This is a genomic window from Cellulomonas terrae, assembly GCF_007990265.1.
GTDB lineage: Bacteria > Actinomycetota > Actinomycetes > Actinomycetales > Cellulomonadaceae > Cellulomonas > Cellulomonas terrae.
In genome coordinates this window covers 56,218-113,888 of the sequence record NZ_BJWH01000008.1, presented here as the reverse complement: position 1 = coordinate 113,888, position 57,671 = coordinate 56,218, and the positions used below count along the sequence as shown (strand labels likewise).

Annotated in this window: 53 protein-coding genes and 1 tRNA gene (2 of these 54 only partly in view); 28 read left to right on the top strand and 26 right to left on the bottom strand. The window is 73.0% G+C overall.

The genetic code is table 11. The features are described from left to right. Positions 1-436, top strand: the 3' portion of a protein-coding gene (locus CTE05_RS09700) for an SRPBCC family protein (RefSeq protein ID WP_146845920.1). It extends 71 nt beyond the left edge of the window; only the last 436 of its 507 coding nucleotides appear in the window; its start codon lies beyond the left edge, outside the window; it ends in the stop codon at positions 434-436. Between the two features lie 65 nt (positions 437-501). On the opposite strand, the gene CTE05_RS09695 is transcribed toward CTE05_RS09700, so the two are convergent. The 5 genes from CTE05_RS09695 to galU all read right to left on the bottom strand — a co-directional run bounded on the left by CTE05_RS09695 (position 502) and on the right by galU (position 4,580). Continuing rightward, positions 502-574 (bottom strand) — tRNA-Ala (locus CTE05_RS09695). Between the two features lie 54 nt (positions 575-628). Continuing rightward, positions 629-1,741, bottom strand: a complete 1,113-nt coding sequence (locus CTE05_RS09690) for a SepX/GlpR family protein (RefSeq protein WP_146845919.1) — start codon at positions 1,739-1,741, stop codon at positions 629-631. 63 nt (positions 1,742-1,804) lie between these two features. After that, positions 1,805-2,404: a GNAT family N-acetyltransferase gene (locus CTE05_RS09685; protein WP_146845918.1), complete on the bottom strand. Its 600-nt coding sequence runs from the start codon at positions 2,402-2,404 to the stop codon at positions 1,805-1,807. Then, positions 2,404-3,639: a molybdopterin molybdotransferase MoeA gene (locus CTE05_RS09680; RefSeq protein WP_146845917.1), complete on the bottom strand. Its 1,236-nt coding sequence runs from the start codon at positions 3,637-3,639 to the stop codon at positions 2,404-2,406. The genes CTE05_RS09685 and CTE05_RS09680 overlap by 1 nt, the downstream gene beginning before the upstream one ends. A gap of 26 nt (positions 3,640-3,665) precedes the next feature. Continuing rightward, positions 3,666-4,580 carry a UTP--glucose-1-phosphate uridylyltransferase GalU gene (galU, locus tag CTE05_RS09675; RefSeq protein WP_146845916.1) on the bottom strand — a complete coding sequence of 305 codons (915 nt, stop codon included), beginning with the start codon at positions 4,578-4,580 and terminating at the stop codon, positions 3,666-3,668. A gap of 121 nt (positions 4,581-4,701) precedes the next feature. Between galU and CTE05_RS09670 the strand changes: the two genes are divergently transcribed. Continuing rightward, positions 4,702-5,340: a 5-formyltetrahydrofolate cyclo-ligase gene (locus CTE05_RS09670; RefSeq protein WP_146845915.1), complete on the top strand. Its 639-nt coding sequence runs from the start codon at positions 4,702-4,704 to the stop codon at positions 5,338-5,340. Here the strand turns inward: CTE05_RS09670 and CTE05_RS09665 are convergent. Continuing rightward, on the bottom strand, positions 5,330-7,897 hold the full coding sequence (locus CTE05_RS09665) for a penicillin acylase family protein (RefSeq protein ID WP_371863363.1): 2,568 nt from the start codon (positions 7,895-7,897) through the stop codon (positions 5,330-5,332). The genes CTE05_RS09670 and CTE05_RS09665 overlap by 11 nt on opposite strands. A gap of 143 nt (positions 7,898-8,040) precedes the next feature. Between CTE05_RS09665 and CTE05_RS09660 the strand changes: the two genes are divergently transcribed. From CTE05_RS09660 to mscL, 3 genes are all read left to right on the top strand, one after another. Further along, positions 8,041-8,367, top strand: a complete 327-nt coding sequence (locus CTE05_RS09660) for an FmdB family zinc ribbon protein (RefSeq protein ID WP_146845914.1) — start codon at positions 8,041-8,043, stop codon at positions 8,365-8,367. A gap of 221 nt (positions 8,368-8,588) precedes the next feature. Then, entirely contained in the window at positions 8,589-9,272 is a 684-nt protein-coding gene (locus tag CTE05_RS09655) for an SAF domain-containing protein (protein WP_146845913.1), read from the top strand. Positions 9,273-9,335: 63 nt separating this feature from the next. Beyond that, a complete protein-coding gene (gene mscL, locus CTE05_RS09650; RefSeq protein ID WP_246123468.1) occupies positions 9,336-9,920 on the top strand; it encodes a large conductance mechanosensitive channel protein MscL in 585 nt (194 codons plus the stop codon). Between the two features lie 132 nt (positions 9,921-10,052). Here the strand turns inward: mscL and CTE05_RS09645 are convergent, their stop codons facing one another. From CTE05_RS09645 to CTE05_RS09615, 9 genes are all read right to left on the bottom strand, one after another. Further along, entirely contained in the window at positions 10,053-10,634 is a 582-nt protein-coding gene (locus tag CTE05_RS09645) for a dienelactone hydrolase family protein (RefSeq protein ID WP_146845912.1), read from the bottom strand. A gap of 78 nt (positions 10,635-10,712) precedes the next feature. Continuing rightward, the gene (locus tag CTE05_RS09640) at positions 10,713-11,057 is read right to left on the bottom strand and encodes a hypothetical protein (protein ID WP_146845911.1); all 345 of its coding nucleotides are present in this window, start codon (positions 11,055-11,057) and stop codon (positions 10,713-10,715) included. Positions 11,058-11,118: 61 nt separating this feature from the next. Further along, a complete protein-coding gene (locus CTE05_RS09635; protein WP_307724287.1) occupies positions 11,119-15,702 on the bottom strand; it encodes a PDDEXK-like endonuclease domain-containing protein in 4,584 nt (1,527 codons plus the stop codon). A gap of 448 nt (positions 15,703-16,150) precedes the next feature. Further along, entirely contained in the window at positions 16,151-16,273 is a 123-nt protein-coding gene (locus CTE05_RS20740; protein WP_281286169.1) for a hypothetical protein, read from the bottom strand. Between the two features lie 92 nt (positions 16,274-16,365). Then, complete coding sequence (locus CTE05_RS20735) at positions 16,366-16,488, bottom strand: hypothetical protein (RefSeq protein WP_281286168.1); 123 nt, start codon at positions 16,486-16,488, stop codon at positions 16,366-16,368. Positions 16,489-16,607: 119 nt separating this feature from the next. Further along, positions 16,608-17,918 (bottom strand): helix-turn-helix domain-containing protein, encoded by a 1,311-nt coding sequence (locus CTE05_RS09630; protein ID WP_146845910.1) that lies wholly within the window; start codon positions 17,916-17,918, stop codon positions 16,608-16,610. Between the two features lie 146 nt (positions 17,919-18,064). Further along, on the bottom strand, positions 18,065-19,039 hold the full coding sequence (locus tag CTE05_RS09625; protein ID WP_146845909.1) for an NAD(P)-dependent alcohol dehydrogenase: 975 nt from the start codon (positions 19,037-19,039) through the stop codon (positions 18,065-18,067). 48 nt (positions 19,040-19,087) lie between these two features. Next, the gene (locus CTE05_RS09620; RefSeq protein WP_246123466.1) at positions 19,088-19,753 is read right to left on the bottom strand and encodes a TetR/AcrR family transcriptional regulator; all 666 of its coding nucleotides are present in this window, start codon (positions 19,751-19,753) and stop codon (positions 19,088-19,090) included. A 73-nt stretch (positions 19,754-19,826) separates the two neighbouring features. Next, complete coding sequence (locus CTE05_RS09615) at positions 19,827-21,320, bottom strand: MFS transporter (RefSeq protein ID WP_146845908.1); 1,494 nt, start codon at positions 21,318-21,320, stop codon at positions 19,827-19,829. A 101-nt stretch (positions 21,321-21,421) separates the two neighbouring features. Between CTE05_RS09615 and CTE05_RS09610 the strand changes: the two genes are divergently transcribed. Further along, a complete protein-coding gene (locus CTE05_RS09610) occupies positions 21,422-22,033 on the top strand; it encodes a TetR/AcrR family transcriptional regulator (protein ID WP_146845907.1) in 612 nt (203 codons plus the stop codon). On the opposite strand, the gene CTE05_RS09605 is transcribed toward CTE05_RS09610, so the two are convergent. Next, positions 22,025-23,455: an MATE family efflux transporter gene (locus tag CTE05_RS09605; protein WP_146845906.1), complete on the bottom strand. Its 1,431-nt coding sequence runs from the start codon at positions 23,453-23,455 to the stop codon at positions 22,025-22,027. The two genes, CTE05_RS09610 and CTE05_RS09605, sit on opposite strands and share 9 nt — an antisense overlap. A 247-nt stretch (positions 23,456-23,702) precedes the next feature. Between CTE05_RS09605 and CTE05_RS09600 the strand changes: the two genes are divergently transcribed. Then, complete coding sequence (locus CTE05_RS09600; RefSeq protein WP_146845905.1) at positions 23,703-24,485, top strand: class I SAM-dependent methyltransferase; 783 nt, start codon at positions 23,703-23,705, stop codon at positions 24,483-24,485. Here CTE05_RS09600 and CTE05_RS09595 read toward each other — a convergent pair. Further along, positions 24,470-25,198, bottom strand: a complete 729-nt coding sequence (locus CTE05_RS09595; RefSeq protein WP_146845904.1) for a hypothetical protein — start codon at positions 25,196-25,198, stop codon at positions 24,470-24,472. The genes CTE05_RS09600 and CTE05_RS09595 overlap by 16 nt on opposite strands. Before the next feature lie 63 nt (positions 25,199-25,261). Here CTE05_RS09595 and CTE05_RS09590 point away from each other — a divergent pair, with 63 nt between their 5' ends. Next, positions 25,262-25,651 (top strand): hypothetical protein, encoded by a 390-nt coding sequence (locus tag CTE05_RS09590; protein WP_146845903.1) that lies wholly within the window; start codon positions 25,262-25,264, stop codon positions 25,649-25,651. Here CTE05_RS09590 and CTE05_RS09585 read toward each other — a convergent pair whose 3' ends face one another. After that, positions 25,652-26,338 (bottom strand): hypothetical protein, encoded by a 687-nt coding sequence (locus CTE05_RS09585; protein WP_146845902.1) that lies wholly within the window; start codon positions 26,336-26,338, stop codon positions 25,652-25,654. A 95-nt stretch (positions 26,339-26,433) separates the two neighbouring features. Further along, positions 26,434-27,189: a DinB family protein gene (locus CTE05_RS09580; RefSeq protein WP_146845901.1), complete on the bottom strand. Its 756-nt coding sequence runs from the start codon at positions 27,187-27,189 to the stop codon at positions 26,434-26,436. Positions 27,190-27,279: 90 nt separating this feature from the next. Here CTE05_RS09580 and CTE05_RS09575 point away from each other — a divergent pair, with 90 nt between their 5' ends. The 6 genes from CTE05_RS09575 to CTE05_RS09550 all read left to right on the top strand — a co-directional run bounded on the left by CTE05_RS09575 (position 27,280) and on the right by CTE05_RS09550 (position 31,740). Continuing rightward, positions 27,280-28,395, top strand: coding sequence for an epoxide hydrolase family protein (locus tag CTE05_RS09575; protein WP_146845900.1), 1,116 nt, complete (start codon positions 27,280-27,282; stop codon positions 28,393-28,395). Positions 28,396-28,439: 44 nt separating this feature from the next. Continuing rightward, a complete protein-coding gene (locus CTE05_RS09570) occupies positions 28,440-29,039 on the top strand; it encodes a dihydrofolate reductase family protein (protein ID WP_146845899.1) in 600 nt (199 codons plus the stop codon). 12 nt (positions 29,040-29,051) lie between these two features. Next, positions 29,052-29,378, top strand: coding sequence for a YciI family protein (locus CTE05_RS09565; RefSeq protein ID WP_146845898.1), 327 nt, complete (start codon positions 29,052-29,054; stop codon positions 29,376-29,378). Continuing rightward, on the top strand, positions 29,375-30,598 hold the full coding sequence (locus CTE05_RS09560) for an RNA polymerase sigma factor (RefSeq protein WP_246123465.1): 1,224 nt from the start codon (positions 29,375-29,377) through the stop codon (positions 30,596-30,598). Before CTE05_RS09565 ends, CTE05_RS09560 begins: the two co-directional genes overlap by 4 nt. A gap of 63 nt (positions 30,599-30,661) precedes the next feature. Next, a complete protein-coding gene (locus CTE05_RS09555) occupies positions 30,662-31,093 on the top strand; it encodes a VOC family protein (RefSeq protein ID WP_146845896.1) in 432 nt (143 codons plus the stop codon). 5 nt (positions 31,094-31,098) lie between these two features. Then, on the top strand, positions 31,099-31,740 hold the full coding sequence (locus CTE05_RS09550; protein WP_146845895.1) for a winged helix-turn-helix transcriptional regulator: 642 nt from the start codon (positions 31,099-31,101) through the stop codon (positions 31,738-31,740). A 4-nt stretch (positions 31,741-31,744) separates the two neighbouring features. On the opposite strand, the gene CTE05_RS09545 is transcribed toward CTE05_RS09550, so the two are convergent. The 7 genes from CTE05_RS09545 to CTE05_RS09515 all read right to left on the bottom strand — a co-directional run bounded on the left by CTE05_RS09545 (position 31,745) and on the right by CTE05_RS09515 (position 39,266). Continuing rightward, positions 31,745-32,230, bottom strand: coding sequence for a methyltransferase family protein (locus CTE05_RS09545; RefSeq protein ID WP_146845894.1), 486 nt, complete (start codon positions 32,228-32,230; stop codon positions 31,745-31,747). Positions 32,231-32,304: 74 nt separating this feature from the next. After that, positions 32,305-34,455, bottom strand: a complete 2,151-nt coding sequence (locus CTE05_RS09540) for a DEAD/DEAH box helicase (protein ID WP_146845893.1) — start codon at positions 34,453-34,455, stop codon at positions 32,305-32,307. A gap of 271 nt (positions 34,456-34,726) precedes the next feature. Next, positions 34,727-35,578, bottom strand: coding sequence for a hypothetical protein (locus tag CTE05_RS09535; protein WP_146845892.1), 852 nt, complete (start codon positions 35,576-35,578; stop codon positions 34,727-34,729). 107 nt (positions 35,579-35,685) lie between these two features. Further along, a complete protein-coding gene (locus CTE05_RS09530) occupies positions 35,686-36,756 on the bottom strand; it encodes a nucleotidyltransferase family protein (protein WP_146845891.1) in 1,071 nt (356 codons plus the stop codon). 4 nt (positions 36,757-36,760) lie between these two features. Further along, complete coding sequence (locus CTE05_RS09525; protein ID WP_146845890.1) at positions 36,761-37,564, bottom strand: ABC transporter permease; 804 nt, start codon at positions 37,562-37,564, stop codon at positions 36,761-36,763. Further along, the gene (locus tag CTE05_RS09520; RefSeq protein WP_146845889.1) at positions 37,561-38,337 is read right to left on the bottom strand and encodes an ABC transporter permease; all 777 of its coding nucleotides are present in this window, start codon (positions 38,335-38,337) and stop codon (positions 37,561-37,563) included. Before CTE05_RS09520 ends, CTE05_RS09525 begins: the two co-directional genes overlap by 4 nt. Next, a complete protein-coding gene (locus CTE05_RS09515) occupies positions 38,334-39,266 on the bottom strand; it encodes an ABC transporter ATP-binding protein (RefSeq protein ID WP_186814817.1) in 933 nt (310 codons plus the stop codon). Before CTE05_RS09515 ends, CTE05_RS09520 begins: the two co-directional genes overlap by 4 nt. Before the next feature lie 575 nt (positions 39,267-39,841). On the opposite strand from CTE05_RS09515, the gene CTE05_RS09510 reads away from it, so the two are divergent. From CTE05_RS09510 to CTE05_RS09445, 14 genes are all read left to right on the top strand, one after another. Next, positions 39,842-41,023 carry an aminotransferase class I/II-fold pyridoxal phosphate-dependent enzyme gene (locus CTE05_RS09510; RefSeq protein ID WP_146845887.1) on the top strand — a complete coding sequence of 394 codons (1,182 nt, stop codon included), beginning with the start codon at positions 39,842-39,844 and terminating at the stop codon, positions 41,021-41,023. After that, positions 41,020-42,294, top strand: coding sequence for a phosphoribosylamine--glycine ligase (gene purD / locus CTE05_RS09505; RefSeq protein ID WP_186814816.1), 1,275 nt, complete (start codon positions 41,020-41,022; stop codon positions 42,292-42,294). The genes CTE05_RS09510 and purD (CTE05_RS09505) overlap by 4 nt, the downstream gene beginning before the upstream one ends. Next, the gene (locus CTE05_RS09500) at positions 42,291-43,592 is read left to right on the top strand and encodes a phosphoribosylamine--glycine ligase (RefSeq protein ID WP_146845885.1); all 1,302 of its coding nucleotides are present in this window, start codon (positions 42,291-42,293) and stop codon (positions 43,590-43,592) included. Before purD (CTE05_RS09505) ends, CTE05_RS09500 begins: the two co-directional genes overlap by 4 nt. Further along, positions 43,589-44,788, top strand: coding sequence for a phosphoenolpyruvate carboxykinase (ATP) (locus tag CTE05_RS09495; RefSeq protein ID WP_146845884.1), 1,200 nt, complete (start codon positions 43,589-43,591; stop codon positions 44,786-44,788). Before CTE05_RS09500 ends, CTE05_RS09495 begins: the two co-directional genes overlap by 4 nt. Then, a complete protein-coding gene (locus tag CTE05_RS09490) occupies positions 44,785-46,086 on the top strand; it encodes a hypothetical protein (RefSeq protein ID WP_146845883.1) in 1,302 nt (433 codons plus the stop codon). The genes CTE05_RS09495 and CTE05_RS09490 overlap by 4 nt, the downstream gene beginning before the upstream one ends. 107 nt (positions 46,087-46,193) lie before the next feature. Next, positions 46,194-47,498 carry a phosphoribosylamine--glycine ligase gene (gene purD / locus CTE05_RS09485; protein WP_222595453.1) on the top strand — a complete coding sequence of 435 codons (1,305 nt, stop codon included), beginning with the start codon at positions 46,194-46,196 and terminating at the stop codon, positions 47,496-47,498. Positions 47,499-47,571: 73 nt separating this feature from the next. Then, positions 47,572-48,447, top strand: a complete 876-nt coding sequence (locus tag CTE05_RS09480) for a class I SAM-dependent methyltransferase (protein WP_146845881.1) — start codon at positions 47,572-47,574, stop codon at positions 48,445-48,447. Positions 48,448-48,668: 221 nt separating this feature from the next. Further along, positions 48,669-49,706 carry a LacI family DNA-binding transcriptional regulator gene (locus tag CTE05_RS09475; protein ID WP_246123463.1) on the top strand — a complete coding sequence of 346 codons (1,038 nt, stop codon included), beginning with the start codon at positions 48,669-48,671 and terminating at the stop codon, positions 49,704-49,706. A 118-nt stretch (positions 49,707-49,824) separates the two neighbouring features. After that, complete coding sequence (locus CTE05_RS09470) at positions 49,825-51,186, top strand: ABC transporter substrate-binding protein (RefSeq protein ID WP_246123461.1); 1,362 nt, start codon at positions 49,825-49,827, stop codon at positions 51,184-51,186. A gap of 66 nt (positions 51,187-51,252) precedes the next feature. Continuing rightward, positions 51,253-52,203, top strand: a complete 951-nt coding sequence (locus tag CTE05_RS09465) for a carbohydrate ABC transporter permease (protein ID WP_146845879.1) — start codon at positions 51,253-51,255, stop codon at positions 52,201-52,203. Further along, positions 52,200-53,162 (top strand): carbohydrate ABC transporter permease, encoded by a 963-nt coding sequence (locus CTE05_RS09460; RefSeq protein WP_146845878.1) that lies wholly within the window; start codon positions 52,200-52,202, stop codon positions 53,160-53,162. The genes CTE05_RS09465 and CTE05_RS09460 overlap by 4 nt, the downstream gene beginning before the upstream one ends. Positions 53,163-53,357: 195 nt before the next feature. Next, a complete protein-coding gene (locus CTE05_RS09455) occupies positions 53,358-55,337 on the top strand; it encodes a right-handed parallel beta-helix repeat-containing protein (protein WP_146845877.1) in 1,980 nt (659 codons plus the stop codon). Between the two features lie 5 nt (positions 55,338-55,342). Further along, positions 55,343-56,248 carry a dihydrodipicolinate synthase family protein gene (locus CTE05_RS09450; protein ID WP_146845876.1) on the top strand — a complete coding sequence of 302 codons (906 nt, stop codon included), beginning with the start codon at positions 55,343-55,345 and terminating at the stop codon, positions 56,246-56,248. Positions 56,249-56,262: 14 nt separating this feature from the next. Beyond that, positions 56,263-57,671, top strand: partial view of a YjhG/YagF family D-xylonate dehydratase gene (locus CTE05_RS09445; RefSeq protein ID WP_146845875.1) — the 5' portion only. The gene runs 562 nt beyond the window's last position; only the first 1,409 of its 1,971 coding nucleotides appear in the window; it begins with the start codon at positions 56,263-56,265; its stop codon lies beyond the right edge, outside the window.

Genomic DNA, 57,671 nt, shown 5'->3' with positions numbered 1-57,671 from the left:
CCGCGCGCCGATCGAGTCCGTGTGGGCCGCGGTCACCGAGTCCGACCGGCTCGAACGCTGGATCGGCACCTGGACCGGCGACCCGACCTCGGGTTCGGTCCTCTTCCGCATGAACGCCGAGGGCGACGACACCAAGCCCGAGACCTTCACGATCCACGAGTGCGTCCCACCCCGCCGCATCACGCTCACCTCGCAGGTGGTCGGCGAGGAGAACGTCTGGCACTTCGTGCTCGAGCTGACCGAGGCGGACGGCACCACCACGCTGACGTTCAGCCAGTCCGTCCCGGACGCGGAGGTGGCGACGGGCGTCGGGCCAGGCTGGGAGTACTACCTCGACCGCCTCGTCGCCGCGGAGACCGGCGCCGACGTCGCAGCACTCGACTTCGGCGACTACCACCCGGCGCAGTCGGACCACTACCGGGCCCTGTTCGCCTGACCTGCAGAGCCTTCTCCGGAACGACGAAGGCGGCCTCCCGGAGGGGGGCCGCCTTCGTGCTGCGGTGGAGCTGAGGGGATTCGAACCCCTGACCTTCTCATTGCGAACGAGACGCGCTACCAACTGCGCCACAGCCCCGCGAGCGGCCTAAAGACTAACACCAGGCCCCGGTGGATCGCGAAATCCGGCGGGTCACTCCCCGGCGACGCGGCGCTTGGCCAGGACGGCGTTGAGGTCGATGCTGCCGGTGGTCTCCACAGGCGCCTCGAGCGGCGCCCGCTCGGCGTCGGCGGGTGCGTCGACGTCGGCGGTACGGGCGGCGGTCGACCCCTCGAGGTTCTCCAGCGGGGCCGGCTCGCGCCGCGGGGCGGAGGCCTTCATCGTGTACGTCGGGCGCGGGACGGGGACCGGCGACCAGGCCTCGTCCTCGTCGCCCGCCGTCTCCGGGGCGCGTTCGCCGGCGGAGCGGCGGACCACCGGGACCTGCCCGGTCGACGCGTGCCGGGCGGGGCCGTCGGACTCCCCCGTGTCCGCGACGATCCGCGCGAACACCTCGGTGCTGGCGTCGGACGGGTGCACGGCGCGGCCGGTGACGAACGCCATGGGCGCCTCCGCCGGGGGCGCGGAAGCCGTCGGGGCCACGACCGGGTCGGGCCTCGTCGCCGACGCCGACGCCGTCGCGACGGCACGCATCGCACCGGTGCGCGGCCCGGACGCCACGCGACGCTCCGCGGCGATCCTCTGCTCCCAGGCCTCGTCGGCCTCACGGCCCGCGAGGACGGCGCGCCGGCCGAGCACGAGGACCGAGCCGAGCAGGACCGTGGGCACGACGCCCGCGACCCAGGTGACGAGCGGGCTGAGACCGACCGCGGCCCAGGCGACGACGCTCGCGACGACGAGGAACCCGGCCAGGAGCGCACGACGGCGCGCGGCGGCGCCACGACGCGCGACCGAGGCCGCCCGGGCAGCACGTGCCTGCGCGGCGCGGCGGGCCGCGTCGGCGGTGATCCTGTCCTGCGTGCCGTGCGGTCGGTCCACGGTGGTGCCTCCTGTCACGCTCCCGGTGGCCACCGGGAGCCCCTTGCCCGGGGTCAGCAACCCCGCTGTGCTGCTCACTGTCGGCCCGGAGACGGCCTCCTGGCGGCTGCGCCGGTCGCTCACCGCGACCACCCGCAGCGCCTCGGAGAACCGGTCGTCCGCCCGGGACTCCAGCAGCTGCTGCCGGTACCGCAGCTTGTGCGGCACCAGGTACGCCACCCACAGGCCGACCAGCGCGAGCGCGACCGGTCCTGCGAGATCGTTCACGTCACGACGGTAGGCGTCAGGGCGGCGCCGTCCGGGGACCACCACGGCGTGTCGGCCTGTGCGTCACCCGACAGTGCGCGACCGCCAGCGCCGCAGGAGCCCGTCGGGGACGTCCTCGACGGTCAGGGCGAACGTGCGGTGGTCGCACCACTTGTCCTGGATGTGCAGGTACTTCTCGCGCACGCCCTCGTCGCGGAACCCCAGCTTCTCGACGACGCGCAGCGACGGGCCGTTCTCGGGGCGGATGTTGATCTCGACGCGGTGCAGGCCGAGCGTCTCGAAGCAGTGGTCGGTGGCCAGCGCGACGGCGGTCGGGGTGATGCCGAGCCCGGCGACGTGCTCGGACACCCAGTACCCGATGGCCGCGGACCGCAGGGAGCCGTACGTGATCGACGAGACCGTCAGCTGACCGACGAGGCGGTCGGCGTGGTCGACCGCGAAGGGCAGCGTGACCCCGGCGCGGGCCTGCGCGGACAGGGTCCGCACGAAGGTGCCGAACGACGGCCGCGGACCCGTCACGGGCACGGGGCTCGTGGCGTCCCACGGCTCGAGCCACGCGGCGTTCTGCGCGCGCAGCGCCATCCACGTGTCCTGGTCGCGGCGGCGCAACGGACGCAGGCGCACGTCACCCTCGACGAGCACGGCGGGCCATCCCGTCACCATCAGCCCTCCAGGACCAGGCAGTGGATCACCTGTCCGGGGTGCACGGTCAGGTCCTGCTCACCCACCACCGCGAGCGCGTTGGCGTGGGCGAGCGCGCTGACCGTCGGCGCCGACGGGTCACCGATCGGGGTCACCCGGTAGCCCTCCTCCGGGGACCCGAGCACGGTCGCGGGCACGAACTGCCGCAGCCCCGGTGGGGAGACCCAACCCTCGACGGCCTCGGCCGCGACCGATGGTCGGAACACCTCGGCGTGCCCGGCCATCGCACGCAGCGCCGGACGGACGAACACCTCGAACGAGACCTGCGCGGCGACGGGGTGCCCCTGGAGCGCGAAGATCGGGACGGACTTGTCGCTGGCCAGGTCGTCCGCCACGGTGCCGAACCCGTGCCGCTGGCCGGGCGTCATCGCGACCTGGTCCAGCCGCACGCTGCCCATCGTGGCCAGCACGTCCTTGACCGTGTCGTCGGTCAGCTCGGACAGGCCGCCGGTGATGACGAGCAGGTCGGCGCGGACCAGCTGGTCCTCGATGGCCTCCCGCAGGACCGCCCGGTCGTCCCCGAGGATGCCGACCCGGACCGCCGCGGCACCGGCGTCCCGGACGGCGGCCTCGAGGGCGTGCCCGTCGGTCTCGAAGACCCCGTGCCCCGACCGGTCGGCGTGCGTGCCGGGCTCGACGAGCTCGTCGCCGACCGAGAGCAGCACCACGCGGGGCGTCGGGTGGACCCGCAGCCGCCCCCGGCCCATCGAGGCGACGAGGGCCAGCTGCCGGGCGCCCAGGCGGGTCCCCGCCTCGAGCACGACGTCGCCCGCGCGGACGTCGGACGCGGCGGGTCGTACGTGCTGGCCGGGCACGGCGGGTCGCTGCATGGCGACGCGTGCCGTGCCGCGGTCGGTCTCCTCCAGGGGGACGACGGCGTCGGCCCCGATCGGGAGCGCCCCACCGGACGCGACCCGCACCGCGGTGCCGGGCACCAGCCGCAGCGGACCGGCGCCCGGCCGGACGTCGTGCGCGACGGGCAGCGACTGGGCGCTCGCGTAGCCGGCGCCCGCGGTCTCGTACGCGGCGACGGCGTACCCGTCGCGCGCCGCGAGCGCGAACGCCGGCAGGTCGTGCGTGGCCGTGACGTCGGCGGCGAGGATGCAGCCGACGGCGTCACGGAGCACGACGTCGAGCGGTGCGACCGGTCCGACGGAGGCCAGCACGGCCGCGAGGTGATCCTGGACCGATCTCATCCGGGCATTGTGCCCGGAAAAGCAGGTCAGTCGGACAGCGGCTTACCGAGAGTCCCCGCGAAGTCGCCCAACCAGGCACGGAAGTCGGGCCCCAGGTCGGGACGGTCCACCGCGATCTGGACGACGGCCTTGAGGTAGTCCAGCCGGTCCCCGGTGTCGTAGCGACGACCACGGAACACCACCCCGTACACGCCGCCGCCCTCGGACGCCGGCAGGCCGGCGAGGGTCGCGAGCGCGTCGGTCAGCTGGATCTCGCCGCCGCGACCGGGCGCCGTGTTCTCCAGCACCTCGAACACCGCGGGGTGCAGCACGTAGCGACCGATGATGGCGAGGTTGCTGGGGGCCTCGTCCGCCGGGGGCTTCTCGACGAGCGCGGTGATGCGGACCTGGTCGGGGTCGGCCGCACCGTCGAGCTCCTCGACCGCCGCGCAGCCGTACATCGAGATCTGCGCGGGCGGGACCTCCAGCAGGGCGATGACCGAGCCGCCGGTCCGTTCCTGCAGGGCGAGCATCGTGCTGAGCAGCTCGTCGCGCTCGTCGATCAGGTCGTCACCGAGCAGGACCGCGAACGGCTCCTGCCCGACGTGGTGCTTCGCCTGGAGCACGGCGTGGCCCAGGCCCTTCGGCTGGCCCTGGCGGACGAAGTGGACGTGACCGAGGTCGGTGGACTCGCGGACCTTGGCCAACCGCTCCAGGTCGCCCTTGGCCTCCAGGGCGGCCTCGAGCTCCGGCACGGCGTCGAAGTGGTCGGCGAGCGTGCGCTTGGACCGGCCGGTGATCAGCAGCACGTCGTCGAGGCCGGCCTTCACGGCCTCCTCCACGACGTACTGGATGGCCGGCTTGTCGACGACCGGGAGCATCTCCTTGGGCGTCGACTTCGTGGCGGGCAGGAACCTGGTACCCAGTCCTGCGGCGGGGATGACTGCCTTGTGGATCGTCATGACAGGGACCATAACCGCGGTTCCGGAGGTTGCGCTGTGGTGTCCGTCACCACGTGGACGAGGTCACAACTCATCCCTCGGTCGGTCGTCGGGCTGTCGTCGGGTGGGCGACACTGTTCTCATGAGCAGCGTCGCCCAGCCGTATCCGCGCGTGTCCGAGGGGGACGAGGTCGAGGACGTCAAGGAACGGCTCCGGGTGGCCATCCGCGACGCGCGCAAGATCCGCTCGGTCCGGCAGCGCGAGGCGGCCGCCCACGCACTCGCCGACGTCGTGCTCACCATCCCCGCGGTCGCCGACGCCACCTGCGCCTCCGTGTACGCGTCCCGCGTCACCGAGCCCGGCACCGGTCCGCTGCTCGAGGCCCTCGCGGCGCGCGGCGTCCGCCTCCTCCTGCCGGTGCTGGGCAGCGGGCTGCAGCGCGAGTGGGCCGAGTACGCCGGCCCCGACGACCTGCGCGAGCGCGCCCCGGGCCGCCCGCCGGAGCCCGGTGGTCCCACGCTCGGCGCGGCGGCGCTCGCCGACGCCGACGTCGTGATCGCCCCCGCGCTGGCCGTCGACACCACGGGTGCACGACTCGGTCAGGGCGGCGGCTGGTACGACCGGGCGCTCGAGCACCTGCGGCCGGGGGCCCCCGTCGTCGCGCTGGTGTTCCCCGAGGAGCTCTACGACGCGGCGCGGCGCCCGCTGCCCCGCGAACGCCACGACCGCCTGGTCGACGCGGTCGCCACGCCGCTGGAGTGGCACCTCATCACGGCGTGAAGGTGAGCCGGTCGCGGGCGTCCGCCTCGGTCGCGGCCTGCGTGAACGGCCACGGGAACGTCTCGCCGCGCGACCACGGACCGAGCTGGTCGGCGTAGTGCACGCTCGCCGGGTGGCCTGACGCGCCGGTCAGCGTCACCCACGTCGACGCGTCGAGGTCGCCCAGGTCGACGACCATGCGCATCGAGGGAGCCGCGGTCACGGCGAACGAGCCGGAGCTGGCGTTCCAGGCGGTGGCGTCCACGATCGAGGACCCCCCGCCGACGGCCACCGGGTCGGGGTTGACGAGGTTCCGGACCACGCCGGGCAGCGACGTCCCGCCGAGCACGGGGTGCTCGGGTGCGGCGGGGTGCAGCTGACCCCAGCGCCAGTCCGTCGCCTCGCGGCCCAGCGCCGCGGTCAGCTCGCGACGGGCGGCGACCATCGCGCGGGTCAGCACCTCGTCGCGGCCCTCCACCACACCGGGCGTCGACTTGTCGTCCCACCAGGGCGACGCGGGCTCGTCGACCAGCCGGCGGACCACCTCGAGCCACCGCGAGCCGCCCGAGGGCCCGTACCCGTCGGGGAGGTCGTCCGCGAAGGCGGACGCCAGGATGTCCGCCCAGACCGCCGCGAAGTACGCCGCCGCCGCCGAGTCCACCGACTGCACGCGGTCCCAGGTCCGCAGCAGCTCCTGACCGTCGTCGTAGAACGAGTCGTCGATGTCGAGCGACAGCAGCACGGGGACCAGCACGTCCGCGTACGGGCTGTGCTTGTCGACCTGGATCCGGCCCATGTCCGCGACGCCGACCTTGCCGTCCGACACGGCGTCCGTGAGGAGCTCCCGGATCCGCTGCGCGCGGTAGCCGTAGTCCCAGTCGTCGGTGAGGAACGGGCCCACGCCGGCCGGGGTGACGGCCTGGTTGGCGGTGACGATGAAACCCTCGACGGGGTCCAGCGCACGCGGCATGGCGGCCGCGTCGACGAAGCCCTGCCACTCGTACCTGCTGTCCCAGCCCGGCCGCGGCCAGGTGCCGTCCGACGGGACCGGACCACCGGCGACGTTCGCGCGGACCGGGATGCGACCCGGCGCCTGGTAGCCGATGTGGCCGTCCGTCGTCGCGAAGACGATGTTCTGCGACGGCACGTCGAACAGCGCGGCGGCCGCCTGGATGTCCGCGGCGTCCTCGGCGACGTTCATCGCCAGCACCGCGTCCATGGTCCGGCCCGGCTGCAGGGCGGTCCAGCCGAGGGCGACCTCGAACCGGCGACCGGGCGCGTCCTCCGGGACCGGTGCGGTGCCGACGCCCTCGAGGTCCAGGACCTCGGACACCAGCGGGCCGTGCACCGACTCCCGGACCGTCAGCTCGACGTCGTCACCCCCGTTGACGTGGATCACCTCGACGCGCTCCGTGATCGGCGACTCGGCGCCGTCGCGGCGGGTGGTGTCCTCGTCGACGCGCTCGAGGAAGAAGTCCGTCACGTCGGCGCCGAGGTTCGTCAGCCCCCACGCGAGCGAGGCGTTGTGGCCGATGACGACGCCGGGCATGCCCGCGAACGCGAAGCCCGTGACGTCGTACGGGCACTGCGCGGAGACCTCGTCGCAGCGCAGCCCGATCTGCTCCCAGATGCCCGGCGCGGAGATGCCCAGGTGCGGGTCGTTGGCCAGCAGCGGCTTGCCCGACTCGGTGAGCGCGCCGGAGACCACCCACGAGTTGGAGCCCACGCCCTCGCCGTCGCCCATGAGGTGCGGCACGGCGTCCAGCGCGGCAGCGGCCGACGTCATCGCCGCCTGGAGGTCGGCGCTGTCGAGGTCGAGCGGCGTCGTCGACGCGGACGCCTGCTGCGCGGCCGTCGCGGGCAGGTCCGCCGCCGTGAGGATGGGCAGGTTCAGGTCCTGCGGGTAGGCCGGGAACAGCTCGTCGACGCGCGCGACGTCGCCGATCGTCGAGAACGACGCGGCACGCTCGAGCTCCGCGTCGTAGTTGCCGCGCAGGTCCCACGCCATCGCCTTCAGCCACGCGAGCGAGTCGATCGGGTCCCACGCCGCCGGCGCGCTGACGTTCAGCCGCACGCCGAGGACCGAGTACTCGACCGCGATCGCGCCCGGGTCCCGGCCGTCGAGGTAGGCGTTGACGCCGTCCGCGTAGGCCTGGAGGGCGTCGCGCGTGCTCTGCTCCAGCAGACCCCACTCCTGCTCGGCCACCCGACGCCAGCCGAACGTGCGGATCACCTTGTCCGCGGCGAGCGCGTCGGGGTTCTCGCCGACGAGCTCCGACAGCCGCCCCGACGTCACGTGCCGGCGGTAGTCCATCTCGAAGAAGCGGTCCTGCGCGGCCACGTACCCCTGCGCCCGGAACAGGTCCTGCGCCGTCGTCGCCGTGATCGTCGGGACGCCCCGGTCGTCGCGCGTGACCGTCACCTCGGCGTCGAGCCCCGGCAGCTGCTGCTCCCCCGAGACCTCCGGCAACGGCCGGCGCACGACGATCACCGCCGTGACCATCACCGCGACGAGGGCGACGACGACCACCGCGGCGACGGTGGTCAGGGCGAGACGGACGAGGCGACGACGAGACACGCTTCGGAGGGTACTTTGCCGCCCCGCCTCCGGCTGTCGAAGCGCCCGGCGCGGACGCGCGGAATGCTCGGCGCGGCCGAACCGTTACGATTGGCACTCGGACCACGCGAGTGCCAGACCTTTCCGACCCCGGGAGACCCCCAGTGCCCACCTACGCCTACGCCTGCACGGCATGCGGTCACGCCTTCGAGATCGTGCAGTCGTTCAGCGACGACTCGCTGAGCGTCTGCCCCGAGTGCGAGGGCCGCCTGCGCAAGGTCTTCTCCTCCGTCGGCGTCGTGTTCAAGGGCTCGGGCTTCTACCGCAACAACGCCCGCGCCGGAGCGAAGTCGACCGCCCTGAGCCCCGCCGCGTCGACGGCCGCCGCGACTCCTGCGTCGACCTCGACCTCGACCTCGTCGAGCTCCAGCACGTCGTCGTCGACGTCGTCCTCCCCGGCCCCGGCAGCGAAGCCCGCGGCCTCGTCCTGACCCCCGCCCTCTGAGCCCTCGGCGCCGTCACCTGCGGGTGGGGGCGCCGATCTCGTCCCGCGACACTCGGGCGGGTCCCGCCCTGTCGGAGTGCGGACGTCGCGGAGGACGTGAGGCTCGGGGGGTGCCGAGCCGCCCTCAGCCCGGCCCAGTAAGGGCTTGTCCACGTCCCGTCAGGTCCGGCCGGGCTTCCCGGGCCGACGCGCCTAGCGTCGGTCGTCATGCACCCGCACCTGCTCGCCGGTCGGCCGCCGCCCCTCCCTCACCGCCGACGACCGTTCACCCTGGCCCTGCGCGCCACCCTGTGGCGCACCCGGTTCGCCGTCGCCGCGGTGTTCCTCGGGCTCGCCGCCGCGGGCACGGTGCAGGCACTGCGCCCGGCCGACCCACCGACCAGCCCCGTGCTGGTCGCGGCGCGCGCACTCGCCGCGGGAACCCCGCTGACCGGCGCAGACGTGCGGCTGGTCCGGTTCCCCGTCGCGGCCGTCCCCGACGGGGCACTGACGGACCTCGACGAGGTCGCCGACGCGTCCACGGCCGTCCCGCTCGCGGTGGGGACGCCCGTGCTGCCGGGTCTGCTCGTCGACGACGACGTGCGTGGACCGCCCGGCACCGTGGTCGCGACCGTCCGGTTCGCCGACCCGGCCGTCGCCGATCTGCTCTCGCCCGGGATGCGGGTCGACGTGCTGGCCGCCACCCCGGAGGGCGGGCCCGGTGGGGTGGTCGCGACGAGGGCACTCGTCCTGCCGGTGGCCCGTCGGGCCTCGCCCGAGCAGAGCGCGCTGGCCCTCGGCGGCTCCGGTGACGACTCCGTCCCGGTGCTGCTCGCCGTGTCCCCGGACGAAGCGCCTGCGCTCGCCGGCGCCGCCGCATCCTCGTTGCTCTCGGCGGTCGTCGTGCCATGATCGACCGTCCGGAGACCCTGTCCGGGGGTCGCCGGCTACCCACATCCACCCCGAGGGGGCAACGTGACCGACCGACTCAGCTCCGGGATCAACGGCGCACGACAAGGCGTGAAGGGCACCGCGAAGGTGCTCCAGGGGTTCAAGGACTTCATCTCCCGCGGGAACGCGATCGAGCTCGCCGTCGGCGTGGTCATCGGTGCGGCGTTCGGCGCGGTCGTGGCGTCGATCGTCGAGGGACTCATCGGACCGCTCATCGCGGCGATCTTCGGTCAGCCGGACATGAGCGAGGTACTGTCGTTCGAGGTCAACGACGCCCTCTTCTCGTTCGGCGTGATCCTGCAGGCGCTGATCCTCTTCCTGTTCACCGCCGCGGCCGTCTACTTCTTCATCGTGCTGCCGTTGAACGCCCTGGCCGCGCGCCGCAAGAAGGGCGAGGAGGAGGAACCCGCTGCCCCGAGCGAGGACATCCTGCTGCTGCAGGAGATCCGCGACCTGCTGGCCAACCGCCTCAGCCCGGCGATCGTCAACGACGCCGGGACGGGCGGAGCGACCGGCACCGTCTCCGGGGCCGGCACCGGACAGCCGCCGACAGACCCCGACCTGCCGCCGTCGATCCCCCCGGGCCCGGCCGCCCCGCGACCCAGCTGACGCCCCGCACGACGAACAAGCCATCGGTGACGTGCAGCAGGACCGCCACGGCACCCATGGCTTGGTCCCGCCCATCCGGCGGGCGGTGGCGTCCGGGTGGGACCGACCGGGCGGACCGGCCGGGTGGCGCCGCTACCGGATCGCGGAGAGGAACGCGAGCGTGCGTTCCGTCAGGAGCTGCGCTGCCTCGGGGTCGTACGACGACAGGCTGCTGTCGGCGAACAGGTGCTCCTCGCCCGGGTAGACGAAGAGCTCCGCGTCCTCGGGGGCCTCCTTCACCAGCGCACGGGCGGCGTCGATGTCGCCCTCTCCGGCGAAGAACGGGTCGGCGTCCATGCCGTGGATCTGCACGGGCACGCCCTTCGGCCACGGGCTGTCGAACTCCGAGGTCGGCACGCACGAGTGGAAGAACAGCGCACCCTTCGCACCGGGGCGCGTCTGGGCGAGCATCTGCGCCGGCAGGACGCCGAGCGAGAAGCCGGCGTACACGAGCCCCTCGGGCAGGGTGTCGACCGTGGCCTGCCCCCGCCCGAGCACGGTCGGGAAGCCGACCTCGCCGGCGTACGCGAGACCCGACTCGATGTCCTCGAACGTGTGCCCGTCGAACAGGTCCGGCACGTGCACGGTGTGACCGGCGGCCCGGAGCGTGTCCGCGAAGTCACGGACACCGGATGTGAGTCCCTGGGCATGGTGGAAGAGCAGGACCTCGGCCATGGAGCGTCTCCTTCGGGTGGTGCGGTGGTCGGCAGCCCGGCGATCGTCTCGCACGGGTCTGACATCGGCCCGGGACGGCTACCAGTGCGGCGGCTTGTCCTGGTGCAGCCGGTCGTCGTTGGAACCGCCCTCGCGGTCGCCCCACCCGACGTCGGAGTCGTCGGCACTGCGCGTCGCGACCACCGGCTCGCGCGCGGGCTGCCCGGTCCCCGGCCGGGGGTCGCCCGGCCGGCCAGGGGCGTCACGCGAAGCCTCCGTCGCGCGGGTGTCGCCGGCGCCCGCCTCGGGCCGAGGCGTGTCGGTCCCGAGCGCCGGGTGTGTCGAGACGAGGTTCGCGTCGTCGCCGCCGACCGTCCCCGCGTGCCGGACCGCGCGCCGGGACCGACGGGCCGGCGCAGGCTGGGGCGGCTCGGACGAGGTCACCGTCCGATGATCCCACCCGAGGTCAGCGGTCGCGGAACAGGCTCGGTGTGACCGGAGCCGCTCAGCGCATCCCGCGGGTGATGGCGCTGCGGACCGCGGTGTCGATCCGGTAGGACCGGCGCGTGATGCCCAGCTCGTCCCGCAGCGCGGCGGCGAGCTGCTCGCGGGTCCGCTCCTGCTCGTCGGACTGGAGCCACGCGACCAGCTCGTCGAGCTGGTCGTCGCTGTAGGCGCCGATCGGCAGGCCGCGGCGGACGTCGGGGCGCTGCCGCGTGGGCACGGCGAGCGCGAGCTGGAGCGCGCGGCTGGGCGGGCGCGGGTCGTCGCCCTCAGCCGCGGAAGCACCGCCAGGCCCGGAAGCACCCGCAGCGCGGGAGTCACCCGCAGAGCCGGGGTCACTGGCGGCGGCAGCCTCACCAGCGGCGACCGAGTCACCGGCACCAGCAGACTCACCACCAGCGGCAGCGTCGGTGGCATCGCCGGAGACGGTCGATGCATCGGCGGCGCCGGACGAGGCGGAGACCGCGGCGGCGTCGGTACCGGCCACGGCATCGGGAGCCGGAGCAGCACCAGCGGCGGCCTTCTGGGCGTTGACCGCGTCGATGACCTCGATCGTCGACCACACCCCGGTGGCGGGGCGGGGGCCGTCGGGGTGGGCTGCCGCGCGTGCGGCCGCGCGCCGGGCGGAGGTGGGCGTCGGCAGGTCCTCGGTGTCGTCGGCCTCGTCGATCAGGCCGAGCTGCAGCGGCGCGGTCCGCGGTGCGGCGGGCGCGGGCACGCGGGCGTGCACGGCGCGGCGGATGCGGTCGACCTCGGCCTGCGGGTCCATGAACGCGGCGGCGGACCAGACGCGGATGACGCTCCACCCGACACGCTCGAGGCGGTCGGCGGTGAGGCGGTCGCGGACGCGGACGCTCGGCTCGGCGGTGTACTCCTGGTCGTCGGTGAGGACGGCGACGAGCATCTCACCGGGCAGGTCCGGGTGTCCGACGACGAGCGGGATCCGGTCGCCGCCGGGGATGCCGTGGTCGGCCTCGACGAGCAGGCCGTGCTTCCAGAGGCGCTCGGCGAGGTCGAGCAGGAGGCGGTCGGGCTCGGTCGCCGCGGCGAGGGCCTGGTCGGCGGCGGCGGTCGCGGCGGCGAGCGTTCGCAGGAGCGGGTCGGTCGGCTCGGGCGGGGTCACGAGGTCGGCGACGTCCTGCCCGGCACCGCGGCGCGCCGCGAACGCGAGCAGGTCCGCGAGGAGCCGCGGGCCGGGGCCGCGCAGCCGCTCGGGGTCGAGGTCGTCGGCCCCGAAGCAGGAGACGACGGTGAGCCGGTGGCGGGTGGAGCCGAGGGCGTCGAGCAGCAGCGCGTCGCCGCCGGGTCCGGTGATGGGCCCGAAGGTGTGCAGGACGCGACGGTGCGGGGTCCGGCCGAGGCCGAGCGACAGGATGATCGCCTCGCGGCGCAGGCCGGCGACGTTCGGCAGGTCGGTGACGACGAACGGGTCGACGCGGCCGGAGTCGAAGAACGCGGCGAGGGCGGGGTTGCCGCGGACCTCGGACAGGACCGCCTCCCGGACGGCCTCGGCGTGCGTCGGGGTCGCGGTGATGACGGCGAGCGACTCCTCGGGACGCAGGAGCGCGTGGGTGAGGACGAGCTCGACGACGTGCTCGACCTCCTCGCGCGTCGAGTCGACGGACCCGGTCGCCTGGTCGGGCATCCCGGTGCCGTCGACGACGTCGAGGCTGACCAGCGGCCGGTGCTGCGGCAGCGGCGTCGGGCGCAGGACGCCGGCATAGCCGTGGGCGGCGAGGAACGCGGTGAGGTACGGGTCGCGACGGGAGGAGTCGGCGCGCAGCGCGACGGACGGCAGGACGGCGGCGAGCTCGCGGACCGCGCTGCCGGACGCGCAGCGGGCGTCGCCGACGACGACGACCTGGCGGCCGCGGGCGACGGCGGCGAGCGCGACCTCGACGGGCAGGTGCGCGGCGGAGTCGATCACGACGAGGTCCACGGTGCGGGTGGGCGGGAGGACCTGCGGGACCAGCATCGGGCTGGCGGCGATGACGGGCCGCAAGCGCCGGGCGACCTCGGGGTGCCGCACGACGGTGTCCCGCAGCGACGTGAGCCGCTCCTCGACGAGGTCCGCGAACAGCGCCTCGGCCTGCTCGCGGTGCTGGCGCAGGGTGTGCGAGACGTGCCCGACGACCGCCCCCAGGACAGGGCCGGACAGGCTCTTCACGTGCGCGCGGTCGAGCGTCGCGTAGCGCGCGGACAGCGCTCCGAGCGCAGCGCCGTCGTAGCCGGCGAGCGCCGGGTCCTCGCCGAGGATCTGCTCGATGACGGTGCTCCACCAGGCCAGGTCGAGCTCGGCGGGAGCGAGGGCGGGGTCGATCCGGCGGGTGGCAAGGTCGTCGACGAGCGCGCCCAGCCCCGCGGACCGGAGGCGGTGCAGGAGCCCCGTGCGCTCGGGGAGGTCGACGAGCGCGGCGGTGTCGGACCGCAGCCGGGTCAGCCGCTCCGTCAGCGCCGCGAACGGCAGGCTCGACAGGCCGCCGCCGCCCGGGGTGGTCGCGAGGACCTCATCGAGCGCGTCGAGGTCGGCGCGCACGGCGGCGAACTCCTCCTCGATGTGCTCGAGACCGTCGGGCAGCCGCGGCCACCCGCCGGACGGGCAGTGCGCCTGCCAGATCTCGCGCTGCGCCTGCACCTCGATCAGCCGGACGTGCAGGTCCGCGACGGGCCGGCCGGGACGGACCATGTCCTTCGACTGCTTGCGCAGCCGTCGGCGCAGCCAGTAGCCCATCTCGATGCCCTGCTCCGCACGCCACTCCTTGGTGGCGGTGGCTGCCACGAGGTCGGCGGCGGTGCGCTCGAAGACGATCGGCTGGAACACGTCGAGGGCCGCGCGGACGCCGTCGAGCATGGTGAGCTGCTCGACCCAGGAGGTGACGGTCGTCGCCTGCGTCAGCCCGGTCTCGGCGGCCACCTGGGCGGTCCGCGCGACGAGCGCCGGCAGGGTGGAGTCGAGCACGCGCTCGAGCCGGCGGACCGCGTTCTCGGCGTCGGCCCGCGTGCGCAGGTCCGCGCCGTACCAGGGGGTGTCGGTGGGGCGGACCCGGAACGCACCCAGCTCCCCTGCCTGCACGAGTGCGTCGGCGAGCTCGGTGCGCCGCGGGGCGTCGAGCACGCGCGCCACGTCGGGCGACAGCCGCACCGTCGTCTTCGGGGTCGGTCGGGCCGAGGTCAGCCGGGCCAGCTGCTGCAGGGCGTCGTACGCCGACACTCCCCAGGGGGTGCGTTCCGCGTGCAGGGCGTCGACATAGGCGCGCAGGCGCTCGCGGGAGCTGACGAGCTCGCTGCGCAGCGCGACGACACCGTTCGCGTCGACCGAGGGGGCCTCGAGCGTCATCGCACCGAGCAGGCGACGCGAGATCGCCGACCGCCACCCTGCCTCGGGGGCCACGTCGAGCAGCAGGTCGCCGAGGCCCAGGGCGGTGAGCCGGTCCGCGAGCGCCGCGGCTGCCCGGCGGTGTCCCGGGACGTACAGCACGGTGCGGCCGGTGGCGGCGGCGTCGGCGACGAGCGCGGCGAGCGTGCCGGTGACGTCGGCGCCGGCGGGCGCGTCGACGAAGAGGTGCGTCCCGGTCGCGACGACGTCCAGGACGTGCTGCTGGGCGGGGTCGAGGTCGCCGACACCACGCTCGTGGCCAGGATCGCGGTCACCGCGCACCGGTGCGGGCAGCACGCGTCGCAGCCGGGTGCGGGACTCCTCGACGCCCGCGAGCGCGGAGACGACCTCGTGGCGCTCGAGGGTGCCGGACAGGTTGTCGAGGTCGTCGACGAGGATCTGGCCGGGGTGCACGAAGGTGCCGACGACGACGCGCTCGCTCATCGAGAAGTCGTCGAGGACGGCCTCGCCGAGCGAGGCGAGCCGGTGCAGCGCAGCGCGCGGGTCGAACCCGTTGGACGTGAACGTGCCGCGCGCGACCGCGCCGGGGTCGAGGAGCGCACCACGCGTCCGCAGCGCGCGGGCGAGCACGGGGTTGACCTCGAGGGACGGCTCGAGCGCGAGCTCGTAGTCGCTCTCCCCGGAGCCACGGGCGTGCAGGGTGACGGGGCGCAGGAGGACGGGAGCACGGACGACCCGCGGCGCAGCGTCGGTCTGCTGCTCGCCGTCCGGGGTCCGCTGCCGGGTCACCGACGCGAGCGCGGCGACGTCGTCGCTGGCGATGTCGGGGGTGGTGCGCTCGGTCCAGGTGGCGACCCCGATGGCCAGGGACGTCGGCGCGATGCCGTACCGCTGGGCGTACACGGCGGCGCGCGCGCTGACGGCACGGGCGCGACGTCGCGCGGTCGACAGGGCCGCCCCCTCGCGGACGAGGTTGGACAGGCGGGTCTCGCGGCCCGCGTACAGCTGGGAGATCCCCGACGGGTGCGCGGCCGACAGGTCGAGGGCGGCGTCACCGAGCAGCTCGACGTCGACGAGCGTCGACCCGCCGGCCGCTTCGACGAGCGCGGCGCGCCAGGTCGCGACGGACCCTTCGAGGAGCTCGGCAGGGCTCGGGGGCTCGACGAGCATCGGTCGGTCGGCGGGGTCTGCGCCGGTCTCGGGAGCCTGGTCGGGTCCCGGGCCGGAGGTGCGCACGGGGATGGTCACGCTGGGAACGCTAACCGCGCTGCCGCGTGATCACGGGCATGGCGCGCCGTGACGGGCACACCCGGAGACACGGAGAGCGGGACGGGTCAGCGGACCCGTCCCGCTCTCGGACGTGAAGACGGTGCGCACCGCGCAGGGGGCAGGCGATGCGCACCATCAGGACGAGTGTGCGGCACGAGTGCGGTGCTGGTCAAACGTCCAGGCCGTCCTTCCGGGTGAATCCTCGAACCTGAGAATCACCTGGATCCGGGCTGATCCTGGACGAGCCGGGCGCGGGGTCCGCCCGTCGCCCTGCCCAGGGGCCACGACCTGCGGGGGGATGTCTGCGGGACCACGTCGGACGGGTGCCCCGGCGGGCCGGTGAGCTCCCCGGAGGGTGCTCACCGGCCGGCGGGACGTGGTGGGCGTCGACGCACGCGGGGGGTGCGGGACGCTTCTGCTCCGATCCTCAGGTGCCGGTCTTGCAGCACGGGGTGATGAACGCCTGGGCGTCGGTCACAGGTGCGACGACTGCCCCGACACCTGAGAGGGCGGCGAGGGCGATGACGAGGGCGATGCTCTGCTTCTTCATGGTGGAACCTTCCAGCTGATCAATCTGGCCGGGGCCTCGCGCCGCCGCGGGACCGCAGGGGGCGGGTGCGGCGACGCGTCTCGTCGGTGGTGTCAGATCACGTGCTTGCAGCACGGCGCGGCGACCTGCTGGGTCGAGCCGGAGGCTGCCGACGCGCTGGTGGCACCGGCGAAGACGGTGAGGACGAGGACGACGACGACGCTGAGCTTCTTCATGAGGGAGACCTTTCCGAGGGTGCACCGGACTCTCCGGTACACCTGGAATGGTCCCTACCCCGTGTCTAGGGCGCAATGACGCAGGACACCAGGGGGTAGACATCACCGTTATGCGGTGTTCACACCCTCGGCGGCGGGGGCAGGACCCCCCGGATGCCAGCGGCGGCGAGCGCGCGGCCGTACGCCTCGACCACCCGTTCGTCCTCGTCGCCGGCCACCCGGAGCCGGTCGCCGATGCGGCGCCAGAGCACCGCGGCGGACCGTCCGGACGAGATCATGTCGAGCAGCTCGGCCGCCGACCGGTACTCCTTGACGGCCTCGGGCCGCGCGCGCTGGGCGAGCATCGCGTCGCCGAGCGCCTCGTGCGCGGACGCCGAGTCGCGACGGACGCCCTCGCGCAACAGCTCGACGGCCCGGGTCGCGTACTGCTGGGCCATCGCCGCGTCGTCGAGCAGGAGCCAGGCGCGCGACCGCACGGAGTCGGCGCGGGCGAGCTCGATCTGTGACTCGCCGACCTCGAGCGCGGTCTGGGCGGCGTCGAGGTCCGCGAGCGCCTCCGCGGCACGCGGCGGCTCCACGGAGACGAGCAGGAACGCCCGGTCGAGGCGCAGTCGTGGCAGGTCGCGGTCGATCTCGTCGCTGCCCGCGAGCGCGATCGCGGACTCGAGCTGAGCGAGCGCCGCGTCGGGGTCACCCAGCGCGTCGTCGACGAACGCCAGGTTCCAGTGCACGGACGACACGGCGCGGGCCGACCCGTGCTGGCGGGTGTGCGCGAGCAGCTGCCGGCCGCGGTAGCGCGCATACGTCGCGTCCCCGCGGGCGATGTAGGCCCAGATGATCGTCGACTCGAGCCGGACCACCTCGTCGCTGCCCGCGACCGAGGCCGGGAGCTGGGCGAGCAGGGCCTCACCGCGCGAGACGGCGCGGTGGAGGTCGGCGATCTCGGTCAGGGCCATGACGATGCGCATCGCGGCGTACGCGGCCTGCCGGTACCGGTGGGCGTCCATCAGCCGCACGCAGAGGCGCTCCAGGGCATCGACCGATCCCTCGAGGTCCCCGGCGAGGTCGAGGGCCTCGGCGTGCGCGAGGCCGACACGCGCGGCGGCGTCGACGTCCAGCGCCGAGACGTCCACCTGTGCCAGGACGTCGGCGGCGGCGCGCGCCTCGCCCATGCGGGACAGCCGGCGCGCCTCGACGAGGGCGCTCTCCGCGGACCGGTAGTCCGGGGCCTGCTCGCCGTCGAGCAGGTAGGCCACGGAGACACCGAGCACCTGGGCCACCCGGGCGAGCGCGTCCTCACCCAGCGCGCGCCGGTCGTTCTCGACGTGCGAGATGTAGGTGGGGTGGACGCCAGCCTGCCGCGCGAGCTCGCCCTGGCTCAGTCCGGCCTTCTCGCGGGCGTCGCGCACTCGTCGGCTCAGGGGATTCACGTACTCACGATAGGGATCGCGGAGGGCCACCGGTAGCCGAGCGCCAGGGTGACACCTCCCTGCCGCCCGACCGGGTGAGGTGCACATTCCGGGCCTTCGCGACTTTCCGGGCTGCCAGGACGCGCGCCCGGTCGGGGCGGTCTGCTCTAGATCGTGACGACGACCTTCGCCCGGGCGTGCTCGGTCTCCAGGTACCGCAGCGCGTCCGGGGCGGCGGGCAGCGGGTAGGTGCGGTCGATCGCCGGCGTGATCGTGCCGTCCTCGGCCAGCCCGCGCAGGACGTCGAGGTGCTCGGCACCCGGTGACGTCGAGAGCGAGACGATCTGCTGCCCGACGAACGGTGCCACCAGCGTGCTGCGGAGCAGCAGGCCGATCGGGCCGAGCACCGAGCCGCCCTCGAACACACCGCCGCCGGACAGGACCAGCGTCCCGGTCGGCGTCAGGGCGCGGCGCAGGTCCCGCAGGGAGCGGTTCGCGACGAGGTCGAACAGCACGTCGTAGCGCTCGCCGGCGGCCAGTGCGTCGTCGCGGGTGTAGTCGACGACGTGGTCGGCGCCGAGGGACCGGACGAGCTCGACGTTGCGGGTGCTGCACACGCCGGTGACCTCGGCGCCCCACGCGTGCGCGAGCTGCACCGCGAACGTCCCGACACCCCCCGACGCCCCGTTGACGAGGACGCGCTGACCTGGCCGCACGCGACCCTGCAGCCCCTGGAGCGCCGTCATCGCCGCCATCGGCATGGCCGCGGCCTGCTCGAAGGTGAGGTTCGCCGGCTTGCGGGCGACCAGCCGCTCCGGCGCGCACACGTACTCGGCGAGCGCGCCGTCGCGCAGCCCGTAGACCTCGTCCCCGGTGCGGAGGCTGGTCACGTCCCGGCCGACGGCCTCGACGACGCCCGCGAAGTCGGACCCGCGGATGCGCAGCGCCGGGGCACGCAGCCCGAAGCCCGGGGCGAGCCGGGCGAGGTACGGGTCGCCGCGCATGAGGTGCCAGTCGCGGGCGTTCAGCGACGCGGCACGGATGCGCACCTTGACCTCGCCGGGCGCCGGCTCGGGGTCGTCGACGTCCTGCAGCGTGCAGGTGTCGGGTGAGCCGTACCTGGTCTGGACGATCGCCTTCATGACGTCTCCTTACGTTGTAAGCCAGAGTGACTTACAACGTAAGGCGGGTCAAGACCCTGTCCGCCGACGTTCCAGCCCGTCGAGCAGCAGGTCCAGCCCGAACTCGAACTCTGTCTGGTCGTCGCACCAGCCCAGCGTCGAGCCCGGGTCGTCGTGCGCGACCTCCGTCAGCATCGCGACCAGCGACGGCAGCTCCGGCGGCAGCGCCCCCGCGGACCCCCCGTCGCCCGGGTCGAACAGCTCCTGGGAGAACCCGAGCGCACGGCTGCCGAGGGCGTGCAGGGCATGGTGCGCGAGGTCGAACGAGAACCCGCCGTCGTGCAGCTGCCCGACGAGCCGGTCGTGGTAGCGGACCACCTGCGGGCTGAGCGACGCCCGGGTCGCCAGCAGCCGCGGCGCCCAGCGGTGCCGGAGCAGCACCTGCCGCGCCGCCAGGATCCGCGCCCGCACCACCGGCTGCCAGGGGCCCGTCGCGTCCAGCGCGTCCACGACCTCGTTGATCTCGCCCGCCACCAGGTCCACGACTCCGTCGAGCAGGTCGTTCTTGTTCGCGACGTGGTGGTACAGCGACATCGCCTCAGCGCCGAGCTCGTCGCCCACCCGGCGCATGGTGACCGCCTCGATGCCGTGCTCGTCGGCGATCGCGACAGCCGTGCGCAGCACGCGCTCGCGGCTGAGCGGGAGCCGCTCCCCGGGCACCGGTTCGGCCGTCACCACATCACCTCTCTCCTGCTCGGATCGTACGAGGTGGGCGACGCCCGCTGCCGCGCGCCGCCCACCCGCACGGTCAGTGCACGAGCACGGCGGCCTCGTCGGACGTCGCCGGCGCCACGTCGGCAGCCCGGGCGTCGCGGTCCCGGCGCGTGCGGAACAGGGACGCGGTCAGGACGGCGCCGAGCAGGAAGATCCCCGCGGACCAGGTGTAGGCGACGGAGAAGCTGTGCAGCGCTCCGGCAGCGATCACCTCGGGGGTCGCCGGCGCGCGGTCCGCGACGTACGCGGTCGCTGCCGTCGCGGCGAGGGTGTTGAGGACCGCGGTGCCGATCGCGCCGCCGACCTGCTGGCTGGTGGAGACCATCGCGGACGCGGCACCGGCCTGTCGCGGTGCGACGCCGAGCGTGGCGATCTGGAACGACGCCGGCATGATCGAGCCCATCGCGATGCCCATGCCGATCAGCCCGACCAGCACGGAGCCGTAGCCGCTGTCGACGTCCAGGGTGGTGAACCAGAGCATCGCGCCCGCGCCGACGGTCATGCCCAGCGGCACGACGATCTTCGGCCCGAACCGTGGGACCAGGAGGTTCGTCTGGACCTGTGCGGTGATGACGATGAAGAGCACCATCGGCAGGAACGCCGTGCCGGTCTGCATCGGGCCGTACCCGAGGGTCAGCTGCAGGTAGTAGGTGAGGAACAGGAAGACGCCGAACATGCCGGACCCGGCGACGAGGATCGCGAGGAACCCGGCGCCACGGTCGCGGTCCTGGACGATCGAGAGCGGGAGCAGCGGGTGCTCCGCGGTGCGCTGCCGCAGGACGAAGCCGACGAGCAGCACGACGCTGACGGCGAGCGAGCCCCACACGACCGGCGCGTCCCAGCCCTGGGGCTCGGCCTGCGAGAAGCCGAACACGAGCAGGAAGAGACCCGTCGAGGCGAGCAGGACGCCGGGTACGTCGATGCGGGTGTCGTGCCGGGCCTCGGTCCGGGACAGGAGCACCGTTCCCGCGGCGAACGCGATCACGGCGATGACGACGTTCACGTACAGGTTCCAGCGCCAGTCGAAGTTCTCGGTGAGGTACCCGCCGAGGAGCAGGCCGATGGCGCCCCCCATGCCGGCGATCGCGCCGAAGACCCCGAACGCGCGGGCGCGCTCCTTCGGGATGGTGAAGGTCGTGGTCAGCACGGAGAGGGCGGCCGGGGCGAGGACCGCGGCGAACACGCCCTGCAGAGCGCGGGCGCCGACGAGCAGCTCGAACGTCTGCGCGGCACCGCCGAGCGCGGAGGCCGCGGCGAAGCCGACGAGCCCGATGAGGAACATGCGGCGGCGGCCGAACATGTCAGCCAGACGTCCGCCGAGCAGCAGCAGGCTGCCGAAGGCGAGCGCGTAGGCGGTGACGACCCACTGGCGGTCGTTGTCGCTGAAGCCGAGCTCCGCCTGGGCGGAGGGCAGGGCGATGTTCACGATGGTCGCGTCGAGCACGACCATGAGCTGGGCGAGGGCGACCGTGGCCAGCACGAGCCAGCGGTGCCGGCTCTCCGGCGGGGCCTGCGTGGGGGTGGACATGAGGGTGCTCCTGGGACGTCGTGGTCGGTGGGACGACCCTAATACGGAACTCAGTAGTTCCGGAACCCCCCGGTATCGGTTTTCCTGGATAGAGTGGGCGGATGGACGATCCAGCGGTGGCGACGGCCCGTCGGCCCGGCCGTCGGCGCGACGAGTCCAAGGACGACGCGATCCTCCAGGCAGCCCGCGAGCTCCTCGCCGAGCGCGGGTACGACGGCACGACGATGGACGCGGTCGCCGACCGCGCCGGCGCCGGCAAGGCCACGGTCTACCGCCGCTGGCCGTCGAAGGTGCAGCTGACCGTCGACGCCATCGTCTGCGCAGGGGGCGTCCCCATGACCGCCGACGACATCCCCGACACGGGCACCCTGCGCTCGGACCTCCTCGCCGTCCGGTTCGGCCGCCTGCGCTCGGACGACGCCGAGCTGATGTCCGGCGTGATGTCCGCGGTCCGCGAGAACCCGGAGGTCGCGGCGGCGTTCCACGAGCAGTTCGTCCGCTCCCGCGTCAGCCTCATGCGAGGGCTCCTCGAGCGGGCCCGGGCCCGCGGCGAGCTGCGCGCGGACCTCGACCTCGACATGGCCGCGGCCGTCCCGCCCGCGATGATCTCCTACCGCAAGATGGTCCTCGGCCTGCCTGTCGACGACGACTTCGTGGTGCAGATGGTCGACTCCGTCATCCTGCCCCTGGTCACCGGCCCGCCGTCAGGCTGACGGCACCCGCGGGCGGGCGGTCGGCTTGCGGGGCGCGAGGCCGCGACGCCGCACCCGCGTCACCCGGCGCGGCGCCACGACCCCGGCCACCGGCTGCTCCGCGAGGCGTCGCGACGCCACCGCGTAGGCGGGCACCAGCAGGACGACCGCCCCGATCCAGGCCAGCGGGTTCCCCCACACGACGCCGTCGTACCCGTAGGCCGCGCCGAGGACGCTCGCGGCGCCGACCCGGCAGATCAGCTCGATCACGCCGGTCAGCGTCGGGACCACGGTCTGCCCCAGTCCCTGCAGCGCGCCGCGCAGGACGAACAGCACGCCCAGCACGACGTACAGGACCCCGTTGACCAGCAGGTAGTGGGCGGCCATGTCGACGACGCGCTCCTCCCCCGCGCCGACGAACAGCCCGACGATCGCGGCCCCGCCGGCGACGAGCACGACGCCCAGAACCAGCGCGCCCCCGACCGAGAGCCACATCGCCTGCACGACCCCCTGCCGGATGCGGTCCGGCCGCCCGCCGCCCAGGTTCTGCGCGACGAACATCGACACCGCGAGGCCCAGCGACGCCAGCAGGGCGACCGCGAGGCCGTCGACGCGGACGGCGGTCGTGTACGCGGCGACCGCGTCGGAGCCCAGCTCGTTGAGGCGCACCTGCACGGCGAGCGTGCCGATCGCGATGATCGAGGCCTGGAACCCCATCGGCAGGCCGAGCCGCAGGTGCCGACGCAGCTCGACACCGCTGATCCGCCAGTCGTCGCGGTGCACGTGCAGGACCGGAACCCGGCGCCGCACGAACTCGAGGCACAGCGCCACCGAGACGCCCTGCGAGAGGACCGTCGACCACGCCGCTCCCGCGACGCCCAGGCCGAGGCCGCCGACCGTGACGACGACGAGGACGATGTTCAGGACGCAGCTGATCGTGAGGAAGACCAGCGGCGTGCGGGAGTCGCCGATCGCGCGGATGACCGCCGAGAGGAAGTTGAAGAACATCATCGTGCTGGCGCCCAGGAAGCTGATGACCGCGAACGTCGTCGCCTCGGGCAGCAGCTCCTCGGGCGTCTTGAGGAGCCGCAGCGCCGGACCCGCCAGCAGCGGCGCCGCCACCGTGAGCACCGCGCTCGTCGCCGCGGACAGGACGGTGCCTGCCGCGACGGACCGGCGGACCGCGGCGTGGTCACCGGCGCCGAACGCCTGCGCCGTCGGGATCGCGAAGCCGTTCGTCATGCCCCACGCGAAGCCGAGCAGGAGGAACAGGAGCGCACCCGTGGCGCCCACGGCGGCGAGCGAGTCCACGCCGAGGACGCGGCCGACGACGACCGCGTCGGCTGCGTGGTAGAGCTGCTGGACGATGTTGCCGACGAGCAGCGGGACGGCGAACAGGACGATGACACGCCAGGGACGACCGGCGGTGAGGACCTTGGACACAGCGAGACCTTGGGACTGGACAGCGGGTGGGGACGTCCGCGGTGGTCGGTGGTGCCCGGGTCGCGTCGTGCCTCGATCGTATCGATACGATTCCGCGTCGACGAAGCTGTTTTAGGCACTTCACCTGTGACGTTGCGTACGACGTGGTGGAAGACCGGGAGAGATCGGACAGCGCGGGACACCCGTTGATCCGTCAGCCGCCGGGCAGTCGGCCGGGCGGACCGCCCGCACGGCCTAGAGTCGGCAGATGCCCGACGGCCGAGCCGACGAGACCGCGCTGAACCGAGCGCTCTGGGCCGTCATGAACGAACGCTTCACCGACGCGGCAGCCGAGCAGCTGTGGGCCAGGCCGGAGCCGGTGTGGGGCCTGTTCGCGGTGCCCGAGCGCGAGCTCGGCGTCCTCGGCGACGTGCGCGGGCTCGACGTGGTCGAGCTGGCCAGCGGGACCGCGTACTTCTCCGCCTGGCTCGCGCGCGCCGGCGCCCGCCCGGTCGCTGTGGACCTCTCGGGCGAGCAACTCGCGACCGCCCATCGGCTGCAGCGGCAGCACGGTCCGGCCTTCCCGCTGGTCCAGGGCGACGCGGAGCACGTCCCCCTCGCCGACGGGTGCGCGGACCTCGTCGTCAGTGAGCACGGCGCCGCCGCCTGGTGCGACCCCGAGCGCTGGCTGCCCGAGGCCGCACGCCTCCTGCGCCCCGGCGGACGGCTGGTGTTCCTCACCAACAGCCACCTGTCGGCCCTGTGCGTGCCGGCGGAGGAGGGTGTCGCAGAAGAACAGCTGCTGCGCGGGCAACGCGAGGCCTACAAGGTGCAGTGGCCCGGTGGAGGTGTCGAGTTCCACCCGTCCCACGGTGACTGGGTCCGGCTGCTGCGCCGGGCCGGGTTCGTCGTCGACGCCCTGCACGAGCTGTACGCCCCGCCCGAGAGCGACGATCACGCGTTCTACGAGATCGTCTCCGCCGACTGGGCGCGCCGGTGGCCAGCCGAGGAGCTGTGGGTGGCCACGCTCGACGCTCAGGCGACGGGCTGACCGTCCTCGATCCACTCCCAGGTCGACAGGATCGCGTCGAGCGCCCCCACGGCGCGCTCGTGCCACGAGTACGACACCACCCCGACGACGAACGCCCAGCCGTCGCGGTCGACGTGCGTGTCGGTCAGGGTGGAGGCACCGCCGGACGTGCACGTGGTGCGCCAGCCGACGCCCATGGCCGAGTCGACCCGGGACACCGGCCCGATCGGCGCCTGCGGCGGGACCAGGCTCTCGCGGGCGACCCGGACCCGCTCCGCCGCGGGATGCACCTCGACGTCGCCGAGCCGCGTACCGACGCGGCCGAGACAGACCACCAGCAGGTGCGTGCGCTCGGCGAGCACCATGCCGACGTCCAGGCGGGAGCCGTCGGGACTCAGGTCCCCGGGGGCACGGTTCTCCCCCGGACCCCAGAACGACTCGCCCGGCCGGCCGTCGCCGAGCGGCGCGACGACCACACGGTGGGTCCGGGCATAGGCGTCGGCAGGGATGACCGCCCGCGGCCGACCGAGGAGCGTGAGTGCCCGAGCGGCGCGACGCACCTCGCCCCGGTCCACCGGGAACTCCCTCGTCACCTTGCGGATCGCCTGCTCCCGTCTCCAGACGGACCACAGGCAGATGAGGACAAAGGCCGTCGTGGACCAGAGAAGCGCCGTGCGGACGACGTCGGGATGCGCCCTCGGCGGGAAGAGGTCGAAGACGAGGAGGGCCTGCACGTCCCGGTCATCGGCACTCGACTGCGATGGGTTGAGGCAGAGGCCGGTCGCTACGATCGGCCGATGCCCCCGGAGACCTGGATCGAGCACCGTCGCCCCGGCGACCGCGAGCGCCTCGGGTGGATCCGCCCCGAGGGCGACGGGTTCGTCGCCCACGACGCGCTCGGTCGCGCCCTGACCGGCACGGTCGACTGGCTCGCCGCGGAGGAAGCGCTGGAGGAGCGTGGCCTGCACTGGCTCGCCGACCTGTACCAGCTCGACCTGCCGGACGGCACCCGCGAGCGCGTGCGCATCGTCGAGGTGACGCCCGAGCGCGTCGTCGTGAAGGTCGACGACTTCGGCGCCGTCGACGTCGTGACCGCCAGCTACGAGCTGCCGTTCCCCGCCCCGGACACGTTGCGACCGTTCGAGGGTGATGCCACGACGTTCGACGGCGGCCTGCTCCCGACCTGATCAGGCACGGCTGCGCAGGTCCCGGGCGTGGGTGTACGCCGAGACCAGCGCCGCGTCCCAGATCCCGGTGGCCGGCCTGCCGAGCGCCCGCTGGATCGCGGCCGTGGCGGTGTCGTGCGCGCGCCGGGACTCCCGGCCCCACACGCCGTCGTCAGGGACACCCACGGCCCGCTGGGTGAACGCGACGCCGTGCGGGAACCCGACGCCCAACATGGTGCTCGCTGCCTTCACGGCCTCGAGGCGCTGGTCGGTGTCCGCACCCCACACCTGGTCCGCCTGTACGCGCACCGCCCGCTGGAGCGCCTCGGTCACCTTGTCGCCGCCCCCACGCGGCCGGAACTGCCCGGCACCGAGGTGCGCGAACGGGCCGACGTCGACGTGCAGGTGGTTCCGGTGGGTCGCGCTGACCCCTGCGGCACCGTCGCGAGCGAAGATCACGCCGAGCCCCAGCTCCTGCGCGCGGTTCAGCGCCTCGATGAGCTCTCCACGCTCGTTGGGGCCGTTCTTGTTGATGTCGGCGGCCTTGCCGAAGCCGCCCTCCTGGTCGAAGTGCCACGACCCGTTCGTGTGGACCGGGTGGACCGCCGAGAACCCGTGCATCTCCCCGACCGAGTAGCCGTGGCGACGAGCCCACAGGCAGAACGTGACGAGGGTCTGCGTGGGCGAGAGCTGTTGTCCGAGTGCCATGAGAGTGCCCTTCGTCGGAGTGCGCCATGGCGACGCGCGTTTCCAGGGAAGGGCATGGGTCGGAGAGGCAGATACGGGGCGGAGCGGGTGATAGCTCAGGCGCCGTCCGCGGCGTCGAGCGTGTCGAGGTCGCGTACGGCGAAGCGGTGGTGCTCCCACTCCTCCTCGAGGATCACGTGCAGGCACGAGCGGACCGTCTCGGGGTGCTGCGGGGCGTGCGGGTTCGCGCGGGGCGCGTCGAGCTCCTCGGCCGTGATGTCCGCGAGGAGGTCGCGGACCATCGCCACGCGACCGGCCCGGGCCTCCAGGACCTCGGGGTACGAGGGCGTCCTCGTCGTGAAGACCGACAGGTCCCTCCCGCCCACCGCCGCCGCCCCGGAGTCCACCTGACCGAGCGGGTGGAACGGCTGGTCGAGCTGCAGGATCGCCTTGCCCAGCCAGGTGTCCGTGGCGAGGACCAGGTGCCGCAGGGTCTGCGCGAACGACCACTCCCCGTCGACCGAGACGTCGACCGTCCCGGCGGGCATCGCGGCCGCACGGTCGAGCGTCGCGTCCCAGGTGCGCTGGAGGACGGCCCACGCCGCGCGCAGACCGTCCGGGTCGGGCGCGTAGCGCTGGGCGCGGCCGGGGAACCGGCGGTCGAGCTCGGCCTCCACGAACCCGACGACGTCCACGCCGTTGACCAGGAAGGCGCCGTCGCGCAGCCACGGGGCGTCGATGTCCGCACCGTCCACGTCGACCCCGCGCATCACGACCGCCGACAGGACGGACTCGACGAACCGCGCACCCCGCAGGTTCGCGCCGACGAACGTCGCGCCCTGCAGGTCGTCGGAGCGAGTAAAGGCTGCCATGGAGGTCTCCTCGTCGACGCGGGCTCGTGGTGACGATTGTGCCGACGACCTCCGACACGGGATGTCGGACGTGCTCCCTACGGTGGCCCCATGACCGTCCGACCGTTCCTCGTCGACGTCCCGCAGGCGGTCCTCGACGACCTGCACGACCGACTCGCACGGACGCGGTTCCTCGACGACTCGCCTCGTCGGCCGGCGTCGGGCATGACGTCGGCGTACCTGCGGGACCTCGTCGCGTCGTGGCAGACGTTCGACTGGCGTGCCCGTGAGGCGTGGCTGAACGAGCACCCGCAGCTCCTCGCCGACGTCGACGGCGAGACGCTGCACCTCGTCCATCGGCGTTCGGCCGACCCGGGCGCGCCGGCGCTGCTCGTCATGCACGGCTGGCCGCACACGTTCGCCCTCCAGCTGGACTTCGCCGACCTGCTGCCGGACGTCCACGTCGTCGTGATGAGCCTGCCCGGGTTCGCGTTCTCGCCGCCGCTCGGCGGCCCCACGACGGAGCAACGCCTCGCCGAGCTGGCGCACGCGCTCATGACGGACGTGCTCGGGTACACGCGCTTCTTCACCTACGGCGAGGACGTGACCGCGAACGTGAGCGACCTCGTCGCCGCGACGTACCCGGAGGCGGTCGCGGGGATCGTCGTCACGCACGCGCACTTCCTGTCCCAGGACGAGCGGGACGCGACGACCGACCCGACCGAGCGCGCGTTCTACGACCGGATGTCGGCCGGCTGGTACGACCAGGGGGCCTACGCGCACGTGCAGGGCACCCGACCGGACACGCTCGCGGCCGCGCTGAACGACTCGCCCGCCGGCCTGCTCGCGTGGCTGACCGAGAAGCTCGTCGAGTGGAGCGACACCCCGACCGGCGACCCGGCGGCGGTCGAGCGACGCCTCTCGCGCGACCGCATCCTCACCGAGGCGACCCTGTACTGGGCGACGCAGAGCATCGGGACGTCGTTCCGCACGTACGTCGACGGCGCGGACGCGGTGATCCCCCCGGTCGAGGTGCCCGCCGCCGTGTTCGTCCAGCGGCACGAGCACGACAACCCCGAGTCGGTGGCGCGGCGGTTCTACCGCGACCTCCGTGTCTTCGAGCGGTTGGACGAGGGCGGCCACTTCACGGTCGCCGAGGTCCCGGAGGCGATGGCGGAGCGGGTGCGGGAGTTCGTGACTGTCGGATCGAGGACACCCCGTTCGTAGCACGGGTGAGAGAGGTCGCCCCGACCTCGGAGAGGGCGACGACCATGAAGCTCATCACCAACACCCAGATCACCGTCGACGGCGTCATGCAGGCGAACGGGGGGAACAACCCGACGCTCGACCCCGGGTTCGACCGGGGCGGGTGGGCTCTGCCGCTCGGCGACGAGGAGTCGACCGCCTACATCGGCGAGTGCTACCTGCGCGCCGACGCGTTCCTGTTCGGCCGACGGACCTACGACCTCTTCGCCGGGTACTGGGGCGTGCGGGACGACGACGACAACCCGTTCGTCCGGGCGCTGAACTCCCGCCCGAAGTTCGTCGCCTCGACCACGATCACCGACCCGCAGTGGGCGGGGACCACGGTGCTGGCGGGAGACCTGGAGGCAGCGGTCCGCGAGCTGAAGGCCAGGCCGGGCGGCGAGCTGCAGGTGCACGGCAGCGGGCAGCTGGTCCGGTGGCTGCTGGAGCGCGAGCTCGTCGACGAGCTCGTCCTGGTCGTCTGCCCGGTGATCGTCGGCGCGGGCACGCGACTGTTCCCGGACCAGGGCCTCGACCACGCGCTCGAGCTCGTGGAGTCCCGCAGGTTCCCGACGGGCATCCTGGCGCAGACCTACCGGCCCTCCGGCCGCCCGCAGTACGCGTAGGAAGGTAGTGACATGCAGTACTTCGTCTCTGTGATCGACGACAGGACCAGCTCCGGGACGCCCGAGGAGATGGTCGCCATCGACGCGTTCAACGACCGGCTCCGCAGCGGCGGCCACTGGGTGTTCGCGGCCGGCCTCGCCGCACCCGAGTCGGCGACGGTGATCGACGCCCGCGGTGAGGAGCCGATCGTCACGGACGGTCCGTTCGTCGAGTCGAAGGAGCACATCGCGGGCTTCTGGATCATCGACGCGCCCGACCTCGACGTCGCGCTCGCGCTCATGACGGACGGGTCGAAGGCGTGCAACCGCCGGGTCGAGGTGCGGCCGTTCCTGGTGTGACGGAAGCGGTCGCGCGGGCCTACCAGGAGCAGTGGGCCCGCGTGGTCGCCACGCTCGCGCGGCGCTACCGCGACCTCGACCTCGCCGAGGAGGCAGCCGCGGAGGCGTTCGCGACCGCCGTCGAGCGGTGGGCGGTCGACGGTGTGCCGCCCAACCCGGGCGGCTGGCTGACGACGACCGCCCACCGCAAGGCGATCGACCGGATCCGGCGGGAGAACAGGCGGGACTCCCTGTACCGGGAGGCTCAGGTGCTGTCCGACGACACTCCCCCCGAGCCCCTCGGCGCCATCGACGACGACCGGCTCCGGCTGATCTACACCTGCTGCCACCCCGCCCTGGCGATGGAGGCCCGGGTCGCCCTGACGCTGCGGATGGTCGGCGGGCTGACCATGCCCGAGATCGCCCGCGGCTTCCTGGTCCCGGAGAGCACCATGGGCCAGCGGATCACCCGCGCGAAGGCCAAGATCACCGCCGCGCGCATCCCCTACCGGGTGCCGGCCGCCCACGACCTGCCCGCGCGGACGAGCGGTGTGCTGGCCGTCCTGTTCCTCGTCTTCAACGAGGGATACCTGGCCACCGGCCCCGACACCGACCCGATCCGCCCGCACCTGACCGCCGAGGCGATCCGCCTGACCCGGCTGGTCCGCACGCTGCTCCCCGAGGACGGCGAGGTGGCCGGCCTGCTGGCCCTGATACTCCTCACGGAGGCCCGCCGCCCTGCGCGCGTCGCCGCGGACGGCACGCTGGTCCCGCTCGCGTCGCAGGACCGCGACGCCTGGGACCGCGGGCTCGTCGACGAGGGACACCGGCTCGTCCGTGAGCGCCTCGCATCCGGAGTCGCGCCCGGTCGCTATCAGCTCCTCGCCGCGATCAACGCCGTGCACACCGACGCGCGTGACGCCCGCGACACCGACTGGTTGCAGGTCCTCGCCCTCTACGACCAGCTCGTCCGCCTCGACCGCTCACCGGTCGTGGCCCTCAACCGGGCGGTCGCCGTGGCCGAGGTCGAGGGTCCGGAGGTCGCGCTCGCCGCCGTCGACGACCTTCCTCTCGACGGATATCACGCGTTCCACGCCACCCGTGCCGAGCTGCTGCGGCGGCTGGACCGCCGGGACGAGGCGCGTGCGGCCTACGACCGGGCCATCACGCTCTCCGGCAACACCGCCGAGGCCGCGTTCCTGGCGCGCCGTCGTGACGAGCTCGATGAGAGATCCCGTTGACGCAGTACTTGTTTTTTGCAAGTGTGAGTGCGTCAGCAGCACAGCCCACGAGAGGTGCCACCGATGACCGCGATGTTCGTGAACCTGCCCGTGACCGACCTCGAGCGCGCGAAGGCGTTCTACACGTCGGTCGGCTTCACCCCGAACCCCGCCATGTCGGACCACAACGGCGCCTGCTTCGTCGTCGAGCCGGACCACAGCTACGTCATGGCCCTCACGCGCGAGTACTTCCAGACCTTCACCGACCTCCCGATCGGCGACCCGGCCGTGAACCCGTCGGTGTCGACCGCGATCTTCCTCGACAGCCGGGACGCGGTCGACGCGACCGTCGCCGACGGGCTCGCCGCGGGCGGCACGGAACCGCACCCCGCCACCGACTACGGCTTCATGTACCAGCGCCAGCTCAACGACCCCGACGGCAACATCCTCGAGTTCGGCTGGTTCGACCCGGCCGCCGCAGCCCCGAGCGCCGACGCGCTCGCGAACCAGGCCTGAGGCCGGTGGCCGCACGCGACTACGGGCAGTACTGCGGCGTCACGCAGGCCCTGGAGCTCGTCGGCGAGCGCTGGGCCCTGCTGATCGTCCGTGACCTGCTCGTCGGCCCGCGCCGCTACGGGGAGCTCGCCGCGGGCCTCCCCCGCATCCCGAGCAACATCCTGGCGGCGCGGCTCAAGCAGCTGCAGGAGGCCGGCGTCATCCGTCGGGTTCCCCGCTCGCGCATCATCATCTACGAGCTGACTCCCTACGGTCACGAGCTCGAACCCGTCGTGCTCGCGCTCGGCGCGTGGGGCTTCAAGGCGCTGGGCGACCCGCGCGACGAGCAGATCATCACCCCCGACTCGATGACGATGACCCTGCGGACCGCGTTCCGACCGCACGTCGCGGCGGACCTGCCCCCGACCGCCTACGCGGCGCGGCTCGGTCCCGCCGACCTGCTCGTCCGCGTCGACGGCCCCACGCTCGACGTGACCCGCGGCGACGGCCCTGTCGACCTCGCCTTCGCCACCGGTGCCGAGATCCGCCGACTCATCTCCGGCGAGCTCGCCCCGGACCACGCGATCGCGACCGGCGTCGTCGAGGTCCTGCACGGACCGGGGAACCTCCTCGACCGCTTCGCGAGCACGTTCCACCTCGCCGCGTGACGGTTCAGCGGCGCACCGCACCGAGCCAGCGCGGCACGCGCCGCCGGTAGTCGTCGTACGGCGCCCCGAACCGGTCGTGCAGGTAGCGCTCCTCGGGCACGATCGCGCCCCAGAGGACGAGCAGCACGGCGACAGGGAAGAGCACGAGCCCCCAGAACGTCGGTGCCAGCAGGGCGAGCCCGACGTAGAGCACGAGCAGGCCGACGTACAACGGGTTGCGGGACAGCCGGTACGGGCCCTTCTCGATCATCGCGCTCGTCTCCTGCCCCGGCAGCAACCCCGTCCGGTGCGTGCGGAACAGCCACAACGACCAGCCGTTCCACAGGACGAACACGGCCACCAGCACCCAGCCGAGCGGGACCCGCCAGGCGCCGAGCTCGACCGGATCGCCCCAGGCCATCGTGGCGAACCAGCCGACCAGCAGGGGCGCTCCGACGGCGACGGGCGGCCAGAGCCGGAACGCGGCGACATGCTCGGGACTCTGCGACATGCCCGCATTCTGGCGGTTCGGGGCTGCGCGTGACGGCCGAACTCGGTGCGTCCTCCGCAGCGTGCTCACGCCCCTCAGTCCACGCCCTCCGCGGCGAGCGCGTCGGTGAGCAGCCCCACCAGGGCGTCGAGCTGCACGTCCGTCGACGACGTCTCCTCGTCGTCGCCCGCGCCGTCCAGCGCCCGCGCGGCCAGGCCCGACTTGCTGTCGATGAGCTCGGCGATCCGGGAGTCGATGGTCTGCGCGGCGATGACCCGCCACGCGGTGACGGGCTGGTCCTGGCCGATGCGGTGGATGCGGTCAATCGCCTGGGTCTGCTCCGCGTAGGTCCAGGACAGCTCGGCGAGCACCAGGTTGGAGGCGACCTGGAGGTTCAGCCCGACACCCGCCGCCGTCAGGGAGCAGACGACGATCGCGACCTCGGGGTCGTCGACGAACGCGGCGATGTTCTTCTTGCGGGCGGTGGGTGTCTGCTCGCCGCGGATCGACGCGTACCGGATGCCGCGGTCGGCGAACGTCTGCTCGGCCTGGTCCATCACGTCGACGTGCTTCGCGAAGAACACGACCTTGCCGACGTTGCGGGCCAGCTGCGCGGCGTAGTCGGCTGCCAGCCCCGCCTTGGCCTGACCGATGCGGCGGACCATCGTGAACACGTTCTCGCCGCCGGCCTTCGAGCTGGAGTCCTTGAGCTCCGCCGCCGCGACCCGTCGGGCGAGGTCCAGGTCGAGGTCGTCCTCGCCGGCACCACCGGAACGCACGTCCACGGCCGACCGGTACCGCGCGACCAGCCGGGCCGCGAGCGCGGCCTCGGCTACGCGGATCGAGCGGCCGGCCGCGCCGTCGAGCTCGACCGGCAGGTCCGCGACGCGGCGCGCAGGGATGTCGGCGACCACGTCGACCTTGCGACGACGCACGATGCCCATGTCGATCACGCTGGCGCGCGCGGCGGCGTAGAACCCCTGGTCGGCCGGGGTGAGGCCGGTGTCCTCCAGCGCAGCCATCAGCGGACCGAGCGGCTTCTCGTCGTCGATCCAGCCGAGGAACTGCCAGATCGCCCGGAAGTCCTCGATGTCGTTGATGAGCGGTGTGCCGGTGAGGGCCATCAGCAGCGGCCGGGCGACGCGGGCACGTATCCGTTCGGAGAGCGCGAGGACGTGCTGCGACCGCTGGGACGTCTTGTTCTTGATGAAGTGCGCCTCGTCGACGACCATGCCGCGGAACCCGTGGTCGCCGAGCCAGCCGACGTGCCGGTCGAGCAGCTCGTAGTTCACGATCACGACGTCCGCGAACCCGTCCATCCGGTCGCCGTCGCCGTGCACCACGGTGGACCGTCGGAACGGCGTCCACAGTCCGACCTCGTGCGCCCAGTTGGTCTTCACGACGTTGGGCACGACGACCAGCAGCGGGTACGCATCGGCCGCCTGCGCGGCGAGCAGCGCCTGCGCGGTCTTGCCGAGCCCCGGCTCGTCGGCCAGCAGGAACGTGCGGTGGCCCGTGATCGTCGCCGCGACGACCTGCGCCTGGTGCGGCATCAGCTCGCGGCCCGCGGGCACGGGCACCGGACGCGGCGGGGGCAGCGTCATGCAGGCGGGCGAGCCCGTGGCGGCGCGCTCGAACGAGTTGAACAGCGGGTCGAGCAGCTCCCAGCCGGCCAGCCGGCGGGCACGCGTCGCGGTCCGCTCGGCAGCGGCCTCGAAGTCCGGGGCCAGGAACGGGTTCGCCAGCTGGCGCGAGATGACCGAACGAGGAACCACCCGGGGCGGCGCGGCCTGCGTCGGCGCGACCTTCTCGACGGGCGGCGCGGACGGCTCCGGCGGCTCCAGCCCGCCCGCGCGCATCAGGTTCGCCTTGTAGGCGAGCGCCGCGTCGGACACCCGCGCGTCCTCGGCCAGCAGCTGGAGCAGAGACGTGTCCCGGGCCGCGGTCTTGGCCAGCTGCGTCGCAACCCCGTCGAGCCTCTTCAGCTGCTTGGCGCGACCCGACTCCCCCAGGGCGACATCGGCCTTGACCCGCGCCCGCTCCTCGCGGACCAGCAGCGCCACGACCTGGAACTTCGTGCGCACCGCGGGGCGCACCGGGGGTCGCTGCACCGCGCGGTCGACCTCAGCGGCAACCTCCGCGAGCACCGGGATGATCCCCTGCTCGGTCGGCCGCGGCGTGCGGTTGCGCTGGGCGCCAGGATCGGTGCGCGCGCGACCGGACCCGCGGCGGCCTGGTCGTGCCACATCTCCTCCTTCGCCGAGTCCGCACCGCGATCACGGCACGTCGCGCAGCCTCCCTCGTGGCGTCGCCCGCAGGCCGCCCGCGCCCACGGAGACGGACGCCTCGATCAGACGCGACCGGTCAGAGGCCGTGGCGGTCAGGGTCCGGAAGGGGCTCGTCGTGGGCGTCGCCCGGCTGACCACGCGCGGCTACGTGGTCATTATGCTGCCCGAGCGCCGATCACGGGCCAGGACGGTCGGCGTGGCCCCCGCCCCGCATGCCTCGAGCGCGGTCTCACCCCACCTCGGCGGTGTCGTCGAGCGACGCCCAGTCGACGGCGGCCGTGCGCCATCCCTTCGACGCGAGCCCCGCCAGGATGGCGCGTTCCCGCTCGGGGGCCGGGCTGGTCACGGTCGCGGCCACGGGAAGCTCGAGCGACGGCAGCGCCTCCGTCAGGAGGTCGTCGATGACCGCACCGACGTCCTGGGTGGCGTACGTGTCGACGAGCTCCGTCCGCGCCCCGATCAGCCCGAGCGAGAGGTTGTCGTCGCAGCTGCGGACCGTGAGCTGGCCGATGCGCTCGCCGTCCGGCGCCTCGGCGACCCAGGACCGGCGCGACGGGTCCTCCATCACGTCGTCGACGAGCGCGGCGATGCCCCCGTCGACGACCGCCCGCGCGGCGTAGCCGACGCGGATCGCCTCGGCCAGGCACCACGCCACGAACTCGTCGTCCGCCCGTCCGTCCGCCCGACGGATCCGTGCGACCGACCTGCGACCGACGTACGCATCCCCCACCGCGTCGAGCAACACGTGCCGGACGAGCACCCGCCAGCGCCCGCTCGGCGCCTCCCCCGATGTCGACCGCACCACGACGGCGGAGCCCGCGCGGACGTTCGACAGCCACCCGGTGAGTGCGCTGTCAGCGAGCCACAGCTCGTCGTCCGCGTAGGACAGGAAGGTGAGCTGCTCGTCGGTGACAGGGTCTCTCGTGACGTCCAGGACGACCCGGCGGCCGTCGACCTGGTGCAGCGCTCCGCGCTGTTCTGCCTCGAACAGGTACTCGTCAAGTGCGTGATCGGACACGGGGCTCCCCTCGGCGGCCTGGCGCGCCCGGGACCGCATCCGGCCCCGGGCGCGCACGGTCACGCCTACTTCTTCGTCTTCTTGGTCGACTTCTGCACCTTCGGCACGAAACAGATCAGCACGGCGATCACCTCCTTTCCGTCGTCGACGAGACGGGCCCGGTCGGCCCGTCAGCCAGCGGCGAGCGCCCCGCTCCGTGGTGCGACGGGCGCCGAGAGCCTCGTCACGCGCACGTCGGGCGCCTCGCGGGAGGTCGGGTCGTCGAGCAGCGCCTCTGCCCGGTCGACCTGCTCCTCGGTGACGTCGGCGACAGAGGTCATGAGAAACGCCCCGAACGGGGCGTGGACCAGGGTCACGTCGTCGGTCTCGATCATCTCCACCGCGCCGGAGCTCGGCCCGACGTCGAGCGGCAGCCCGACGTGCACGGCACCGCGCACCGCCCGGACTGCTCCGTCGTGCGGGCGACCAAGCTCGGGCGCCAGCGGGACGACGCCGTCGATGTCGTGCGCCACAGCCTGGTCGAGCAGCGCGCCGAGCCACCGGGACAGGCCGAGCGGTGCCGCCGCCCGAACCAGCTCGGGCTGGTCCGTGCACCGCACCAGGTAGGCGAGGTCCACGAAGTCGGTCGCCTGCCACGCACGCTGGCAGCGCTCCTCGAGGAGCAGCATCACGCTCTGCACGGCCGGGGGGAGGGTGTGGTCGTACGTGCGGACCGGCATGCCGGCACCGTCGCCCCAGTAGGGCGTGGTGAAGACGTCGACATGCAGGTCGGCCTCGTACAGGGGGTCCGGAGCGCTCCAGGAGAGCGAGATGGCGACCTGGTCGGCGATCGTCTGGACCGACACACGCTCGACGGGCCGTTCCGCGGCGATGCGCACCGCGGCGGTCCAGACGGCCGCCGCGGAAGGCAGGCAGAGGTCGACGTCACCGACGTGCCGACGCGTCCCGTCGGGGTAGCAGGCCGCGATGGTCGACCCCTTGCAGACCTGAGGCTCGAGGTCGGCCACGAGATCGGCGACCGCCCGCAGCGCGTCCGCCCGGTCGACGATCCGCTGCAGCTCCCGGGCGCCCTCTGCGCTCAGCTCGGGCCCGGACAGTGCGACCACCGACAGCACGTACGCCGCAAAGCCTGGCGACACTACCCGCGAGGCCCGCAGGACGCGCCTCGCCAGCCCGTCCTGCCGCTCGTCCACACCGAGCAGCCCAGCGAGGTCCGCGAGATCGACCACCGGTGACGTCATCTGCTCACTCCCCGAACTCGATGCGGCCGGACCGTCGAGCCCGGCGCAGGAACTGTCCGAACGTGACGGCTGCCACGACGGCCCACGCGACGGTGACCGCGACCTGGGCGAGAAGCGCTCCGACGTCGAGCGACCCGTCGACGACGACGGAGCGGACCACGACGACACCGTGGGTCACCGGCAGGACCATGGCGATCGCCCCGACCCACGACGGCCACGCCTCGAGGGGCACCTGGATCCCGCAGAGGAGTGCGACGAGGGCGGCACTCAGGTTGCTCACGAGGTTGCGTGCTCCCGGTGCGTCGAGCGTCAGCGCGGCAGCGGTCTGCGCGAAGAAGAAGGCACCGAGGTACGTCAGCCCGAGCAGAGGCACCGCGCACAGCACCCGCAGCGGGTCGATCGCCTGCCCGACCAGCGACGGCACGATCAAGAGCACGAGCGTGCTGACGAGGAGACCGTCGAGCAGCCAGACGGTGCCGCGTCCGACGAACACGACGAACGGGCTCCCCGGGCTCGCGACGAGGAGCGGAAGGGTTCCCGTCCGCCGTTCCCACGCCGCCGCCTGCACCACGATCGACACGGACGCGAGACCGACGAGGACCGCCGTCCCGACGAGCAGGAACGCCTCCAGGTCGGCGGCCCCGACGTACCGCCCGAGCAGGGCGAACACGGCGACCTGGCAGATGCACCGGAGCAGCCATCCGAGCGTCCAGGTGGGGATCGTGTAGACCACCCGGAAGTCCTGGAGTGCGGCGAGGGCGCTCCACCGGAGCGTGCGCGTCGACGAGAGCAAGGTCGCGGTCCTCATGTCAGCGACAACCCCCCGGTGCGCCGCAGCCGGGCGAACACCCGGTCGCGGGAGACGACGCCGGCGACGAGGGCGACCGCACCCGAGACGAGGATCACCGCGAGGCCGGTCCAGAGGTCGCTGACCGGCTCGGGTCGGGTGGTGGCGCGCAGCAGCTCCGCGGAGTGCGTGAGGTAGAGGAAGGGTGAGACGGGCTGGAGCCACACGGGCAGGAGGGCCACCGGGACGAGCACGCCGCTGACGAGCGCAAGCGGCCACGGGATCGCGTTCTGGAGGGCGCGGGTCGCCCGCGTCATGAGGAGCAGGGCCGTGCACGGGAGCACGAAGCCCGCGGTCGCCCACACCGTGGCGACCAGGACGAGGAACGCCTCGGCGGGGTGGTGGACGCTCGACTGCCCGCCGGTCGCGAGGTGCACGACGGCCAGCGACTCGACGGTTCCCAGGAGCGCGACGAGAAGCACGACGGTCGACCGGCCGAGGTCCAGCGCGACGAGTGGCGCGGGAGTCGCGGCGAGCGGCTCCAGCACCCCGCGTGACCGGTCCACGGTGAGCTGTTCCGCCGCGTCGAACAGGGCGACCTGGACCAGCGCCATCAGGCCCGGGCCGACGATCGCGATGCCGACCAGGTCGTCGCGGCCCGTGTGCTGCAGGATCGTGACGATGGCCAGGCTCTGCAGCGGAGTGGTGGCGAGGACCATCCAGGCGTCGGGTTCCCGACGGAGCTGTTCGGCCGCGAGCCGTGCGGCCGCGAGATAGACGCGCAGGGCGGTCACTCGCCGACACCCCTGGATCCGACGAGGTCGACGTAGTAGTCCTCGAGCGAGCCCTCGCCCACGGTGAAGCCGACGACGCCGTCGGAGAGGAGGACCGCGATCCCCTGCTGCAGGTCGGTCGACGAGGTGAACCGCAGCTCGGTCCGCCCGGACGAGACCTCGACGGCCGTCGCTCGCACCGAGGCGCAGAGCCGCTCGACGACCGCGGGAGCCGGAGTGGCGAGCACGACCGTGTGCGTGGGTCGATCCGTGAGAGCCAGCTCGGCGGGGTTTCCCGCGGCGAGCACACGTCCCCCACCCATGACGGTCACCGTGGAGCACAGCAGCTCGGCCTCGCGCAGGTCGTGGGTGGTCAGCAGCACCGTGCAGGTCCCCGCCAGCTCGTCGGAGACGATCTGTCGCACGGCTCGCGCCGCGACGGGGTCGAGTCCGGCGGTCGGCTCGTCGAGGATCAGGAGCTGCGGCTCCCCGAGCACGGCCCTCGCCAGGTGGACGCGCTGCTTCCAGCCTCGGGAGAGGGTCTCGACCCGGTCGCGTGCGCGATCGCGGAGCCCGAAGCGCTCCATCGTCAGCGCGACGCGCGAGCGCGCCTGCCGACCGCCCAGCCCGAGGAGTGCCGCCCAGTACCGGAGGTTCTGCTCGACGGTCAACCGCCCGTACAGCCCACGCTCGCCGCCGAACGCGATGCCGATCTGCGACCGGACGGCGCGCGGGTCCCGTGCAGCGTCGTGGCCGAGCACTCGTACCTCTCCCGAGGTCGGCAGGAGGACGGTCGACAGGATCTTGCACAGCGTCGTCTTGCCGGCACCGTTGGGACCGAGGAGGCCGTGCGTCGTCCCGACGGTGACCGCGAGCTCGACCGCGTCGAGCGCGATCCGGTCGGGCCGCCCCGGTCGGCGGAACGTTCTCGTCAGGCCCCGGACGTCCACGCCGAGCTCCGGGCCCGAGAACGCAGGGCGAGATCCACCACCGACCGACTCCTGCCGCACCCGTCACCGCCGTTCCTGAGAGTTCCGCGAGCACGACACCGGGCACGCCGACGACCTGCCGACGCACGTCGCACCCTTCCGGCGTGGCACGTGCTGGATTGCGCGTCACAGCGCGTACGACGCAGGCACGCCGTGGTGAAAGGACCGTGCGTGCATTCGCCGTCAATGCGCGGCGGGGACGCTACCACGCGCCTCGACACCCGCGCACAGCCCAGTCTCAATTGATGAGACTTTGCAGAGTCGTCGTTATGACTGCGCTTATTTCTGCTAGCCTCCGCGCGCGCGTCCGCGCAGTTGAGGCGGCTGAACGAAGCGTGACAGCGCAAGGTCGACGAGTCGTCCGTGAGTCACATCAGCCCTCGCCAGGAGCCCGTGGAATCCGCTCGACGGAGACATTGCGGGCGAATGGTGGCGTTGTGTAGCGTCACCTGCCGACCCAGACCCGCCGACGTAGGGCAACTCCTCCACGATGACCACGAGCCCCTGATGCATCGGACGTCCCCCCGAGCGCTGCGATGCTGACGCAGGCCCGTGCGCTCGCACGGACGACCGTCACCCCGCCGTCCCCGCCAGTCCGCCCCGAGCTGACCCGGCTCGACCAGGGCAACCTCACCTGGGCGGACTTCGACGGCAGGCGTGTGCGCAACTTCCTGTCGAGCAACTACCTCGGCATGAGCGTCGAGCCGTCCGTGGTCGACGCGGCGGTCGCTGCGACGCTGTCGTACGGCACGGGTGTGTCGGGCTCACGGGTGACCTGCGGGAGCCTCGGGGTTCACGAGGCGCTCGAGCAGGAACTCGCCGAGGCGTTCGAGACCTCGGCCCTCCTGTTCACGACGGGGTACGCCGCGAACCTGGGGGTGCTCGGTGCGCTGGCGAGCTACGGGGACACCGTCGTCGTCGACGCACACTGCCACGCCTCGGTCTTCGACGGAGTCCAGCTGTCCGGCGGTCAGGTCGCGACGTTCCGGCACGACGACCCGGACGACCTCGCCACCCAGCTGCGCACCCGCGGCCCCGTCGCCGCCGTCGTCGTCTGCGGTGTCTACCCCGTGCTCGGCGACGTCGCGGACCTCGTCGGGATCGGCGCTGTCGCCCGTCGGCACGGAGTTCCGCTCATGGTCGACGAGGCCCATGCGTTCGGCGTCCTAGGGAGCGGAGGACTCGGCACGGCCGAGCTCCTGCGGGCCGACGTCGCGGTACGGACGGTGACGTTCTCCAAGGCGCTGGGGTCGCTGGGAGGCGCCGTGCTCGGACCGTCCGAGCTGGTCTCGCGGCTGCGCAGCTCGTCGCCCGTGTTCCGCAACGCGGCGAGCCCACCACCCGCCGCCGCCGCCGCGGCACTCGCCGCCTGGCGGCTCGTGAGGCAGGACCCCGGCCGCCCGGCTCGGGTCACGACGGGCGCGGCGCGGGTGCGTGCGGAGCTCGGCGACCTCGTCGTGCCGTCCTCGTCGGGCGTCGTCGCTGTCCAGGCCCCCGACGACCGCTCCGCGGACCGGTACTGGGAGGACCTCGTCGAGGACGGCGTCCTGGGCGCCCGATACGCGGGACGTGCGGCGCCCGACGGCCGCCCGGTGCTGCGGTTCGCCATCACCGCGCAGCACGACGACGACGACCTGGCAGCCCTCACGCGGTCGTTGCGACGGCACCATCCCCGGTCCGCGCACGGGCCGGCCCGACAGAGCGCGACCCTGCCGTGAAGGTGCTCGTCGTCGGATCGGGCGCCCGCGAGCACGCGATCGTCTGGGCGCTGTCACGGAGCACCCGCGTCAGCCGGCTCTTCGCGGCCCCGGGCAACCCGGGCATGACCCAGCACGCCACCTGCATCGGGGTCACCGCGCCCGGCGAGACCGCCACCTGGGCGGCGCGGACAGGCATCGACCTCGTCATCGTCGGCCCCGAGGACGCACTCGCCTCAGGCGTCGCCGAGCACCTGCGCCAGGCCGGCATCCCGACCGTCGGTCCGGGGACTGCCGGCGCCCGGCTCGAGTCGAGCAAGAGCTGGGCCAAGTCCGTGTGTCGCGACGCCGGGATCCCCGTCGGGGACTACGAGACCTTCACCGACAGCACGCTCGCCAAGTCGTACTGCCGTGCCCTCGGCGCACCGGTCGTGGTCAAGGCCGACGGCCTCGCCCAGGGGAAGGGTGCCGTCGTCTGCCGCACGCTCGACGAGGCGGACCGGACGATCGAGGCGATGCTCGACCACCGCGAGCTCGGCGAGAGCGGTGCGACGGTCGTCGTGGAGCAGTTCCTCGACGGCTACGAGTGCAGCTACATGTTCTTCACCGACGGGTCCGACCTGGCCGTCATGCCGACGACGCAGGATCACAAGCCGGTGCGCGACGGTGACACCGGACCGCACACCGGCGGCATGGGCGCATACACGCCCGTGCGCGCGGTGGGGCCTGACCTCGAGTCCGAGCTCGACCGGCTCATCGGCACCCGCCTGATCTCCGCCCTGGCTGCCCGAGACATCGACTACCGCGGCGTGGTGTGCGCCAACCTGATGATCACTGCCGACGGTCCGTCGGTCCTCGAGTTCAACGCCCGCTTCGGAGACCCCGAGGCGGAGGTCGTGCTCCCCTTGCTGGAGGCCGACCTGGTCGACGTGGCCGAGGCGATCCACCAGCGCCGCCTGGGCGCCCTCCCCGTCGTGTGGAGCGACCGCGCCGCGCTGTCGGTCGCGATGGCCGCCGAGGGGTACCCCGGCCGGACGCGCACCGGCGACACGATCCACGGGTACGACGGCGTCGAGGCCGACGGCGGTTCGTTCGCGTTCCTCGGTCGGACGGCGCGCGCGGGTGACGACCTCGTGACGGCAGGAGGCCGCGTCGTGGTCGTCACGGGGACGGGGACGTCGTTCGAGGAGGCCGCCACCGCGGCCTACGACCGCGTCGCGACGATCCGCTTCGACGGCGAGCACCACCGCACCGACATCGGGCGCCGGTCGGTGTGGGAGCCGGCCCGATGAGCGGACCTCGGGTGCTCGTGGTCGGAACCGGCGCCAGGAAGCACGCGCTCGTGCGGCGGCTCGTCGCCGAGGGGTGCTCCGAGGTCTGGACGGCGCCGAGCAACCCCGCACTGGACTCGACGGGCGCGCTCCCCGCGCCGGCACCCGTCGAACCGCCTCGCCGGCTCACCGACTGGGCCGCCGACCGGCGCATCGAGCTCGCCGTCGTCCTCGACGAGTCCCTGCTCTTCCAGGGCCTGGCGGATGCCCTTCTCCACGTCGGAGTCCCCTGCGTCGGACCGACCCGCGCGGCCGCCGTGCTCGAGCAGAGCAAGACGTTCGGCAAGGACGTCATGACGGCCGCCGAGGTGCCGACACCGCCGTGGCGCGCGTTCCCGAGCGCGCTCGCCGCACTGGCGGACTGCGCATCCTGGTCCTATCCGGCCGTGGTGAAGGTCGACGGCCCACCGCTCGGCACCGGCGTCCGGATCGTCGACGACGCACAGGGGGCACGGTCCGCCCTGCGGGACATCCTCGCCCGCGAGGTGGCGACGGCCGCGGTCCTGGTCGAGGAGTTCGTGCCCGGGCCCGAGTACTCGTTCTCCGTGCTGACCGACGGCCGCGGCGGCCTGGTGCTCCTGCCCGTGATCCACGAGTACAACCGCGTCGCCCGGGACAGTCGCAGCGCCCTGACCCGTGGCATGGGCGCGGTCGCTCCCGCGCCGGTCGACGACAGGGTCGCCGACATCGTCTTCGGCGCCCTCGGACGCATGCTTCTCGAGATGGCGGAGCTCGGACGGCCGTACGTCGGATCGGCGACCACGAACGTCGTCGTCGGGCCTGACGGCCCGGTGCTCCTGGAGGTCAACAGCCACTTCGGGGACCCCGAGACACAGACGGTGCTGCCGCTGCTGGACGTCACGCTGGTCGACCTGCTCCTGGCCACCGCGCACGGTTCACTCGCGGGAACGACGGACCTGCGCACCAGCCCGCTGGCCTCGGTCACGACCACCGTGGCCCGCGACGGCTACCCCGGCGGACCACGCCACGACGTCGTGCTCCCCAGCGCCCTGCTGTCCGACGCGGACCTCCTCTTCTACGAGACACGTCGGACCGGCCACGGGCTCACGCCCAGCGGCGGACGCGTCGTGTCGTGCAACGCGACCGCGCCGGACCTCGAGACCGCCGCAGCGCAAGCACGCGCGACCGCCGCGCTCGTCGCCGCATCCCTCGGCGGGGTCACGTTCCGGGACGACATCGGCACGACGACCGCAGACCTCGCCGTCTCCGCCCCCACGAGCCGACAGGAGTCACCGTGAGCACCGGCCTGCTGCACGAGGTCCTCCGCGTCGTCGACGGCGCCGCCGCCCACCGCGTCCGTGCCGGGTTCGGCCCCCACACGGTCGTCGTCGCGGCGAACACGCCGCAGCACCTCGCGTGGCTCGAGCAGTACACGGCGCCGCAGTACCGCTTCGACGAGGCGCCCGAGGACGAACCCGCGCAGCTCGTCTCCCACGAGGACCCGAGCTTCACGGCGTCGGTGCGCCGTGCGCTCGACGCACTGCCCGGCCGGCGCGCCACCGTCTACCAGAGCTATCCCGTCCATGAGGTGGACCTAGGAGACGGCTGGCTCGCGTGGTCGCACGTCGACCGGCCGAGCGTCATCCTGGCGCGGCCGGGTGACCGCTGCGTCACGTTGGGCTCCCCCGCCGACCCCGAGTCGAAGGCCGAGCCCATCCGGTGCCTGCGGGAGATGTTCACGAAGAACGTGGAGCGCGACGGCCACCTGGTGTTCCACACGGGCGCTGTCGTCGTCGACGGCCATGGGCTGGTGTTCTGCGGCGAGAAGGGCGCAGGCAAGTCGACGACCGTCATCAGCCTGCTCGAGGCGGGCGCCGAGTACCTGTCGAACGACCGCAGCTACGTAGGCAGGTCGCAGGACGGTGCCTGGACGGCGCTCCCGTGGCCCACCACGGCGGCGATCGGGATGGGAACCCTGTATCACTTCCCGCAGCTCCGGACATGGATGGAGCGCGGCGGCGGCTGGGGGTACGAACCGCAGACCCGGCTCGGCCCCGACGCACGGCACGAGCTCCTGAGGACGAGATCCCCCGGGGAGCTCGCTGCCATGCCCGACAAGCTGGAGCTCACGGCCGAGGAGCTCGCCGGCAGCCTCGGCGCCCGGGTCGCCCCGCACGCGGCGCTGTCGTGCGTCGTGCTCCCACGGCTCGACCTCGGCTGCGACGAACCCGAGGTGCGTCCCGCCACCCGACAGGAAGCGGCCGCGGTGCTGCGGTCGCAGTGCTTCACCCCGTCTGACGACCACTACCCCGACTGGCTCCGGTGGCGGACCGCGTCCGAGATGGACCTTCGGCGGGCCGCCGACGACCTCGTCGACCGCCTCGTCCACGAGGTACCGCTCGCGACGATGCGCTTCGGCGACCTGCGAGGGGAGCGGGGTCGCCGGGCACTCGACCTGCTCCTCGAGCTCGCCTCCCCAGTCCCGGTCCCATGACGCCGACGACCTCCCCCGTCTCCGACCTGGGGGCGTTGCGCAGGCACCCCGACGCGCTCGCCGCTCTGCTGGCGGGCGGCGGGACCCTCGGCAGCGACGAGCTCGGATGGACGACGCGTGCCCTGCACGTCGTGCGTGACCTGCCGCGGTCGCCGCACGACGCGGACACGATGTCCGCACTGGCTCGCGCGTACACGAGCGCCCGGGTGCTGCACGGCGCCGTCGTCGCCGGGACGATCGCACTCCCCGGAGTCGTCGGCGCGGGCAGAGCAGTGCGCAGCGGGACGCGACCTGCGGACCTCGCGGACCCGGACAGCGCCCTGTGGCGGCTCGCCGACCGGTACCTCGACGGATCCCTCGACGGCGGGACGCGCACCGGGCACGACTATCCGGTCGAGGTCCAGCGCGTGGTCGTCGGACTGGCCGAGCTCCTGAGCGACCCCTTCCGACGGGCCGGTGACGCACTGCGCGCCTCACGACCGGAGCTCGTCGACCTCGCGCAGGACGCCGACGAGCTGCAGCGGCTCACCTGGGCGCACCTCAGGCTCTCGGTTGACCGGGTGCTCCCCGCCGCGGAGGTCGCGCGGTACCGGGCGGAACCCCTCCGGGACGCCACGAGCACCCTTCTGACCGCAGTTCGGGAGCGCACCGGAGTCGCGCTGCCAGCCCGGATCATGCAGCGCGACGACTGGCAGTCGGCTCTGGATGCACCCCGGCAGGACGAGTCCCACGCCTTGTTCGTCGCTCCACGATTCTTCGTCGAGAACGCCGAGATCGCCGTCCTCTACGGCTTGGGCACCCTGCTCACCAGGCGCTGGCTCGGCCAGCCCGACGACGTCGCCACCGCCGGCGCCGCACGCCACGGCGCCGCCGACGTCGCCGCAGGCACCCGTCGACTCACCCACACGGCGCGCTTCCAGAGCCGGCGCGGCGCCCGGCCGTTCGGGTACCGGTCGTTCGCCGAGTTCCTCCGGACGGTCAGGGAGCGCGCGTCGGTCGCGACGTCGGCCGCGGACGGCGCGATCGAGTGGCACGACGCCGCGGACGAGCACCCGCGCGGCTGGTGCCCCGCGCAGCACCGCTACGTGACCGAGGCCGGCGCCGCAGGCCCGGGGCGCCGGGACGTCGAGGACTGGCGGCGCTACGGCCGGCAGCAGCACGGTGTCGAACCGGTGCTCGGCGGAGACAACCCGGCCGACCTGCTGGGCGCCGTCGTCATGTTCACGCTGCTGGACGAGGCCTGCCCGCTCCGACCGGGCGCAAACGCCTTCGACGCCATCGCCGGCGGTGCCCCCTGACGGGACGGAGCCGTCGAACGACCCTCCCCGTGGGCTACCCTCCACGGGGATTCACCCGGCCGCCCGTCGGCGGCGACGAACGATCGAGGGGCAGCACGGTGCGAGTCTTGGTAGTCGGCAGCGGCGGACGCGAGCACGCGATCGTCCATCACCTCCTGACCAACGACCCGTCGGTCGAGGTGATCGCCGCACCGGGCAACCCTGGCATCGCCGGCCTGTGCCGGACGGTCGACGTCGCCGTCACCGACGTCGAGGGCCTGACGAGGCTGGCGACGGACGAGCAGGTCGACTGCGCGATCGTGGGGCCCGAGGTCGCCCTCGACGCGGGCGTCGCCGACGCCCTCCGCACCCGGGCCGTGCCCGTGCTCGGCGCCGGACGGGACGCCTCCCGCCTCGAGACCAGCAAGTCGTGGGCGAAGGACCTCATGATCGAGGCGGGGATCCCCACCGCCACCGCGGTGCGCTTCCAGGACTCCGCAGCCGCCCTGGCTCACATCGCGACCCACGCGCTCCCGCTCGTCGTGAAGGCCGACGGTCTGGCCCAGGGCAAGGGTGCCGTCGTGTGCCGGACCCGCGCCGAAGCCGAGCAGGCGGTGACGGCCATGCTCGACACCGGCGTGTTCGGCACCTCCGGCTCGACCGTGCTCGTCGAGCAGTTCCTCGTCGGCGAGGAGTTCTCGCTGATGGTCTTCACCGACGGTGACGCGTTCGTTCCCATGCCGATCTCCCAGGACCACAAGCCCGTCGGAGCCGGAGACTCGGGCCCGAACACCGGCGGCATGGGCGCGTACGCGCCGGTCCCGTCCCTGCACGGAGCCGAGCACCTCTCGATCGAACGGATCTTCGTCCCGCTGCTCGCCGCGCTGCGGGCCAGAGGCATCGACTACCGGGGCGTCATCACCGCCAACCTCATCTGGACGGCCGACGGCCCTCACGTCATCGAGTTCAACGCCCGGTTCGGCGACCCGGAGGCGGAGGTCACCCTCCCCCTGCTGGAGACGGACCTCGTCACCATCACGCGAGCCGTCGACGGGCGTTCGCTGCACCAGCTCGACGTCCGTTGGCGCGACGGCTCCGCCTTGTGCGTCGTCATGGCTGCCTCCGGCTATCCCGGTGCACCCCGCGCCGGTGACGCGATCACCCTCCCCACGCACCCCGACGCGCACTCGATCGTCTTCCACGCAGGGACATCGGTGCGTGACGGGCAGCTCGTGACGAGCGGGGGGCGCGTCCTCATCGTGACCGGCGTGGGCGGTTCCTTCGCCGAGGCCCGAGAGCGCGCCTATGCGACCGTCGACGCGATCCGGTTCGACGGCGAGCACCACCGTGCCGACATCGGCTGGCGCTCGCAGGCCCACCTCGCCGACGTCGCAGCCGGGCGGCGGGAGCCACGCGACCTGGCGCAGGTCTGACACCACGCCGTCGGAGACCGCCGGAGCGTCCGTGCCGCTGGTGAGCGACGACCGCACTGCTACCGTCCGGCAGATGCCCGCCGACGAGTACCTGGACCTCAACCGCACCAACTGGGACAGCCGCGCCGCGGTCCACGCCCAGGGCTACGGCATCGACGAGCTCCTCGCCGACCCGCACCGCCTGTCGGCCGTCGTCGAGTTCGACCGCCCCCGCCTCGGCGACATCGCCGGCCTCGACGGCGTCCACCTGCAGTGCCACCTCGGCACCGACACCCTGAGCCTCGCCCGCCTGGGCGCGCGCATGACCGGCGTCGACCTGTCCGGCGCCTCCCTCGACGTGGCCCGCAGCCTGGCCACCCGCGCCGGAGCGACCATCGACTACGTCCAGTCCGACGTCTACGCAGCACCGGACGCGCTCGACGGCCGGCGTTTCGACCTCGTCTACACCGGCATCGGCGCCATCTGCTGGCTGCCGAGCATCCGCCGCTGGGCGCAGACGGTCGCGGACCTCCTGCGTCCGGGTGGCCGGCTGTTCATCCGCGACGGACACCCGGTCCTGCTCTCGACGCTCGCGATGACGGTCGGCGCCGAGCACGTCGACCGCGAGCAGCAGCCGTGGATCACCGGCCCGTCCGGCGTCACACCCGCCCTCGAGCTCCCCTACTTCGAGCAGGCCGAACCGCTGGTCTGGAGCGACGAGTACACCTATGGCGGAGCGGACAAGGTCGCGCAACCGCGGTCGATGGAGTGGAACCACGGGCTCGGCGAGATCGTCACCGCGGTGCTCGACGCCGGCCTCGAGCTGACGTCGCTGACCGAGCACGACAGCGTCCCGTGGGACGCGCTGCCCGGTCTGATGGTCCTCGACGAGGACATCGACGAGTACCGCCTGCGCGACCGGCCCGAACGCCTCCCGGCGACGTTCACGCTGACGGCCCGCCGACGCTGACTGTCGCGCACGCATGGCCCCGAGGGCCACGCGGGGCGGCGAGGCTCGACGCACGGCGACGGTGAGGTCGCGGTCGGGCGACCTCTCCCACTGCCCGTGCGCACCACGGCTGGCCACCCTCAGCTCGGTGAACATCACCCCGCCCTCGTCCGGGAGGGATCACGTGAGGCTCGGTGAACCGATCGGGTGCAGGTACCCTGCCCGCGAAGGGGGGTCGAGCCGTGGCAGTCACCATGCGGGATGTCGGGCGCCGCGCCGGCGTCTCGGCGAAGACGGTCTCGAACGTGATCAACGGCTACCCGTACATCCGGCCCGCCACCCGCGACCGCGTGCTCGAGGCCATCGCCGAGCTGGGGTACCGGATGAACACCTCCGCCCGCAGCCTGCGCACCGGCCGCCGAGGCACCATCGCGCTCGCCCTGCCGGAGCTGCGGGTGCCCTACTTCGCCGAGCTCGCGAGCGAGGTCATCCATGCCGCGGAGGCCCGCGGGCTCACCGTGATCATCGAGCAGCACGGTGGTCGCAGGGACCTGGAGCTCGATGTGCTCACCGGCTCCCGGCGCGACCTCACCGACGGCCTGATCTACAGCCCTCTTGCCCTCGGGCCCGGCGACGAGGCGCTGCTCGACGTCCCCTACCCGATCGTCCTGCTCGGAGAGCGCATCTTCCACCCCAACCTGGACCACGTCACGATGCAGAACACCGCCGCGGCGAAGGCCGCGACGGAGCACCTCCTGGCGCAGGGACGACGCAGGATCGTCGCGATGGGGCCGAACCCGGACCAGGACGTCGGCTCGGCGCCCCTGCGGTTCGCCGGGTACCAGGCGGCGGTCGAGGAGGCCGGCATCGCCGTCGACCCCGCCCTCGCGGTCCCCACCAAGCGCTCGTGGGACCACGCGACCGGTGCCCGGACGATCGGTCGCCTCGTCGACGACGGGGTCGACTTCGACGCGGTCTTCGCGTTCAACGACTCGCTGGCGCTGGGGGCGATGCACGAGCTCCAGGCCCGGGGCCGACGAATCCCCGACGACGTCGCCGTCATCGGGTTCGATGCCATCGACGAGGGCCGCTACTCGAACCCGACCCTCACGACGATCGACCCGGGACGCGCCCAGATCCCTCGCGATGCCGTACGCCTGATCGACGAGCGCCAACGGGGGGTCGCGGGGGACCCGTGCCGGGTCGCTCCGGAGTTCCGGCTCGTGCCAGGCGGCTCCACCGGCGCCGAGGAGCTGGCGGCCCGGGGCGCGCGCGCCTGATCACCCTTCTCCGCGGTCACCCCGCACGACGACGCCCGGACCGATGTCGGCCCATGTCTTGACCTGGGCCTCTTCATCGATGAAGACTCGGCGGCAACCCGGATCGAGGAGGATTCGCATGCGGACGACGCAGAAGTCCCGACGGCGTGCAGCCGGAGTCGCCTTCACACTCGGAGCAGCCATGGTGCTCGCCGCGTGCACCGGCGGTGACGACGACGGCGGGAACAGCTCGGCCGCATCCTGCACCAACACCATCAAGGTCGAGGACGCCCCCGTGGTGACCGTCTGGGCCTGGTACCCGGCCATGGAACAGGCGGTCGACCTGTTCAACGAGAACAACGACGACGTCCAGGTGTGCTGGACCAACGCCGGCCAGGGCGGCGACGCCTACCAGGCGTTCAGCACCGCGCTCGAGGCGGGCTCCGGGGCACCGGACGTCATGATGATCGAGGCGGAGTTCCTCGGGCAGTACACGATCCGCGACGCGCTCGTCGACCTCGCACCCCTGGGTGCCGCCGACCTCGCCGACGAGTACACCGAGGGTGCGTGGTCGGACGTCACCGAGGGCGACGCCGTCTACGCGATCCCGGTCGACGGCGGGCCCATGGGCTTCCTGGTGCGCCAGGACATCTTCGACGAGTACGGCGTCGCGGTGCCGACCACGTGGGAGCAGTTCGCCGCCGCCGCCGAGCAGCTCAAGACCGCCGGGTACGACGGGTACATCGCGAACTTCCCGCCCAACTGGTGGGCGTTCTTCCAGGCGATGGCGGCCCAGCGGGGCTGGGCCCCGTTCGAGTACGACTCGGGCAGCACCGAGATCGGGATCGACATGGCGACCCCCGAGGCCGTCGAGGTGCTGTCGTTCTGGGAGGACCTGGTCGACCGCGACCTCCTCGCCACCGACGAGGCCTTCACCGCCGACTACAACGCGAGTCTCGTCGACGGGACCTACGCCTCGTACGTGGCCGCGGCGTGGGGCCCGGGCTACCTGGCAGGGTTGTCCGACGCCGACGCGGACGCCGTCTGGCGCGCCGTGCCGCTCCCCCAGTGGGAGGGCCAGGAGCCGCGTCAGGTGAACATCGGCGGCTCCACGTTCGCGGTGTCCGAGCAAGCCGACAACCCTGAGCTCGCGGCCCGGGTCGCCATGGAGATCTTCGGCACCGAGGAGGCGTGGCAGATCGGCATCGAGCAGGCCGCCCTGTTCCCGCTGTGGCGCCCTGTCCTGGAGTCGGACGACTTCGCGAACCTGGAGTACCCGTTCTTCGGCGGCCAGCAGATCAACAAGGACGTGTTCCTCGAGTCGGCCGCCGGCTACGAAGGCTTCACCACGCCGCCGTTCCTGACCTACGTCTACGACCAGGGCACCGAGCAGCTCACCGCCCTGGTCGAGGGCAGCACGGACGCCGCGGGTGCGATGGAGGCGATGCAGCAGAGCGTCACCTCCTACGCGGAGTCGCAGGGCTTCACCGTCGTCGAGTGAGACCGATCGCGCGGACCGGACGTGCGCCGTCCGGTCCGGGCAACGTCCTCGAGGAGGCGGACTGACATGGTGACGACGACGACCAGGGCGGGCGAGCGCCGCGCCGTCCGCGCACCGGTGAAGCCACGCCCCGGCCGCATCGAGCGGAACCGGCAGTGGTGGGGATGGGTCTTCCTGGCCCCGTTCGCGGTGGTGTTCCTCGTCCTGCTCGTGGCGCCGCTGGCGTACGCGTTCTGGATGAGCCTGCGCACCAGCACGCTGGCCGCCGGCGAGTCGTTCACCGGGCTGGCCAACTACCAGCGGGCGTTCACCGACCCGCTGTTCCTCCAGGGCCTCGGCCGGGTCTGCCTGTTCGTCGTGGTCATGGTGCCGATCCAGCTGGGCGTCGCGCTCCTCGCGGCGCTCGTCCTGGACACCCTGACCACCCGGCTGTCGCGGTTCTCCCGGTTGATGATCTTCGTGCCGTACGCGGTGCCGGCGATGATCGGCGCGCTGATGTGGGGCTTCCTGTACAGCCCGCGGTTCGGTCCGGCCACCGACCTGTTCGGTCTCGTCGGTGCCACGGCACCGGACTTCCTCGCCCCGGGCACCGTGTTCGGCAGCCTCGTGAACATCGTGACCTGGCAGTGGTCCGGCTACTACATGATCATCCTCTATGCCGCCCTGCGCGGGATCGACCCGTCGCTGTACGAGGCGGCGCGCATCGACGGCGCGAGCGGCCGCCAGATCGCGCTGCGGATCAAGGTGCCGATGATCTCCGCCGCACTCGTGATGGTGGTGGTCTTCTCCCTGATCGGCACGCTCCAGTTCTTCACGGAGCCCTCGATCCTGCGCAACGTCGCCGCCGGCTCGATCCCCGTGCACTACACGCCGAACATGTACGCGCACGGGCTGGCGTTCTCGTACCAGCAGTTCAACTACGCGGCGACGATCTCCTTCGCCCTCGGCGTCATCGTCTTCGCGTTCTCGTACCTGTTCCTGTTCCTCACCCGCAAGCGGAGCGGACTGAACTCATGAGCCTCCAGACGACCGGTGGCGCAGCCGGGGCACCGCCGTCCGAGCAGACCGTGCGTCGTCCCCGACGACCCGGCCGGGGTGCGGACGGCCCCGACCACGACGCGCGGGGGCCTCGGGGGTCGCGCCTCGGGTCCCACCTGTTCCTCCTCGCGCTCGTCCTGTACTTCATCACCCCGCTGTGGTGGCTGGTGGTGGGCTCGACAAAGTCGAACTCCGGCCTCTTCGCCAGCAGCAGCAGCCCGCTGTGGTTCGCCGACGACTTCGCCTTCGTCGACAACGTGCAGCAGCTCTGGACCTACCAGGGCGGCATCTACTTCACCTGGCTCGGCAACTCGTTCTTCTACGCCCTGGCGGCCGGTGTGGGCGCCACCATCCTCGCGCTCTTCGCCGGCTACGGGTTCGCCAAGTACCGCTTCCGGGGGCGCAACGCCGCCTTCGCTCTGCTCCTGGGCAGCGTCATGGTGCCGCTGACGGCGCTCGTCATCCCGACGTTCGTGCTCCTCGCCGAGATGGACCTCGTCAACACCCGCTGGGCCGTGATCCTGCCGTCGCTCCTGAGCCCGCTCGGGGTCTACCTCGTCCGCGTGTACACCCAGGACGTGGTGCCGGACGAGATGCTCGACGCCGCCCGGGTCGACGGCGCCGGGGAGCTCCGGCTGTTCTTCCAGGTGGCTCTGCCCCTGCTCCGGCCCGCCATCGTCACGGTGCTGCTGCTGACCGTCGTGGCCACCTGGAACAACTACTTCCTGGCCCTGACGATGGTCCGCAGCCCGGAGCTGCTCCCGATCACCGTCGGCCTCGCGCAGTGGCAGGCGCTGTCCAGCGGCGGCGCCGGCGGCGAGACCCTGTGGAACCTCGTCGTCACCGGAGCGTTCCTGTCCATCATCCCGCTCGTCGTGGCGTTCCTGGCCCTGCAGCGGTACTGGCAGGGGGGCCTCGCCCTCGGCGCGATCAAGTAGCTCCTTGGCCCGACCTGGGCACCCGACGTCTCCGCGATCCCAGGAGGTCCCGCCCGTGCCCGACGCCGCCGTCGCGCCCATCCTCCGGCGCACCATCGGGGGATCGCCTCGCCCCCGCGCGGAACGGCAGCTCCCGGTGGAGGGTGAGACGGTGCTCGATGCTGCCCCTCGGCCGAGCGTGACGGAAGGACTCTCGTGACCACGTTCCATGTCGCCGTGACCGGCTCCGACCGGGCGGACGGCACGCCCGTCGCCCCCTTCCGGACGATCAACCGAGCCGCGCGTGCGGCGATGCCCGGTGACACCGTGCAGGTGCACGAGGGCACGTACCGCGAGTGGGTCCGGCCCGTGCGCGGCGGCACCGGCGACGACTGCCGCATCACCTTCGAGGCGGCACCCGGCGAGCACGTGGTCATCACCGGTGCCGAGGTCGTCGCCGAGTGGGTGCACGAGGGGGGGACCGTGTGGCGGGCCGAGGTGCCCTGCACCCTCTTCGGCGACGACAACCCGTTCGCCGAGCCCGTCGTCGGCGACTGGCTGCACCCCGGCCCGGGCGGCGTCCTCGCGCACCGCGGTGACGTCTACCTGGACGGTCGCTCGTTCCACGAGGTGCACGAGCGCGCCGCCGTCGATGCACCCGAGCGCCGCACCCACGTCCGCTACCCCTGGACGGCGCTCGACACCGAGCTGGTCGACCCCGACGGGACCCTCCTCGTCTGGTACGCCGAGGTGGGCGACGACGTCACGACGATATGGGCGAACTTCCAGGGCGTGGACCCGAGCTCCGCGCTGGTCGAGATCAACGTGCGCCCGGCCGTCTTCTACCCCACCCGGACGAACCTCGACTTCATCACCGTGCGCGGCTTCGAGCTCGCGCAGGCCGCGACGCCCTGGGCACCGCCGACGGGCGACCAGCTCGGGCTGATCGGGCCGAACTGGGCCAAGGGCTGGGTCATCGAGGACAACCTGATCCGGGACTCGAAGTGCGCGGGCGTGTCCCTCGGCAAGAACGCGGCGAGCGGTGACAACTTCGCCCTCGAGCGGGGCGACAAGCCGGGGTACCAGTACCAGATCGAGGCGGTCTTCACGGCCGCCCACCAGGGCTGGGAACGCGAGCGGGTGGGCTCGCACGTCGTGCGCCGCAACGAGATCCGTGACTGCGGGCAGAACGGCGTCGTCGGCCACCTGGGTTGCGTGTTCTCGACCATCGAGGACAACCACATCCACCACATCGGGACGAAGCACGAGTTCTACGGCTACGAGATCGGCGGAATCAAGCTGCACGCCCCGCTCGACGTCACGATCACCCACAACCGCATCCACGACACGACGCTGGGCATCTGGCTGGACTGGCAGGTGCAGGGCACGCGGATCAGCCGCAACCTGATGTACCGCAACATCCGCGACCTGTTCATCGAGGTGAGCCACGGGCCGGCGACGGTCGACCACAACGTGCTCGCCTCCCCCGTCGCGATCGAGCTGTTCAGCCAGGGCAACGCGTTCGTCAACAACCTCGTGCTGGGCGCGCTGCGCATGCAGCCGGTGCTCGACCGCGCCACGCCGTACCACGTACCGCACTCGACGCAGCTCGCGGGGTACGCGTTCGTCTACGCCGGCGACGACCGGTACGTCGGCAACCTGTTCGTCGGAGCGCACCGCGGCGTGTTCGGGCCGGACGCACCGCTGGTGCTCGAGGAGTTCGACCCGGAGTCGTTCGGGACGCACGCCTACGACGGCTTCCCGGCCTCCTGGGAGGAGTACCGGGAGCGGGTGGGCGCCTACTCCGGGGCGGGCGACCACGCCCGGTTCCACCTGGAGCACCAGCCCGCGTACGTGCGCTCGAACGCATACGCCGACGGGGCCCGGCCGGCCGCGCACGAGGACGGCCCGCTCACCGTGGCGCACGACGCCGTCGTGCGGGTGGTGGAGGAGGGCGACGAGGTGCACCTCGAGCTCCGCCTGCCCAGCGCGCTCACGGTGCCGTCGACCGTCGTGACGATGGGCGCCGATCTGGGCCGGGTGCGGATCGCCGGCACCGGGTACGAGAACCCCGACGGGTCGCCGCTGCTCTGCGTCGTGGACCTCGTCGGCGAGCACAAGGAGCCCGGCCGCTCCTACCCGCCGGGGCCGCTCGCCCGCCTCGGCGACGGCACGACGCGCGTCCGGGTCTGGTGAGCACCGTGAGCACAGGGGCCAGGTTCTACGCCCCGGCCGTGACGGCGTTCGACGCCGACGGCGAGCTCGACCGGGACGGCAACGTCGCGGTGTGGGACCACATCCTCGGTGGCGGGGTCGACGGGATCGTCCTCATGGGCAGCACGGGCGAGTTCTACGCGATGCGACCCGACCAGAAGCGCGAGCTGATCGACCTCGCCGTCGAGCACGTCCCGGCGCGCGGGGAGCTGATCGTGGGCACGGCGTGCCTGCGGGCCGACGAGACGGTCGAGCTGAGCCGGTATGCCCTGCACGCGGGCGCGCACGCCGTCATCGTCATCAGCCCGTACTACTTCGCCCTGAGCGATGCCAGCGTCGAGGCGTACTTCTCCGAGGTCGCCGGGCAGGTCGACGGCGACGTGTACCTCTACAACTTCCCGGCGCGGACCGGGTACGACCTCAGCCCCTCGGTGACGCGGAACCTGCTGCGTCGGCACCCGAACATCGTCGGCTACAAGGACACGGTGCTCGAGGTCGGCCACACCCGGGCGCTCCTCACCGAGCTGCTCCCCGAGTTCCCCGACTTCCGCGTGCTCGCGGGCTTCGACGAGAACCTGCACCACGTGGTGACCTCGGGCGGGGCCGGGGCGATCGGCGGGCTCGCCAACCTGTACCCGGAGGTCTGCGCGGCGTACGCGCGCGCGGTCGACGGCGGGGACGCGGCGGCGATCTCTGTGCAGCAGCGCCGCGTCGACCGGCTCATGGAGCTGTACACGATCGGGGTCCCGTTCTTCCCGCTCCTCAAGGAGGGCATGGTGCAGCGAGGTGTCGCGATGCAGCGCCACTCGACGTTCCCGCACCTGCCCGCCACGACCGAGCAGGCGGCCGCGGTCGCCGGGCTGATCGCCGCCGTCGAGGCGATGCCGCGATGAGCCGGGGTGGCGCGGTGACCTGGCAGTCGCTGCTCGAGCCGAACGACGCCATCTACGCCGTCCGCACGCAGGCTCCCGGGCCGGAGGGGCGCCTGCCGCTGACGCCTGCGCTGCTGCGGGACTCCCCGAGCGGCGACGTCTTCGGGATGACCCAGAACGCCGGCATGGGGTGGCCGCGCGCCAACATGCTGGGGCCGCAGGTGATGATCGTCTCGACGGCGGGCGGCATGCGGTCCGAGGACGGCCGCCCGATCGCGCTGGGCCTGCACTCGGGACATTTCGAGCTCAGCGACCAGGTGCGCGCCGCCGCGGAGACGATCGCCGATGCCGGTGGGCTTCCTTTCGCGACCTACGTCAGCGACCAGTGCGACGGGCGCTCGCAGGGCACCACAGGGATGTTCGACTCGCTGCCCTACCGGAACGACGCCGCCATCGTGATGCGACGCCTGATCCGGTCACTCCCGACACGGTCGGCCGTCATGGGTGTCGCCACCTGCGACAAGGGCCTGCCCGCGACGATGATGGCGCTCGCGTCGCAGCACGACCTGCCGACGGTGCTGGTACCCGGCGGCGTCACCCTCCCGCCGGCGCAGGGTGAGGACCTCGCGCGGGTGCAGACCCTCGGTGTGCGGTACGCCAACGACGAGCTCTCGCTCGAGGACGCCGCCGAGCTGGGGTGCCGGGCCTGCGCGTCCCCGGGCGGGGGCTGTCACTTCCTGGGGACGGCGGCGACGAGCCAGGTGGTCGCCGAGGCACTGGGCCTGGCGCTGCCGCACTCGGCGCTGGCGCCCTCGGGAGAACCGGTGTGGGCGCAGGTGGCACGGCAGTCGGCGCACGCCGTCCTCCGGCAACGGGAGCTCGGGATCACGACGAGGGACGTGCTGACGGAGCAGGCGGTCGAGAACGCGATGGCCGTGCACGCCGCCATCGGCGGCTCGCTGAACCTGCTGATGCACATCCCCGCGATCGCGCACGCCGCCGGGCTGCGGCGTCCGACTCTGGACGACTGGGTGCGGGTCAACAAGGCGGTGCCGCGGATCGTGAGCGTGCTGCCGAACGGGCCTGTGCACCACCCCACCGTCCGGATGTTCCTGGCCGGCGGCACGCCGGAGGTGATGCTTCACCTGCGCGACCTCGGCCTGCTGCACCTCGACGTGCTGACGGCGACAGGAGAGACGCTGGGCACGGTCCTTGACTGGTGGGAGTCCTCCGAGCGACGGGTGCGGATGAAGCAGGTGCTCCTGGACCAGCAGGGGGTCGAGGCCGACGACGTGATCATGTCCCCCGCGAGGGCGCGCGAGAGGGGGCTCACACCCACGGCGACCTTCCCCGTCGGGAACCTCGCGCCGGACGGCTCCGTCGTGAAGTCCACGGCGATCGACCCCAGCCGGATCCGGGACGGCGTCTTCCACCACGTCGGGCC

Excerpts from the sequence above, each read along its gene's own strand:
- CTE05_RS09615 (WP_146845908.1), bottom strand. The coding sequence starts at position 21,320 with ATGTCCACCCCCACGCAGGCCCCGCCGGAGAGCCGGCACCGCTGGCTC.
- CTE05_RS20740 (WP_281286169.1), bottom strand. The coding sequence starts at position 16,273 with ATGAAGAAGCAGAGCATCGCCCTCGTCATCGCCCTCGCCGCCCTCTCA.
- CTE05_RS09570 (WP_146845899.1), top strand. The coding sequence starts at position 28,440 with ATGAAGCTCATCACCAACACCCAGATCACCGTCGACGGCGTCATGCAG.
- CTE05_RS09490 (WP_146845883.1), top strand. The coding sequence starts at position 44,785 with ATGACGCCGACGACCTCCCCCGTCTCCGACCTGGGGGCGTTGCGCAGG.
- CTE05_RS09465 (WP_146845879.1), top strand. The coding sequence starts at position 51,253 with ATGGTGACGACGACGACCAGGGCGGGCGAGCGCCGCGCCGTCCGCGCA.
- CTE05_RS09610 (WP_146845907.1), top strand. The coding sequence starts at position 21,422 with ATGGACGATCCAGCGGTGGCGACGGCCCGTCGGCCCGGCCGTCGGCGC.
- CTE05_RS09500 (WP_146845885.1), top strand. The coding sequence starts at position 42,291 with ATGAGCGGACCTCGGGTGCTCGTGGTCGGAACCGGCGCCAGGAAGCAC.
- CTE05_RS20735 (WP_281286168.1), bottom strand. The coding sequence starts at position 16,488 with ATGAAGAAGCTCAGCGTCGTCGTCGTCCTCGTCCTCACCGTCTTCGCC.
- CTE05_RS09510 (WP_146845887.1), top strand. The coding sequence starts at position 39,842 with ATGCTGACGCAGGCCCGTGCGCTCGCACGGACGACCGTCACCCCGCCG.
- CTE05_RS09670 (WP_146845915.1), top strand. The coding sequence starts at position 4,702 with ATGAGCAGCGTCGCCCAGCCGTATCCGCGCGTGTCCGAGGGGGACGAG.
- CTE05_RS09480 (WP_146845881.1), top strand. The coding sequence starts at position 47,572 with ATGCCCGCCGACGAGTACCTGGACCTCAACCGCACCAACTGGGACAGC.
- CTE05_RS09530 (WP_146845891.1), bottom strand. The coding sequence starts at position 36,756 with ATGACGTCACCGGTGGTCGATCTCGCGGACCTCGCTGGGCTGCTCGGT.
- CTE05_RS09565 (WP_146845898.1), top strand. The coding sequence starts at position 29,052 with ATGCAGTACTTCGTCTCTGTGATCGACGACAGGACCAGCTCCGGGACG.
- CTE05_RS09555 (WP_146845896.1), top strand. The coding sequence starts at position 30,662 with ATGACCGCGATGTTCGTGAACCTGCCCGTGACCGACCTCGAGCGCGCG.
- CTE05_RS09580 (WP_146845901.1), bottom strand. The coding sequence starts at position 27,189 with ATGGCAGCCTTTACTCGCTCCGACGACCTGCAGGGCGCGACGTTCGTC.
- CTE05_RS09680 (WP_146845917.1), bottom strand. The coding sequence starts at position 3,639 with ATGAGATCGGTCCAGGATCACCTCGCGGCCGTGCTGGCCTCCGTCGGA.
- CTE05_RS09645 (WP_146845912.1), bottom strand. The coding sequence starts at position 10,634 with ATGGCCGAGGTCCTGCTCTTCCACCATGCCCAGGGACTCACATCCGGT.
- CTE05_RS09655 (WP_146845913.1), top strand. The coding sequence starts at position 8,589 with ATGCACCCGCACCTGCTCGCCGGTCGGCCGCCGCCCCTCCCTCACCGC.
- CTE05_RS09545 (WP_146845894.1), bottom strand. The coding sequence starts at position 32,230 with ATGTCGCAGAGTCCCGAGCATGTCGCCGCGTTCCGGCTCTGGCCGCCC.
- CTE05_RS09685 (WP_146845918.1), bottom strand. The coding sequence starts at position 2,404 with ATGGTGACGGGATGGCCCGCCGTGCTCGTCGAGGGTGACGTGCGCCTG.
- galU (WP_146845916.1), bottom strand. The coding sequence starts at position 4,580 with ATGACGATCCACAAGGCAGTCATCCCCGCCGCAGGACTGGGTACCAGG.
- CTE05_RS09600 (WP_146845905.1), top strand. The coding sequence starts at position 23,703 with ATGCCCGACGGCCGAGCCGACGAGACCGCGCTGAACCGAGCGCTCTGG.
- CTE05_RS09470 (WP_246123461.1), top strand. The coding sequence starts at position 49,825 with ATGCGGACGACGCAGAAGTCCCGACGGCGTGCAGCCGGAGTCGCCTTC.
- CTE05_RS09525 (WP_146845890.1), bottom strand. The coding sequence starts at position 37,564 with ATGAGGACCGCGACCTTGCTCTCGTCGACGCGCACGCTCCGGTGGAGC.
- CTE05_RS09460 (WP_146845878.1), top strand. The coding sequence starts at position 52,200 with ATGAGCCTCCAGACGACCGGTGGCGCAGCCGGGGCACCGCCGTCCGAG.
- CTE05_RS09585 (WP_146845902.1), bottom strand. The coding sequence starts at position 26,338 with ATGGCACTCGGACAACAGCTCTCGCCCACGCAGACCCTCGTCACGTTC.
- CTE05_RS09590 (WP_146845903.1), top strand. The coding sequence starts at position 25,262 with ATGCCCCCGGAGACCTGGATCGAGCACCGTCGCCCCGGCGACCGCGAG.
- CTE05_RS09625 (WP_146845909.1), bottom strand. The coding sequence starts at position 19,039 with ATGAAGGCGATCGTCCAGACCAGGTACGGCTCACCCGACACCTGCACG.
- CTE05_RS09575 (WP_146845900.1), top strand. The coding sequence starts at position 27,280 with ATGACCGTCCGACCGTTCCTCGTCGACGTCCCGCAGGCGGTCCTCGAC.